This is a genomic window from Staphylococcus cornubiensis (genome assembly GCF_900183575.1).
Lineage (GTDB): Bacteria > Bacillota > Bacilli > Staphylococcales > Staphylococcaceae > Staphylococcus > Staphylococcus cornubiensis.
The window spans coordinates 173,015-230,685 of sequence record NZ_FXUZ01000004.1 but is presented as its reverse complement, the minus strand read 5'-3'; the positions used below and the strand labels follow the sequence as shown (position 1 = coordinate 230,685).

53 protein-coding genes and 1 pseudogene (2 of these 54 running past the window's edge) are annotated in these 57,671 nt (G+C 38.1%); 21 read left to right on the top strand and 33 right to left on the bottom strand.

Going from position 1 to position 57,671, the window contains the following annotated elements; genetic code table 11:
• Positions 1-825 carry the 3' portion of an amidohydrolase family protein gene (locus tag CCE82_RS07015; RefSeq protein WP_086428698.1) on the top strand. Its footprint begins 135 nt before the window's first position, so the window shows 825 of its 960 coding nt (coding positions 136-960); the start codon falls outside the window, past its left edge; the stop codon is at positions 823-825.
• A 389-nt stretch (positions 826-1,214) separates the two neighbouring features.
• On the top strand, positions 1,215-1,319 hold the full coding sequence (locus tag CCE82_RS12870) for a type I toxin-antitoxin system Fst family toxin (RefSeq protein ID WP_119184403.1): 105 nt from the start codon (positions 1,215-1,217) through the stop codon (positions 1,317-1,319).
• 908 nt (positions 1,320-2,227) lie between these two features.
• Here the strand turns inward: CCE82_RS12870 and merA are convergent.
• The 8 genes from merA to gabR all read right to left on the bottom strand — a co-directional run bounded on the left by merA (position 2,228) and on the right by gabR (position 11,698).
• Positions 2,228-3,553: a hypothiocyanous acid reductase MerA gene (merA, locus tag CCE82_RS07010; protein WP_086428697.1), complete on the bottom strand. Its 1,326-nt coding sequence runs from the start codon at positions 3,551-3,553 to the stop codon at positions 2,228-2,230.
• On the bottom strand, positions 3,554-3,976 hold the full coding sequence (gene hypR / locus CCE82_RS07005) for a redox-sensitive transcriptional regulator HypR (protein WP_086428696.1): 423 nt from the start codon (positions 3,974-3,976) through the stop codon (positions 3,554-3,556).
• 77 nt (positions 3,977-4,053) lie between these two features.
• Positions 4,054-4,722 (bottom strand): ABC transporter ATP-binding protein, encoded by a 669-nt coding sequence (locus CCE82_RS07000; protein WP_086428695.1) that lies wholly within the window; start codon positions 4,720-4,722, stop codon positions 4,054-4,056.
• Between the two features lie 13 nt (positions 4,723-4,735).
• Positions 4,736-5,785: an ABC transporter permease gene (locus tag CCE82_RS06995; protein WP_086428694.1), complete on the bottom strand. Its 1,050-nt coding sequence runs from the start codon at positions 5,783-5,785 to the stop codon at positions 4,736-4,738.
• Between the two features lie 143 nt (positions 5,786-5,928).
• Positions 5,929-7,263, bottom strand: coding sequence for a nucleoside recognition domain-containing protein (locus tag CCE82_RS06990; RefSeq protein WP_086428693.1), 1,335 nt, complete (start codon positions 7,261-7,263; stop codon positions 5,929-5,931).
• Entirely contained in the window at positions 7,257-8,369 is a 1,113-nt protein-coding gene (locus CCE82_RS06985; protein WP_086428692.1) for an NAD(P)/FAD-dependent oxidoreductase, read from the bottom strand. Before CCE82_RS06985 ends, CCE82_RS06990 begins: the two co-directional genes overlap by 7 nt.
• Before the next feature lie 221 nt (positions 8,370-8,590).
• Positions 8,591-10,186 carry a xylulokinase gene (locus CCE82_RS06980; RefSeq protein ID WP_086428691.1) on the bottom strand — a complete coding sequence of 532 codons (1,596 nt, stop codon included), beginning with the start codon at positions 10,184-10,186 and terminating at the stop codon, positions 8,591-8,593.
• A gap of 78 nt (positions 10,187-10,264) precedes the next feature.
• Positions 10,265-11,698, bottom strand: a complete 1,434-nt coding sequence (gene gabR / locus CCE82_RS06975) for a MocR-like transcriptional regulator GabR (protein ID WP_240507182.1) — start codon at positions 11,696-11,698, stop codon at positions 10,265-10,267.
• A 53-nt stretch (positions 11,699-11,751) separates the two neighbouring features.
• On the opposite strand from gabR, the gene gabT reads away from it, so the two are divergent.
• A complete protein-coding gene (gene gabT / locus CCE82_RS06970) occupies positions 11,752-13,050 on the top strand; it encodes a 4-aminobutyrate--2-oxoglutarate transaminase (protein ID WP_086428689.1) in 1,299 nt (432 codons plus the stop codon).
• Positions 13,051-13,126: 76 nt separating this feature from the next.
• Positions 13,127-14,482 carry an APC family permease gene (locus CCE82_RS06965; protein ID WP_086428688.1) on the top strand — a complete coding sequence of 452 codons (1,356 nt, stop codon included), beginning with the start codon at positions 13,127-13,129 and terminating at the stop codon, positions 14,480-14,482.
• 470 nt (positions 14,483-14,952) lie between these two features.
• Here CCE82_RS06965 and CCE82_RS06960 read toward each other — a convergent pair whose 3' ends face one another.
• The 8 genes from CCE82_RS06960 to CCE82_RS06930 all read right to left on the bottom strand — a co-directional run bounded on the left by CCE82_RS06960 (position 14,953) and on the right by CCE82_RS06930 (position 22,486).
• The gene (locus tag CCE82_RS06960) at positions 14,953-16,110 is read right to left on the bottom strand and encodes an aminotransferase class I/II-fold pyridoxal phosphate-dependent enzyme (RefSeq protein WP_086428687.1); all 1,158 of its coding nucleotides are present in this window, start codon (positions 16,108-16,110) and stop codon (positions 14,953-14,955) included.
• A gap of 36 nt (positions 16,111-16,146) precedes the next feature.
• On the bottom strand, positions 16,147-17,553 hold the full coding sequence (locus tag CCE82_RS06955; protein ID WP_086428686.1) for a sodium:solute symporter family protein: 1,407 nt from the start codon (positions 17,551-17,553) through the stop codon (positions 16,147-16,149).
• Positions 17,554-17,582: 29 nt separating this feature from the next.
• On the bottom strand, positions 17,583-18,533 hold the full coding sequence (gene speB, locus CCE82_RS06950; protein WP_086428685.1) for an agmatinase: 951 nt from the start codon (positions 18,531-18,533) through the stop codon (positions 17,583-17,585).
• Positions 18,534-18,676: 143 nt separating this feature from the next.
• Positions 18,677-18,790: a putative holin-like toxin gene (locus CCE82_RS13265; RefSeq protein ID WP_240507181.1), complete on the bottom strand. Its 114-nt coding sequence runs from the start codon at positions 18,788-18,790 to the stop codon at positions 18,677-18,679.
• A gap of 318 nt (positions 18,791-19,108) precedes the next feature.
• Positions 19,109-19,555 (bottom strand): Dps family protein, encoded by a 447-nt coding sequence (locus tag CCE82_RS06945; protein ID WP_086428684.1) that lies wholly within the window; start codon positions 19,553-19,555, stop codon positions 19,109-19,111.
• Between the two features lie 120 nt (positions 19,556-19,675).
• Positions 19,676-19,999: a hypothetical protein gene (locus CCE82_RS06940; protein WP_086428683.1), complete on the bottom strand. Its 324-nt coding sequence runs from the start codon at positions 19,997-19,999 to the stop codon at positions 19,676-19,678.
• A 219-nt stretch (positions 20,000-20,218) separates the two neighbouring features.
• The gene (locus CCE82_RS06935; RefSeq protein ID WP_086428682.1) at positions 20,219-21,709 is read right to left on the bottom strand and encodes a catalase; all 1,491 of its coding nucleotides are present in this window, start codon (positions 21,707-21,709) and stop codon (positions 20,219-20,221) included.
• 246 nt (positions 21,710-21,955) lie between these two features.
• Positions 21,956-22,486, bottom strand: a complete 531-nt coding sequence (locus CCE82_RS06930) for a YfiT family bacillithiol transferase (RefSeq protein WP_086428681.1) — start codon at positions 22,484-22,486, stop codon at positions 21,956-21,958.
• A 345-nt stretch (positions 22,487-22,831) separates the two neighbouring features.
• On the opposite strand from CCE82_RS06930, the gene CCE82_RS06925 reads away from it, so the two are divergent.
• The 3 genes from CCE82_RS06925 (at position 22,832) to CCE82_RS06915 (ending at position 26,265) form a co-directional block, all read left to right on the top strand.
• Complete coding sequence (locus CCE82_RS06925; protein ID WP_086428680.1) at positions 22,832-23,266, top strand: Hsp20/alpha crystallin family protein; 435 nt, start codon at positions 22,832-22,834, stop codon at positions 23,264-23,266.
• Between the two features lie 1,019 nt (positions 23,267-24,285).
• The gene (spn, locus tag CCE82_RS06920) at positions 24,286-24,582 is read left to right on the top strand and encodes an SPIN family peroxidase inhibitor (RefSeq protein WP_086428679.1); all 297 of its coding nucleotides are present in this window, start codon (positions 24,286-24,288) and stop codon (positions 24,580-24,582) included.
• A 273-nt stretch (positions 24,583-24,855) separates the two neighbouring features.
• Positions 24,856-26,265, top strand: coding sequence for a pyridoxal phosphate-dependent decarboxylase family protein (locus CCE82_RS06915; RefSeq protein ID WP_086428678.1), 1,410 nt, complete (start codon positions 24,856-24,858; stop codon positions 26,263-26,265).
• Between the two features lie 334 nt (positions 26,266-26,599).
• On the opposite strand, the gene CCE82_RS06910 is transcribed toward CCE82_RS06915, so the two are convergent.
• Positions 26,600-27,037, bottom strand: a complete 438-nt coding sequence (locus CCE82_RS06910) for an Lrp/AsnC family transcriptional regulator (RefSeq protein WP_240507185.1) — start codon at positions 27,035-27,037, stop codon at positions 26,600-26,602.
• 231 nt (positions 27,038-27,268) lie between these two features.
• Here CCE82_RS06910 and CCE82_RS06905 point away from each other — a divergent pair, with 231 nt between their 5' ends.
• The 3 genes and pseudogenes from CCE82_RS06905 (at position 27,269) to CCE82_RS06895 (ending at position 29,753) form a co-directional block, all read left to right on the top strand.
• Complete coding sequence (locus tag CCE82_RS06905; protein ID WP_206184382.1) at positions 27,269-27,832, top strand: TetR/AcrR family transcriptional regulator; 564 nt, start codon at positions 27,269-27,271, stop codon at positions 27,830-27,832.
• Between the two features lie 35 nt (positions 27,833-27,867).
• Positions 27,868-28,436 (top strand): annotated as a pseudogene (locus tag CCE82_RS06900) (isochorismatase family protein).
• A gap of 105 nt (positions 28,437-28,541) precedes the next feature.
• On the top strand, positions 28,542-29,753 hold the full coding sequence (locus tag CCE82_RS06895; protein WP_086428677.1) for a putative multidrug effflux MFS transporter TcaB: 1,212 nt from the start codon (positions 28,542-28,544) through the stop codon (positions 29,751-29,753).
• A gap of 76 nt (positions 29,754-29,829) precedes the next feature.
• Here the strand turns inward: CCE82_RS06895 and CCE82_RS06890 are convergent, their stop codons facing one another.
• Positions 29,830-30,468 (bottom strand): NAD(P)-dependent oxidoreductase, encoded by a 639-nt coding sequence (locus tag CCE82_RS06890; protein WP_086428676.1) that lies wholly within the window; start codon positions 30,466-30,468, stop codon positions 29,830-29,832.
• Positions 30,469-30,549: 81 nt separating this feature from the next.
• Positions 30,550-31,245, bottom strand: a complete 696-nt coding sequence (locus CCE82_RS06885) for a CPBP family intramembrane glutamic endopeptidase (RefSeq protein ID WP_086428675.1) — start codon at positions 31,243-31,245, stop codon at positions 30,550-30,552.
• Between the two features lie 277 nt (positions 31,246-31,522).
• On the opposite strand from CCE82_RS06885, the gene CCE82_RS06880 reads away from it, so the two are divergent.
• The 7 genes from CCE82_RS06880 to icaC all read left to right on the top strand — a co-directional run bounded on the left by CCE82_RS06880 (position 31,523) and on the right by icaC (position 38,010).
• Positions 31,523-32,149 carry an FMN-dependent NADH-azoreductase gene (locus CCE82_RS06880; protein ID WP_086428674.1) on the top strand — a complete coding sequence of 209 codons (627 nt, stop codon included), beginning with the start codon at positions 31,523-31,525 and terminating at the stop codon, positions 32,147-32,149.
• 360 nt (positions 32,150-32,509) lie between these two features.
• Positions 32,510-33,034: a DoxX family membrane protein gene (locus tag CCE82_RS06875; RefSeq protein ID WP_086428673.1), complete on the top strand. Its 525-nt coding sequence runs from the start codon at positions 32,510-32,512 to the stop codon at positions 33,032-33,034.
• Positions 33,035-33,616: 582 nt separating this feature from the next.
• Positions 33,617-34,498, top strand: a complete 882-nt coding sequence (locus CCE82_RS06870) for a helix-turn-helix transcriptional regulator (RefSeq protein ID WP_086428672.1) — start codon at positions 33,617-33,619, stop codon at positions 34,496-34,498.
• A gap of 97 nt (positions 34,499-34,595) precedes the next feature.
• On the top strand, positions 34,596-35,822 hold the full coding sequence (icaA, locus tag CCE82_RS06865; RefSeq protein WP_086428671.1) for a poly-beta-1,6 N-acetyl-D-glucosamine synthase IcaA: 1,227 nt from the start codon (positions 34,596-34,598) through the stop codon (positions 35,820-35,822).
• Positions 35,819-36,115 (top strand): intracellular adhesion protein D, encoded by a 297-nt coding sequence (locus tag CCE82_RS06860; RefSeq protein ID WP_240507180.1) that lies wholly within the window; start codon positions 35,819-35,821, stop codon positions 36,113-36,115. Before icaA ends, CCE82_RS06860 begins: the two co-directional genes overlap by 4 nt.
• Complete coding sequence (gene icaB / locus CCE82_RS06855; protein ID WP_086428669.1) at positions 36,099-36,965, top strand: intercellular adhesin biosynthesis polysaccharide N-deacetylase; 867 nt, start codon at positions 36,099-36,101, stop codon at positions 36,963-36,965. The genes CCE82_RS06860 and icaB overlap by 17 nt, the downstream gene beginning before the upstream one ends.
• Positions 36,952-38,010 (top strand): polysaccharide intercellular adhesin biosynthesis/export protein IcaC, encoded by a 1,059-nt coding sequence (gene icaC / locus CCE82_RS06850; protein ID WP_086428668.1) that lies wholly within the window; start codon positions 36,952-36,954, stop codon positions 38,008-38,010. The genes icaB and icaC overlap by 14 nt, the downstream gene beginning before the upstream one ends.
• On the opposite strand, the gene CCE82_RS06845 is transcribed toward icaC, so the two are convergent.
• The 5 genes from CCE82_RS06845 to bioD all read right to left on the bottom strand — a co-directional run bounded on the left by CCE82_RS06845 (position 38,007) and on the right by bioD (position 43,178).
• Positions 38,007-39,041: a family 20 glycosylhydrolase gene (locus tag CCE82_RS06845; RefSeq protein WP_086428667.1), complete on the bottom strand. Its 1,035-nt coding sequence runs from the start codon at positions 39,039-39,041 to the stop codon at positions 38,007-38,009. The genes icaC and CCE82_RS06845 overlap by 4 nt on opposite strands.
• Before the next feature lie 292 nt (positions 39,042-39,333).
• Positions 39,334-40,026, bottom strand: coding sequence for a 6-carboxyhexanoate--CoA ligase (locus tag CCE82_RS06840; protein WP_086428666.1), 693 nt, complete (start codon positions 40,024-40,026; stop codon positions 39,334-39,336).
• Positions 40,026-41,156 (bottom strand): aminotransferase class I/II-fold pyridoxal phosphate-dependent enzyme, encoded by a 1,131-nt coding sequence (locus CCE82_RS06835; protein WP_086428665.1) that lies wholly within the window; start codon positions 41,154-41,156, stop codon positions 40,026-40,028. The genes CCE82_RS06840 and CCE82_RS06835 overlap by 1 nt, the downstream gene beginning before the upstream one ends.
• 2 nt (positions 41,157-41,158) lie before the next feature.
• Entirely contained in the window at positions 41,159-42,511 is a 1,353-nt protein-coding gene (bioA, locus tag CCE82_RS06830) for an adenosylmethionine--8-amino-7-oxononanoate transaminase (RefSeq protein ID WP_086428664.1), read from the bottom strand.
• Complete coding sequence (bioD, locus tag CCE82_RS06825) at positions 42,501-43,178, bottom strand: dethiobiotin synthase (protein ID WP_086428663.1); 678 nt, start codon at positions 43,176-43,178, stop codon at positions 42,501-42,503. Before bioD ends, bioA begins: the two co-directional genes overlap by 11 nt.
• 470 nt (positions 43,179-43,648) lie before the next feature.
• Here bioD and CCE82_RS06820 point away from each other — a divergent pair, with 470 nt between their 5' ends.
• Positions 43,649-45,253 (top strand): L-lactate permease, encoded by a 1,605-nt coding sequence (locus tag CCE82_RS06820; protein ID WP_086428662.1) that lies wholly within the window; start codon positions 43,649-43,651, stop codon positions 45,251-45,253.
• Between the two features lie 82 nt (positions 45,254-45,335).
• On the opposite strand, the gene CCE82_RS06815 is transcribed toward CCE82_RS06820, so the two are convergent.
• On the bottom strand, positions 45,336-46,523 hold the full coding sequence (locus tag CCE82_RS06815; protein WP_086428661.1) for a spr1629 family repressor/antitoxin: 1,188 nt from the start codon (positions 46,521-46,523) through the stop codon (positions 45,336-45,338).
• Between the two features lie 468 nt (positions 46,524-46,991).
• Here CCE82_RS06815 and CCE82_RS06810 point away from each other — a divergent pair, with 468 nt between their 5' ends.
• Positions 46,992-48,032, top strand: a complete 1,041-nt coding sequence (locus CCE82_RS06810; protein ID WP_086428660.1) for a zinc-dependent alcohol dehydrogenase family protein — start codon at positions 46,992-46,994, stop codon at positions 48,030-48,032.
• A gap of 126 nt (positions 48,033-48,158) precedes the next feature.
• On the opposite strand, the gene CCE82_RS06805 is transcribed toward CCE82_RS06810, so the two are convergent.
• The 7 genes from CCE82_RS06805 to ptsG form a co-directional block, all read right to left on the bottom strand.
• On the bottom strand, positions 48,159-48,884 hold the full coding sequence (locus CCE82_RS06805; protein ID WP_086428659.1) for a DUF3169 family protein: 726 nt from the start codon (positions 48,882-48,884) through the stop codon (positions 48,159-48,161).
• Positions 48,881-49,084, bottom strand: coding sequence for a helix-turn-helix transcriptional regulator (locus CCE82_RS06800; protein ID WP_086428658.1), 204 nt, complete (start codon positions 49,082-49,084; stop codon positions 48,881-48,883). Before CCE82_RS06800 ends, CCE82_RS06805 begins: the two co-directional genes overlap by 4 nt.
• Positions 49,085-49,363: 279 nt before the next feature.
• The gene (locus CCE82_RS06795) at positions 49,364-50,128 is read right to left on the bottom strand and encodes an IclR family transcriptional regulator (RefSeq protein WP_086428657.1); all 765 of its coding nucleotides are present in this window, start codon (positions 50,126-50,128) and stop codon (positions 49,364-49,366) included.
• Positions 50,129-50,158: 30 nt separating this feature from the next.
• The gene (locus CCE82_RS06790) at positions 50,159-51,517 is read right to left on the bottom strand and encodes a YjiH family protein (RefSeq protein WP_086428656.1); all 1,359 of its coding nucleotides are present in this window, start codon (positions 51,515-51,517) and stop codon (positions 50,159-50,161) included.
• A gap of 33 nt (positions 51,518-51,550) precedes the next feature.
• Positions 51,551-52,483: a lactate/malate family dehydrogenase gene (locus CCE82_RS06785; RefSeq protein WP_086428655.1), complete on the bottom strand. Its 933-nt coding sequence runs from the start codon at positions 52,481-52,483 to the stop codon at positions 51,551-51,553.
• 323 nt (positions 52,484-52,806) lie between these two features.
• Entirely contained in the window at positions 52,807-52,992 is a 186-nt protein-coding gene (locus CCE82_RS06780; RefSeq protein ID WP_086428654.1) for a hypothetical protein, read from the bottom strand.
• Between the two features lie 951 nt (positions 52,993-53,943).
• Positions 53,944-56,004, bottom strand: coding sequence for a glucose-specific PTS transporter subunit IIBC (ptsG, locus tag CCE82_RS06775; protein WP_086428653.1), 2,061 nt, complete (start codon positions 56,002-56,004; stop codon positions 53,944-53,946).
• A 463-nt stretch (positions 56,005-56,467) separates the two neighbouring features.
• On the opposite strand from ptsG, the gene CCE82_RS06770 reads away from it, so the two are divergent.
• Together CCE82_RS06770 and CCE82_RS06765 are read left to right on the top strand one after the other, a co-directional pair.
• Positions 56,468-56,983: a YceI family protein gene (locus tag CCE82_RS06770; RefSeq protein WP_086428652.1), complete on the top strand. Its 516-nt coding sequence runs from the start codon at positions 56,468-56,470 to the stop codon at positions 56,981-56,983.
• A 147-nt stretch (positions 56,984-57,130) separates the two neighbouring features.
• Positions 57,131-57,565 (top strand): hypothetical protein, encoded by a 435-nt coding sequence (locus tag CCE82_RS06765; RefSeq protein WP_086428651.1) that lies wholly within the window; start codon positions 57,131-57,133, stop codon positions 57,563-57,565.
• 37 nt (positions 57,566-57,602) lie between these two features.
• On the opposite strand, the gene CCE82_RS06760 is transcribed toward CCE82_RS06765, so the two are convergent.
• A protein-coding gene (locus CCE82_RS06760) for a TetR/AcrR family transcriptional regulator (protein WP_086428650.1) crosses the window boundary here: on the bottom strand, positions 57,603-57,671 show its final stretch. 579 nt of this gene lie beyond the right edge of the window; 69 of the gene's 648 nt are visible here — the last part of the coding sequence; the start codon falls outside the window, past its right edge — the gene reads right to left on this strand; it ends in the stop codon at positions 57,603-57,605.

Sequence of the window (57,671 nt, the reverse complement as noted above, 5' to 3'; positions counted from 1 at the left end):
CGTTTCAAAATGATGGACGATGCAGGTGTCGGCAAACAAATTATCTCAGCAACACCGCAATCTCCACAATGGGGTTCAAAAGAAGAAGCTAAAGAATCCGCACGTATCATTAATGATTTATACGAATCGCTCGTTAAAAAATATCCAGATCGCTTTTTGGCATATGGTGCCGTATCATTACCATACCTCGATCAAGCGATTGAAGAAGCACGTGAAATTTTAGCTAAAGACGAATTTATCGGCATTGCTATTCCAACACTTGTAAAAGATAAAGTTTCTATTGCCGATTTACAATTTGAAGAATTTTTCAAAGCAATGAATGAACTCCATGCAACACTTTACGTCCATCCAACAGGTTGTGGGGCACAGTCACCAATGGTCAACGATTATCAATTACATTGGGTTATCGGTGCACCGTTAGAGTCAACATTTGTTGCATTGCACTTATTGAAAAATAGAATTCCACAAAAATATCCAAACATTAAATTCCACATCTCGCATTTAGGTGGCGCATTACCATTCTTCATTCAACGTATTGAAGACAACTATGAAGACTGGAATGCTTTTGATGACAGCCCTTGGGAAATTTTAAACCGTCAATTCTATTACGACACAGCGAACTTCCACGGCCCATCACTTAAAAATACGATTGATTCATTTGGTATTGACCACGTCATGATGGGCAGTGACTTCCCGTATTTCCAAGATGAGAAGTACACACGTGCTGTCACTTATATTAAAGATTCAGGCATTGATCCAGAGAAAATTGATGGCATTTTATATGGCAATGCGGTTGAATTCTTTGAGATTGAACATGACCATTAATAGCCACCTCTATTTCGCTTTTTAACCATAAGCAAATCACTCAACATTTTAATGATAAAAAAGTTCACCCCTACATACTCACATGTGGGGGTGATTTTGATTTAAGTACATTTAATATACTGTTTTGGCGCACTGAATTTATACATTTCAATTATTTTTTCCACTTCTCTTACACTCTATTTTTAACTCTAGCAATCCATGATGCATTTAAATAACACCTTATTTAATGATGTATAACTATTTATATATTATTCCAAAAACATATATATTTACCACATTTGTATTCATATACCATTAATGATAGAAAAATATTTCACCGTACATGGTATAATATTTCCGTCACTTATCCCTCAGTAGTCTGAATTTGACGTAGAGAGGAGGTGTTCTATATGCTAGACTTGATTGTCAGTATAGCGGCCCCTAGCATTAGCGGCTGCATCGTTTTGTATTTTACATATTGGTTAAGTAAACGCAATGATAAAATGAAAAAGTGACAAATAACCACACCATTAGAAATCCCCTCACTATTAACGGTAGTGAGGGGATTGGTGTTTATATGCTAGACTTCTGCTTTCATTATAGCATCCGTATCCACAAAATGCAATGTCAAAATTATTGTATATAAAATCAATACTGTATTGTCATTTTAAATTTATTTTGTTATTCATATTCCCAAAACCATCCGTTCATTCCCATGTCGACTTGAAACCGTCTCTGTGATAGAACAACTCACTTTTTTCATTCATTATACTTATCAACGTTTAGAGGCACTTTTCATTGATTGCCCTAATCGAATCCTCGTGTTGCTTACACTATGATTGCCCCTGGTCGAGACTCCTGAGGCATAATACAAGGGCTTAATGCGAGTTCTAATGTTTAATTATGGTTGCTGTTTATCGCAGTAGCTGTCTGACTTCTCAATGCTTGTACTTTTGAGAAGTCTAGTCAGCCTTGCGGGGGCAGTACTACGAAAACTTTGTTGCACATGAGATTTCTGTACTGCTCCCGAAAATCCAATCCGGCTACCTTGACTTAATCAAGCCGGATTTAGTTGAGACAGTCCTAGGAAAATGCTACACTCTATTTTCCTTACACTCCCATTCCCATAGTGATTGAGACCATTTCTGTGTATAGAATCACTCACTTTTTTCATTCATTATACTTATCACCGTTTAGAGGCACTTTTCATTGATTGCCAAAACCGCGCAAGACTCCTGAGGGATCAGACGCAGCCGCAAATCCAATTTGGCTTCCATCCAGTGTACACTTCAATCAAGCCAAATTTAGTTAAGGCAAGTCCCCTAGGAAAGCGCAGCGCGGTTGGGCAATCAATAATGCTGAAAAATGTTAAATAACGAAAAAAGACACGCATCCATCACAGACACATGTCTCAATAACATCACTATACATTAAACAAATCATTAAACGACTCAGCCATTGTTGGGTGTGTATAAATATTATCTCTCAACACCGCATACGACAACTGCTGATCCATCGCTAATTTCACAATATTGATAAGCTCCTCAGATTGCTGACCATACAATGTCGCACCTAACACTTGGCCTGATTTTGCATCTACAACCGCTTTGAACAAGCCTCTCGTATCATTGTTGATTTTATGACGTGGCATCGTGTTCACTGGCACTTGATTTTCAAGCACGTCATAACCTTTTTCACGTGCCTCTGCTGCAGTCATACCTACGCGTGACATCGGTGGATCAATGAACATTGTGTAAGGTACTGCGCCACGTTGTTCAAGTGTACGTTGACCATCGCCGAATAACTGAGATTTCACAATTCTAAAGTCATCCAATGAAATATATGTGAATTGTAAGCCACCATTGACATCGCCGACTGCATAAATGTGCTCAACAGATGTTTGAAGTTTGTCATTCACAACGACTTCGCCACGTTCACCTAATTTTACGCCTGCCGCCTCTAAGTTCAACCCTTCTGTATTCGGTTTGCGACCTGTTGCCACAAGTACGGCATCTGCTTCAAATTCGCCTTGGCTTGTCACGACTTTTGTCACGTCTGCTTCATCTTGAATTGCCTCAGTTTTCGCATTGTAAACGAATTTAACGCCTTTTTGTGTTAAATCTTCTGTCACTTGTTTCGCAATGGCTTCGTCTTCTTTTTTCAAGATTTGATGAGAACGTTCTAAAACTGTCACGTCTGTACCGAAATTCGCAAAAATTGATGCAAATTCAAGCGCAATATAGCCTGCACCAACGATGACTAAGCGTTTCGGTTGTGTTGTTAGATCCATAATGCCTTTTGAGTCATACACACGTTGAGATGTCTCTACACCTTTAATGTTTGGAATGACTGATTTCGCACCTGTATTGATGACAATATGTGTGCCTTCAATCGTTTGAACTGACTTCCCTTCTGTATTGAACAACTCAATTTCATGTGCTGATTTGAAAGCAGCTGTCATATTGATCACGTCTACTGTTTCTTCATCAGCAAGGTTGTGATAGTTTTTGTTGTTTAATGCACTGACTACATCGCGTTTACGTTGCATGGCGTCGTTAAATGATGCCGCTTCAATACCATCATGAACTAATACTTTTGATGGAATACAGCCGATGTTAATACATGTGCCACCATACATTTCAGCAGATTTTTCAACAACTGCTACTTTCTTTCCTTGTTGGGCTGCAAATTTTGCTAATGTTTTCCCCGCTTTACCAAATCCGACAACAATTAAATCGTATTTTTCCATTTATACTTCCACCTCTTTGATTTGATTCAAAATATCACCTATCGTTTGACCTTGGTAATAATTCGCAATGATTTCTTGTTCCGTTAAATAGTGACCATACATGACTTGTTCGATTTTTTGCGAGATTTCACAATGGATTGAAGGATGTCCCGTAAATAAACGGCCATGGTTCTCTGGACGATTGAATAAACGAAAGAGTGCTTCCAACTTAATCGCTGGTCCATCTTCCGTAGCGAGATAGCCCCCTTTTTGACCACGCACCACTTTGACGTCACCTTCTTGTTGTAGTTTTGACATCACACGGCGTAATTGCACAGGATTCACACAAACATTTTCTGCAAGTGCTTGACTATTAAACACTTCCCCATGATGCTGATTTAAAAACGCGAGTACGTGCACGGCAATATTAAATTCAAGATTCATCATTGCACCTCTTTAATTGTAATTCTTATAGTTACATTAAATCACAGCTCCATCAAAATAGAAACCTTTTTGACTCTTTATTGCGCTTTTTCTGTCAACACGCCATCTTTCATTTCAAACACTTTATCACAGTATGCCGTTAATCGTTCATCATGCGTGACAATCATACACATTTTATTCCGGCTTTTAGATTGATTTTTCAAAATTTCCATGACGGCCATCGCATTATCCGTATCGAGAGCGGCTGTCGGTTCATCTGCTAAAATGATGTCCGGATTGGTATAAATCGCTTTAGCAATGGCGACACGCTGCTTTTGACCTCCTGAGATTTCACTTGGCAATTGATGCATCACGTTTTCTAACCCTAACTGCTTGATTAAAGTTTCAAAATCTTGTTTGTCCAAAACACCTTTTTTTCGCTTTTCTAATAACTGAAATTGCTGTTTCACCGTTAAAAATGGGACTAAATTTGATGTTTGTAAAATAAAACCAATTTGTTGCATCCGAACACGCGCTAATGCTTTTTGACTTAAATGCGTGATCTTTTGCTTTCCAATGGTAATGTCTCCTGATGTCGGCGTTTGCAATGCACCTGCCATCGTTAAAAATGTACTTTTCCCTGAGCCAGACGGACCTACAATCGCAATAAGTTCACCTTTCTCAAACTGTAATGTTGTAGGTTTTACTGCTTCAATGACTTGTTGACCATCTTGAAATGATTTCGTGACATTATGAAATTTCAACATTGTACGTCCCCTCCTAACCGATTGCCTTCAGTGGATCAATTTTACGTATTGTGACGATTGAAAACAGACTCCCCAATAATGACACTAAAATAAGTACGACGCCAAAAATAATAAGTGTCCATAAATCAAACTGAATCGGTACGGCAGAAGGTAAAAAATTGCCAGTAATTAATGTCAAAATTAAACCGATGACAGTGCCAATAAGTGCTAAAACAAATGTTTGAGATAATACGACTTTCACTAAATCAGCATTTGTAAATCCTTGTGCCTTCAACACACCAAACAGATGCGTCTTTTGTAGCGTGATGACATACAAAAATACGCCGATGACCGTTGCCGAAATGATAAATAAAAAGCCAATCATAAAGTTCAACGTTAAGTTTTGTGCTTGATAACCCGGAAGATTTTCAATAAACGTATCGATATCAACCGCTTCAAGTGAATCATCGAGTGATTGCTTTTGCCAATGAGAATCCTTTACAACCACTGCATTCGTTTTGTCCTTAGTTAAAATAGGATTCACCTTTTCAATGGTTTGATCATTACCAAAGAGCACAGGAGAAGCATTGTACTTAGCCGATTCACTAAACCCTACAATTTTAAGTGATTCATCTGATTGAGATAATGATAACGTGTCCCCTAGCTTAAATCCTTTTTCTTTCAATGTACCATCCGCAATGACTTCATTATTTGCTTTAAATGCCCGTCCCTCTGTCAATTTAGGAACAATAAAGGCATCTTTTTGTGTCCCATACAGTAATGCATTTTCTTCAATTTTGCCATTCGAAACGATAACACCTGTTTGTTTCAACGTCGCTTGCTTATCAAATTTCCCCTTTACAAGCGAGGTATCGAAGCTCGATTGTTGGACGGTTTGATTGGCATCTTTATTTAACACAATCGCATCCGCATGCCAACGATTAATGCCTTCCGTATTCATATTGATGAGCCCTTTTGCTAATCCAGACAGTAAAAATAACAAGTAACTGATGAGGATCAGAACTCCGATAATCAGACTAAATTTGAGTTTGTTGCGCTTGATTTCATTCCATGCTAAAAACATAGGCACCTCCATGGGCTTTATTGGTTATATTTTCCCTAAATCATAATAGATTAAGCCTCATTTCGACATTAAAAAATTGAAAGAGGCTGAGAGACAATTCAGTTCTCCCAGCCCTCTGTGCTATATCTTTTATCAAATTAATACTAAAGTAATGCTAACCATGTGATACTACCTAATACAATGACGCATGCAAGTGATGTCAGCATTTGACGTCCAATCATTTTGCCACCTTCACGCCAGCCTAATTGTCGCATCACCATCGTCATAGTGACAGAACAAGCGGTAAAGGTTGAACTGAAAAAGACGAGAATGAGGACTTGCCATGCGGACAAACTTTGAATTAAACTTCCGCCTCCCATGTTAAACAATAGCATCCCATCTTTACGAATCATTGAAAATAATAACCCGGGTGATAATTCGTGTGGAATATGTAATAAACTGAGAACCGGAATAAACATTTTTGAGATAAATTCAAGTATAGGTGTTAATGCTAAAGCACTCGCAACCAAACAAATCCCAATAAATATCGGCAATGCTTGAAATAAAAACATTTTGACACTATCCCACATTTGCAATAATACACGTCCCCATGATGGCCACACTAAAGGTTCGTGCAATGTCATTTGTGTTGGCATGAACTGTTGCTCTGCGCGGTACCATAACCGGTTGTGCAATAGTCCACCTATTAAGACAAGTAATAAGTATGGAATAAAAAGCCATGTTTGATGCGCAACGTTAAATATTGAAAGTGTTGCGCCAATTTGATAACTACATGACGTGCCAAAACTGATAAGACTCATGCAACGTGTCCGTGTACATAAGCGACATTGATGACCTGCTTGCACGATAGCAGCGGCGTTACAACCGAAGCCCTCCAGCAGTGGGATAATATCCGTTCCATCGAGTCCTACTTTCCCCATCATGGGTGCAATCGACCAAATGATATATTGTTTCAAGTGTGATTGGTCAATGAATGCACTTGATAAACTGAGCATCACAACAACCGGTAAAGCCCAAACGAGTGAATACGTGCCGAGTGATAAAACGCCATAATCTCCAAATAAAAATGCTTGTACGAGAGACGGACGAAATAGCGAATGTTGTGCGAGTGTATCAATCCAAGGTGCGACGTATTGATTTTGGAGCCAATCTGACAAATGATACGCACCATAGACTGGCAAAGCGAACATTAAAAAGATGCATAACCATCCTATGAGTGTATGCCAAGGACGTGGTCGCTGATGTTGATGTGCGCGCCAAAACGATTGCAATGCTTCTACATGACGTCGCGTCTCTTCAGTTGTGCAATGAACTGCATGTTGGAGTGATACTTCTAAACGTTGTTGGATAATGAAACGCTTTAACGCTTGTTGTTCATATGGTGTTAGTTGTTTCAATCCTTGTAATCGAAATTGATGGGGTTCATTCGGAATGTCGGATACACGTCCACGTACTAAGTCATACGCTACTGTTAGCATGAGCAGTCCACTTCACAGCAACTATAGTCATCCAAATACATTTGATTATCACGATAACTATCAATGACTTTTTGATCCACGGCCAATCCTTCTCGTTGCATCATCGTACGGGTCAGTACCGCAAATCGCGCTCTAAATTTATAAATATAGCACAGAATTGCTTCAGCGTGACGCACTGTCGCTCCGATTAAAAAGACATTCGGATAGCGTGTTGACTCATCCAAATCCGTTAATCGCACTTCTCCATTTCTCACCGTAAAGAGTTGTTGAATGAGTGGATTTTTCGTAACATCAAAACCTGTCGCAATAATCGGTTCTGTCGGACTGTAGACGATAGCACCATTATCGAAATGGATTTCATATTGTCCGTTACGAAAAAGAATAGATTCCGCACGATAATGAACATTCATTTCAATTTCCGCCCCTTCTCGCACGACTTCTCTTAAACGTTGATGCGTATATGGTGACAAACGAATGCTTGGGTCTGCTTCGTCCGCATCAAAACCTGTTGAACTTGTATATATCGACACTTGTGCCCCTTGATGCGCGAGGTGAATTGCGGCGTCAAATGCACTTTCATTACCGCCAATAATCGTAAACGTATGGCCTGGTAACTCATTGAAACCCTCTACCTCACTATAATGAATGCCATGTTCAAATGGCTGATTTGGAAAGGCAAAGTCACCCGTCGCAACGTATATATAATCTGCTGTATATGTGCCTTTAGATGTATTTAATTCGTATACGCCATCGACAAATTGAACGTCTTCAACTGTTGTTTCTGTATGGACATCAATATCATAATGTTCAGCAACGATGGTTAAATATTCTGCATATGTATCACCGGATAAATGTTCTTCATTAAATGTAAAAGCGGGTGATGTATCTTTGGCAATTGCGTTCATATCTGGCATACCAAAACCATTTGAAGTAAAGGATGGGGTAATCGTACGTGTGGATTTCGGCCAATTTTTAAAAGATTGTCCGATTGTGCCACCCTCTATTACACAAACATCTTCAAAGTGCAGTGTTTTCATTGTAATAGCCATACCTATACCTGCAGCGCCCGCACCTATAATAATGGCTCGGCGATGTTGTTGTTTCATTACAATCCCTCTTTCTAAATCGAAATAATTACGATTTAATAATTGTAGACTATCTCTTTCTCGATTGCAATACGAACAACTTGACACCGACATCATTTTAGAAATCAAATGAATACAAAAAACACTCGCCAATACTTGAATCAAGCATCGACGAGTCGAGAGGAATCACTCGAAAACTGCTAGGCACGCTATGTAATCACAATACATCCAATAGTAAGCCATTAATCCTTCATTTTATTCAACCTACGCTCAATCGCCAAACCCGCTTCAAAACGCTGCACATACGCGTTAAAACTGTCAACATCACGTGATTGTGGTGCCATTGTGTCGGTCTCAACTTCACGAAAAGCAACATCTTCTAAAAACGTCGCTAACGTCATATCACTTTCTAACATATATCTTGCTAACACTGCAATCCCCCATGCGCCACCTTCATTCGCAGTTTCCATTACTGTGACAGAACTTTCTAATGCAGCAGCTAAGTAACGTTGCACGACTTGCTTCGTCGTAAATACACCACCGTGCCCCGTCATGCGTTCAATTTGAAGTTGTTCGCGTGCTTTCAAGCGATCCACACCGATTTTGAGTGTGCTGAGCATCGTAAAAATGTGTGTCTTCATGAAGTTTTGAATCGTAAAATGACTCTCTTGTTGGCGTAAAAATAATGGAAACCCTTCAGAAATATCGGTAATGTATTCTCCTGAAATATATCCGTATGACAACAATTTCCCTAAATCATCATCGCCTTCTAACGCACTTTCAAATAATCGTGTCCATAATGTCGCTTTATCGTACGATATATCCATTATTTGAAACACTTCTTCAAATAAACGGACCCACTGATTTAAATCTGATGAGCCGTTATTCGCATGAATCATCGCCACTTCATCTCCAGCTGGCGTTGTGACAATATCTACTTCAGGATAAACAGCTTGAAGTGGATGGTCGAGTACAATCATAGCGAAAATGCTCGTACCTGCAGAGACATTCCCCGTTTTCCGCGCAATGCTATTCGTCGCCACCATCCCTGTTCCTGCATCGCCTTCTGGTGCACAGAGCGGACATCCTGAGGCTAACGTACCGGTCGGATCTAACAATTGTGCTCCTGCGTCGGTCAACGTGCCTGCGTGGTCACCCGCTACGTGCACAGTTGGTAAAATGCGCAATATTTCTTGATGATATCCGTGCGTTGCCATTAACGTATCGAACTGTTCACACAAATCTTTCCGATATGTAGCGGTATCTGGATCAATCGGAAACATTCCCGATGCATCACCAATACCGAGTACTTTTTCTCCCGTTAATTGCCAATGGACATAACCTGATAATGTCGTCATATACGCAACGTCTTTCACATGTGCGTCTTGATTGAGCGCACTTTGAAAATAATGTGCGATACTCCAACGCTCAGGAATATTGAACTGAAATGCTTCTCTTAACTGTTCACCTGCTTCATGTGCCGTATTATTACGCCACGTTCGAAAAGGCACGAGCAACTGATCTTCTTCATCAAACACCAAATAGCCATGCATCATGCCACTAATTCCTAAACTTGCAATGTGCATAAGTTCTACCTCATACACAGTTTTTATTTCCCGGGTCATCAAGCGGAAACTTTCTTGTACACCGTGCCAAACTTCTTCTAAATCATAGGACCAATAACCATCCGTAAGTTGTTGCTCCCATTCATAATGTCCCGTCGCAATGGTACGTGTCATCGGATCAATAGCCACTGTTTTAATGCGCGTCGAGCCGAACTCAATACCCACTGAGATTTCTCCCGCTTCAATATATTGACGTGTCGTTTTTACAACCATCCCATCACCTCGTTCATCATTTTGTATTTTATTGTATAAGGATTGCCAGTTGAAACCAACACATGTTGCTTACAAAACTTATTCTTCAAATAGCACGTCGTATAAACACTGTATCGTCGCTGGCAGAATACCTGTATCAATATTTGCAAAACCGATAATGAATGTCTTCCCTTGTTCGTGTGCAATGGAATGCATCATAAAGCGATTTAACGTATACAGTTCTAGTCCTCTATCACGCGCCCGCCTTTCAATTTCCTCATATGTATAAGGACTCTCCACATCCACTACAAAATGAAGTCCTGCTTTCACATCATAAATTTTTATTTTTCTACCGAATACGACTTTCAACTGATGAACGACTTGAATGCGTTGTTGACTGTAAATGTGCCGCATTTTTCGAATATATTTTTCGTAATCGCCCGAATCAATCATTGCAGCCAACGTTAGTGCCGTCATCGTCGAAACATCTGAAATCGTCTCTTGGTACATTTGTTGGAAAGGTTCAACTAAATGTTTAGGCAAAATCATATAACTCATGCGCATACTTGGCGATAACGTTTTAGAAAATGTCCCTAAATATATGACGCGTTCGTTTTGGTCTAAGCTAAACAATGACGGAATGTTGTCGGTACCATATTTAAATTCACTATCATAATCATCCTCTATCACATAGCTTGCAGTTTGCGTTGCCCAATTCAACAATTCAATACGTCGTGAAATGGGCATAATCATCCCTAATGGAAATTGATGTGAAGGTGTGGTGAGCATGATATTTGGTTGCATTTGATGAATTTCTGACATACGCACCCCTTTGTCATCAAGAGGTATCGGTATGACTCGACAATGTTGCTGTATCACTTGGCGCATACGTGCATACCCAGGATTTTCTACGCCGACTTTCATCCCATCATTCAATAATGCAAGCAACTTTTGCACTAATACGTTGGCTCCCGATGCTAAAATAATTTGTTCCGGATGGCAATCGATACCTCTTTTAAATGATACTAATTTTGCAATTGCACGACGTAATGCGAGGGGTCCTTTAATGTGCGGAATCTCTGAAAGTACATCCCGCGACGACTTCAACACTTGGCGCTGTAATTTCAACCACGTTTCTACTGGAAAAACTGACAAATTGGTCGACATATGCGACAAACTGTAGCGAAATGCCGACGTTACCTCTGTAGTCGCCTCCTCCTCGATTACCGCTTCTTCATGACGTGGATTGACGACCAATTCATTCAACGATTCAATAAAATAACCTTGACGCTCTTTCGTATATACATACCCTTCTGCAACGAGTTGTTCATAAGCATGTTTCACACTATTCACACTCACCCCTAATTCACGCGATAACAATCGTTTAGAAGGCAAACGTTCATGGCTATGGTATTTGTGTGCTAATATATCTTTTTTCAATTGCTCATATATTTTACGATAAATATATTTTGATGTTGTCATACTTCCCACCCCGTCTGGTACCGTATTTTTATCCTTTCTGGTTCTTTTCATTATACCAATTCATCCCGTATGATACTTCTAATAAACTAATGGAGGGGATGTATATGTCAATCAATCGAAATGCACACTATGCACAATTAAGAGATGAATATGTTGCAAGAGGTGTCGGCAATGGTAATCTCAATACCGCTGCGTACGCTCAAAGTGCCACCGTCACAGATATCGAGGGGCACACTTACATCGATTTTGCAGCAGCGATTGGTACGTTAAATGTCGGTCATAGTCACCCTAAAATCGTTAAACATATTCAAGATAAAGTCCAAAACTTCATTCATCCTGGTTTTAACGTCATTATGTATGAAAGCTATATTCAATTAGCACAAAAGTTGACGCAATTAACACCTGGTGACTTTCCGAAAAAGGCTTTATTTTTAAATTCTGGTGCTGAAGCAGTCGAAAATGCAGTCAAAATTGCGCGTAAATATACAAAACGTGCAGGCGTCGTGTCGTTTGTGCGCGGTTTCCATGGACGTACAAATTTGACGATGAGTATGACAAGCAAGGTGCGTCCTTACAAGCTAGGTTTTGGGCCTTTTGCACCAGAAGTCTATCAAGCGCCTTATCCTCATTTGTCTGAAAAGCCAGCACACTTAACGACCGAAGCCTATATCGATGAAACCATCCAAAAACTTCACGACTTCTTTATCGCAACGGTAGATCCTACAGAAGTTGCATGTATTGTGATGGAGCCTGTTCAAGGTGAAGGCGGATTCGTTATTCCGGATCGTCGTTTCGTCCAAGCGGTCAAAGACATTTGCGAGCAACATGGCATCGTCTTTATTGCTGATGAGATTCAAACGGGCTTTGCACGTACTGGTCGTACTTTTGCGATTGAGCATTTTGATGTAGTTCCCGATTTAATCACGGTCTCTAAATCTTTAGCAGCCGGATTTCCGTTAAGCGGGGTCGTAGGACGTGCTGAAATAATGGATAGCGCCAATCCAGGTGAGCTCGGTGGAACGTATGCAGGTAATCCTCTTGCTTGTGAAGCCGCGTTAAAAGTATTAGAAATTATCGAGGAAGAACATTTAAATGAGCGCGCGGATAGCATTGGTCAAAAATTAGAAGACGCCCTTCATCAATTGCGTCATGAAGTCAATTATATCAGTCATATCCGTCGATTGGGTGCCATGGTCGCAATGGATATTGTAGACCCTGAGACACAACAACCAGATAAAGCTAAAACAGCACATATTATTAAACGTGCAAATGAAAATGGTTTATTGTTGTTATCTGCTGGGTTAAAAGGCAATGTCATACGCTTTTTAACACCACTTGTCATTACAGAAGAAGAACTTGAAGAGGGATTGAAACGCTTAAGAAAAGCATGTTTAGAAGCATAAGTTATACACTCAGCCTCACGTCTTTTCATTTTCATATGTAGCATTGCGTGAGGCTTTAAACAAAGGGGTCGATATCATGCAAAACCAGTTCAATCGTTCCATGAATATCTTTGACGTTTTATTTCTTGCGATAGGTGCCATGCTCGGCTGGGGATGGGTCGTACTTTCAGGTCATTGGGTCGCTACAGCAGGGTTTTTAGGGAGTACGCTTGCCTTTATCATTGGCGGCCTGTTTGTAATATTCATCGGGTTGACCTATGCCGAGTTAGCAGCTGCCATTCCTGAGACGGGGGGTGGATTTATCTTTGTTCAAAAGGCCTTTTCGCCACCACTTGCCTTTCTTTCAGGTTGGTCCGTCCTATTTGGTTACGTTTCAGTCATTACATTTGAAGCTGTTGCACTTCCAACCGTGATTGATTACATCATCCCTTTCAACCATCAAGTCCACTTATGGCAAATTCAAGGTAGCGATGTTTATCTCACTTGGGTCGCGATTGGTTCATTAGGCAGCGTCATTTTGACATCACTCAATTACTTTGGCATCAAGCCTGCCGCTATCATGCAAACTGTATTCACGCTATTCATTGTTGGTGTTGGTTTATTACTTGTTGGTGGGGCTGGCGTCAACGGGCACTTTGAGCAACTCAAACCGCTTTTTGTTGATGGCTTTGGTGGTACAGTGTCGGTGCTCATTATGATTCCGTTTTTATTCGTCGGTTTTGACGTCATTCCACAGATTGCAGAAGAAGTAAAAGCGCCTTCTCAAAAAATCGGTAAAATATTAATTATTTCAATTATCTGTTCTGTCATCTTTTACCTATTAATCGTATTCGGTGTCGCAACAGGGCTTTCCCCATCAGAACTCGCACATACGAACCTTGCAACGGCAGATGCGATGGTGAACTTATTCGGTCACGAAGGCTTTGGTGTCTTACTTGTTTTAGGAGGCGTTGCAGGGATTATTACAAGTTGGAACGCATTTATTATTGGTGGGAGTCGTATTTTGTACGCAATGGCTAAACATGGCATGATACCGAAATGGTTTGCTTATATTCATCCAAAATATCAGACCCCGACGCACGGTATTTTATTTTTAGGGGTACTCGCATTCGTATCGCCACTTTTAGGAGAACCTGCATTAACTTGGATTGTCAATGCGGGTGGTATCGGTGTCGTTATCGGTTATTTACTCGTTGCACTGTCATTTCTTAAATTACGAAAAACAGCCCCACATATGAATCGTCCTTACACGATTCGACATGGAGGTACTGTAGGAATTATCGCAGTGCTGCTCAGTCTATTATTTATTGTCATTTATTTACCAGGTATGCCTTCTTCACTTCAATGGCCTGCCGAGTGGTTAATCGTCTTTATATGGTACTTAATTGCAGTCATCCTTTATACAATTCAAAAAAGCAAGCGGGTTTCATGATTGTATACACTAAAGGAGCTGGGAACAAATTGCGTTTCCCAGCTCCTTTCCTGTGATGAACGAAAATCGAAATATAGAAATGTAAAGTCAATTAAGGTGAGTGAGGATCAAAATTATTGATGCTATTGATGCAATATTTATGTTAAACTTGCCGTCCTTATGGTTTGTGATTTTTGATTGCCATCATTTCCCGACTGCTTTAAAGTCATTAATGAACCATAAATCTCTGAATGGATTGAGGCTTAATAAATTCAATGTCCCAACCCCTAGTCAGCCTTGCGGAGGCAGTACAACGAAATCTTTGTTGCACATGAGATTTCTGTACTGCTCACGAATTGAATTGAGCCCCCTCTTTGAACACGAGTCCATGACGGCAATTGTAAAAATTTAAAAAAGTTATCAATGAGAGCAATTTGATGAAAATATATCAACGTAAGACAATCAAAAATTTTATCCCATCCCTATAATTGCTATGCTTGATAATATGACAAGAAACGTTCTAATCGATTGCATGCTTCTTCAATCGTCGGCATGTCACAAGCAAAGGATAATCGCACGTAGCCTTCCGCAAAATCAGAAAATGACTTACCTGGTACGATAGCCAATTGTTCATGCTCTAATAATTGATTACAAAAGCGGAATGAATCTTGATCATACGCCGACACATCAGGAAAAATATAAAACGTCCCTTGTGGCAACATGACAGGTAATCCCATATCAGTTAAACGTTTGTAAATATAATCACGGCGCTCACGGTATGCTGCATTCATCTTTTCAATATCTGCGGCACCTTCTTTTAATGCCCGAATTGCACCATATTGACTTGGTGTTGCAACACAAATCGAATTATATAAATGCACCGTTGTCACTTCTTCTATCAATTCGGGTGTCGAGAGCACATAGCCGACACGCGCACCTGTCATCGCATGTGATTTTGATAGGCCATTCACGACAAACAGTTGCTTACGAATTTCTGGAAACTCCATAAAAGAACGATGGCGTCCCTCAAATACATTTTCACTATAAATTTCATCCGTAATGATGAAAATGCCTGTCTCTTTCAACACTTCTACAATTTCTGCAATATTTTCATATGACAGTGTCGTCCCTGTTGGATTCGTCGGATAATTGAACATAATGGCTTTCGTTTGAGGTGTAATCGCCGCTTTAATCGATTCAGCTGTCGGAACAAAACCGGTTTGCGACGTATCAATCCATTTCACTTCGGCACCTTGTAATTTTACGATTGGCTCATATCCCAAATAAGTAGGCCCAGGTAAAATCACTTCTTCACCAGGATTTAAGATCGTTCTTAAAATGTCATCGATACCTTCTGAAGCCCCATTGGTCACGACAATTTCTGTTTCAGGATCATAGGTTACACCGAAACGCTCGGCTGTATATTCTGAAATCGCTGTACGTAATTCCAACAATCCTTTGTTATGTGTATATTTCAATTGCCCCTCTTGAATCGCTTGTATCATGGCGTCTTGTACATAAGATGCGACAGGGAAGTCAGACTGCCCGAGCGTTAAATCTAAACAATTGGGGTATTGGTCGACCTTATTCGCAAACTGACGTGTCCCAGGTACTTCTATGTCTTTAATATGCTTGTTTAATAAATCCATTTGATAGATGCCCCCTTTGTAATGATAAGTCTTGTATTATGCATGATGTGATGTTGGTGTCGTATGCGCTTCTTCTTTTTTACGATTAAATTGAGACATGATGATTAATATTATAGCATTAACAATGATTGCGTAAAATATAGTTGCCGTAGATTGTGGTCCTGCAATCGCAATACCGATAAAGATGACAATCACACTTGCAATAATCGCGTAAAAAGCGGCCTGTGGGGTAATCCGTTTCATGAATAATCCTAAAACGACTGGCATAAAAATACCACCTGTTAAAATCGCATAAGCAATATCTATCGCAACAAGGACCTCTTTCACCCAAATCGAAATAACAATCGCCACGACTGCAAGTACAAGTGTTGTCAGGCGTGTCAGTCCTAAAAATTGATGATCTTCCATATTTTTAAAAACATATGGCTTCAATAAGTCGTTAGAAATGATCGTAGCTGAAGCGAGTAATGTCCCTGAAGCTGTGGACATAATTGCTGCAATGAGCGCCGCAAAAACAATTCCTAACAAACCATTCGGTAATGTTTCAAAAGCCATATGTGTAAAAACATTTTGTGTATTTTGGATATTAGGAAACAATACGTATGCACACATACCGACAATAACCATAATAATAGAATAAAGCGCACTATAAAGCCCTACAAGGACACCTGACGTTTTTGAAATGCGCTTCGTCTTGCCTGTAAAGAAACGTTGCCAAATATCTTGTCCGACCATAACACCTAATGTATACGTCACGAAGTAATTCACAATTTCCCCAAAACCGATATTGAAAAAGCTCAAATGTGAAGCCGGCATTTGTTCAAATAATGTCGTCAATCCACCTACACTATGTAAACTCATAGGTAACATAATACAAAACATCCCAATGGTCATTACTAAAAATTGAATCACATCAGTAATTGAGAGCGTCCACATGCCTCCTAAAATTGTATACACAAAGACGATGCCACCCCCGACGAGAATAGCCGTCATCATATTCCAATGAAAAATTTGTGATACGACCGCGCCCATCGCGATCACTTGTGTCACACAAATCATGAGTGTATACATCGCTGTTACTATCGCGCCAATCACTCTGACACGATGACCAAACAAGCGATATAACAATTCGCTGATCGTAATGACCTGTAAATCCATAATCCGATCGAGCAAAAACAAACCGAATACCGTAATACCGACACCAAGCGCGAATACAAACCAAAAACCAGACAGCCCAATTTCATAACCTAACTGTGATGTCCCAATTGTAGATGAGCCGCCTAAGAATACAGCTGTTAAACATCCAAACAACATAAATAGCCCTAAATTGCGGTCTGCTACCATATATTTCTCAGATGATTTCGCCTTTAACACACCAACAATACCTATCGAAATCAGTGCTGCGAAGTAAATGATAAATACTAAAAAGTCTATTGTTTTCATTTTAATCAACTCGCTTTGTGTTTTGTTGTTTATACTTCTTCTGCACGTCGTTTCATCATTGCAATGAGCGTAATCATTTCATATATTACAGATGAAGCGACCACCGCAGTGATTTCACCCGAATCGTATGTAGGTAATACTTCTACCAAATCAAACCCTTTAATATTCAGACCGTCTAAACGTCGGACATATTCTAACGCTTCAAAACTTGTGGGACCTCCAACTTCTGGCGTCCCCGTGCCCGGTGCATAAGCTGGATCTATAAAATCAATATCAAACGATACAAATACTGGCCTATCTCCTACAGTTTCACGAATTCGCTCAACGACTGCTTCCATACCAAGCTGACGTACTTGTCGCATTGGAATCACGTTGTAGCCTAAATCACGTGCATCTTGAATATCTTCTGGTCCGTATAGTGGGCCACGCATCCCAATTTGAATCGAATGTTTAGCATCCACCAATCCTTCTTCTACTGCACGACGAAAAGGTGTACCGTGCATGTACTTTTCCCCATAATAGGCATCCCATGTGTCACTATGCGAATCAAAATGTACAAGCGAAATCGGTCCATACGCTTCATAAAAAGCACGTAAATGTCCCAATGAAATAGAATGATCGCCACCTATCATAATCGGAACAATTCCTCGTGCAAGTACTGGCTTAAGCTTGTCTGTCATTTGATCATAAGTTTTGAGTACATTACCTGGTATCACATCGACATCACCATAATCAATCCCCGAACAGTAATCAAAAATATTGATGTCTTGATCTGGGTTATAGGGTCTGAGCAATACCGAAAAGTCTCGAATATGTTGCGGTCCATAACGTTGCCCCGTCCGATTAGATGCTGCTGTATCGAAAGGCACCCCCATGATTAAAAAATCTACCCCTTCTAACACATCCACGTAAGGCAAGCGCATAAATGTACGCGGCCCTACAAACCGTGGTGACATCGATGAATCTTTTGGTTGAAACATAAAAATCTACCCCTTTGTCAAATTTCTATATTTTCTAAAAATTATAAACTTCATGGATTCAAAGTAAAGAACCAGTTACTTTCAACTCAAGGTACCAGTATATAATAAGCTAGACAAAAAATAACCATCTCACTCCGTCAAAGTTAGAGATGGTTATTTTTTTGAACAATGATAGCAATAAACACGACTAAACTGATTAAAGCTACGATAAGGTTACCGAAAGCACACATCAGCATGAGTACGTCTATCACACTCATTATTCAAGGCCTCTCCTTTCTAAAGATTTTGATAATACGTTCATACGCATCACCTCTCTTTATACAAAGATAGCCACCATCCATCTCGCTTTCTCACAATATCATTTTATAGTTCGTTTTAAATTTCGTCCTCAATTATATTTATTTATACTTTTATTGCATTTATTATAAAATGTGTGTTCAAACTAGAAAACATGATAAAATGCGCCTTTCTTATACTTAAATCTGCATTTCTTAGAGTAAAATAAAAAAAAGACCCGAATCATCGAGGGTATAGCAATACTATCCCAAGACGACCCGAGCCTCACATGTTGTCAATTAGCCAATATAAGCTTTCAACATCCAAATGTTATGTTCTAATTCTGTCGCGATTTCGATAAACATATCTGCTGAACGATCATCGCCCGCTTCTTCTGCGTTACCTTGCGCTTGTTTTAATTCTTTAACCACTGTTTCGAAGTCTGCAGCTAATTGTGCGACCATTTGTTCAGCTGTAATATTTTTCTCAGCTTCTTCAATGCTAGAAACTTCTAAAACTTCTTTCATTGTACCAACTGGCTTACCTTCTAAAGCAAGCGCACGTTCAGCAATTTCATCTACATATACTGCCACTTTGTTATAAAGTTCTTCAAATTTTTCATGTAATGCGAAGAAGTTGTGGCCTTTCACGTACCAATGATAGTTATGGATTTTAGTCCATAATACTGTAAAGTTTGATAATTGTAAGTTTAAATCTTCAACGACTTGTTCTCTGCCTTGAGCCATTTATAATCTCACCTTTCTTGCTTCTATTATTTTCATTTTTTATTTAATCATACATTCATATTTTAACCGATATATGATGTACTAAACACAAATAGTTAAATGTTCACGTGTTCTCCACATTTAGATTTTAGAGTGTAGGTACTCTGACATCGCTTTAACTTTGTCAGCGTCACTCTCTTCTAATGTAAACACGCCATAGTCAAATGTAATTTCTAACGCATTGTCTGTTGTTTTAATTTCTTTAATTTCGTTAAATTGGATGTTACGGTAATAAAATTGACCGTCCATATCCACGTTTAAAATCAGACGTTCATTTGTCGCAACATAAGCTGCATCAAAACGTTTTGTCACGTCTTTCATTTGATAAGGCATAACACCTAATACAGACGTTTCAATGTGTTCTGTTGGAAATAAATCGTCTGGATTGATTCTATCTAATATCATTTCAAAACCCCTCGATTCCAAATTTAAGGTCATGTATACGATCAATATGGTATTTGACACTATGATATTGACCCTATACGGCGCATCAAAGGCGATTGTCTTCAAGATGCAATAAGCGCGCTATCAAATCAATCGCCTTTAATGATACCGTGTGTTAAACGGGAAGCTGTAAGGGTAATAACAGCTTTTATTATTTAATTATAAATTTATTTGAAGTCATTAGATTTCAGCAATAATGCTTTCTAATTGATCTTCCATACCTAATGCTTTCGCAACACCTGTACCGTAGTTCACGTCTGCTTGGTAACAGTTTTTGATATGACGGCGTTTCACTTCATCAGTTGTACCTTGCATTTCATTTGCTGTAGTTACAAACATACGCTCTTGTTGTTCAGGTGATTGTAGACGGAACAATTTACCTGGTTGTTCGAAGTAGTTGTCATCGTCTTCTCTGAAATCATACTCATACGCGCCACCTTCTAATTCTAATGGTGGACGTTTATATTCTGGTTGACTTTGGTGTGCACCGTAACTATTTGGATAGTAGTGTGTTTGACCACCTTGGTTACCATCTAAGAAACGCATTGCACCGTCACGGCTGAATGGGCAAATATTTTCAACGCCAACACCTTTTGGTTGGTTAACTGGAATTTGCCAGTGGTTAACACCTAAACGGTAGCGTTGTGCATCACCGTAAGCGAACAAACGACCTTGTAACATTTTGTCTGGTGAGAAATCTAAACCAGGAATAATGTTTGTAGGCGCGAATGCTGCTTGCTCAACATCCATGAAGTAGTTTTCAGGGTTACGGTTTAATTCGAATTCCCCTACTTCAATTAAAGGATAGTCCCCTTTGTACCATACTTTAGTTAAGTCAAATGGGTTATCTTTATGGTTTTTCGCTTGTTCTTCAGTCATCACTTGAATGTACATTTTCCATTTCGGGAAGTCGCCTTCTTCAATGGCATTGTACAAGTCGCGTTGTGAAGATTCACGGTCATTTGCGATAATTGCTGCCGCTTCATCAGGTTGTAAGTTTTCGATACCTTGTTGTGTTCTGAAGTGGAATTTCACCCAAACACGTTCATTGTTAGCATTAATCATGCCATAAGTATGTGAACCGAAGCCGTGCATATGTCTATAACCTTTTGGAATACCACGGTCTGTCATTAAGATAGTGACTTGGTGTAACGCTTCTGGTAATGACGTCCAGAAATCCCAGTTGTTTTGTGCACTTCTCATATTTGTGCGTGGATCACGTTTAACGGCGTGGTTTAAACTTGCGAATAATTTTGGATCACGGAAGAAGAATACCGGTGTGTTGTTACCTACAAGATCCCAGTTCCCATCTTCAGTGTAGAATTTTAACGCGAAACCACGGATGTCACGTTCTGCATCTGCTGCACCACGTTCACCAGCTACTGTAGAGAAACGTGCGAACATTTCAGTTTTTTTACCTACTTCTGAAAAGATTTTCGCGTTTGTATATTTTGTAATGTCATTCGTTACTGTGAAAGTACCAAACGCACCTGAACCTTTTGCGTGCATACGACGTTCAGGAATAACTTCGCGATCAAAGTGTGCCATTTGTTCTAAAAAGTACCAGTCTTGCATCAATAATGGACCACGTGGACCCGCAGTTATCGAATTTTCGCGGTCACTGACAGGATGGCCAAATAAGCCCGTTAATTTTGATTCATCTCTGTTCATATTTTCACACCTCTAGATTAGAATTATTTTAATTTAGTATACCATTACTTTATATTAATTACAAAGTGATTATCGTAAAAAACGAAAAATTTTTATGACTCATCAACTTAATACACCTCTTAAACCTTGTTATATCAACATCGAAAGAAATATAGAAAATTGATGTCCAAGTGATTGGTTTAAAAATGTGCTTTTTATACACCTTATTCCATTTTCAACTAAATACGTCTATCATCAGTTAAAAAGTCAAATAGAGTCATTCACTTCGAGTTGTCCTAAAGCAATTTGGATATGTGCAAGGTGATGCCGTTCATGCCATGATAACTTTGCAACTGTTTCCCCTACCGTCGTTGCACCACTGTCTTCTAACACAAAGTCTCTTGTCAATTCTGCTTCCGTTAAATGTTGACCTATTGCAATGACGCGTTGATTAATTGCATCAAGCATTTGAATTGATACTTCTATCGGTAAAGCTGAATCTGCCAATTTCACCCATTCATCTTGAACAAAATTTGGCACTTTAGGATGCGTATCAGTTAAAGCCAATTTGAGACGTTGAAACATATTCATCTGTGAATCCGCAATATGGTGGACAAGTTGTTGTACTGTAAAACTACCCTCACGGTAAGTCGCCTGCAAATCTTCTTGGTTCAAATTCGCTACAGTTTTCCTCAAATCTTGTACATATTGCGCAATTTCTTCTAGCCAAGAGTCAATGTGCGCACGCGTCACGGTTTCTGGTACTTCTAATCCTCCAATAGGATATCTTACATCCATAATGACCCCTCCATTCATAGTATAAGACACCTTAATCATATCATTTCACACTACACATGTAATTCAATACGATTAATATAAAAGTATATTTCTCTATTCTTTTTTCGAAATCCTATTGATACATTTACCCATTATGATTGTATACTATGTTTTCATTTTACTTTTTATATGACTCAATTGTGACAAAAGTTAACAACATACTTTGACCTTGACTATCTTTGACCATTGATGTATACTTTAACCATAAAGCAAATCACTTTAATGTAATAAGGTCAAAGTGATTGTAAAAATCATTGTTGCGTTAGCCGTATTCAAACACTAACGTGAGTGAAGGAGAGATGCATTATGGCTTTTGATATGAGACCTTTTAATCATTCATTTTTCAATATGGAACCTAGTGATTTCTTCAAAGATTTCGGACGTCATATGTTAGACGAAGCATTTACAACATCTCATATTAGAACAGATATCAAAGAACTGGACGATGCTTACGTGGTAGAAGCTGAATTGCCAGGTATGAATAAAGAAAACATTCAATTAAAATTTGAAAATAACGTATTGACTATTGCTGCACAAAACACTGTAGAAGATCGTAAAGAAGATGAAGCAGGACGTGTCATTCGACAAGAGCGTCACTTCAGTAACATGCAACGTCAATTTAATTTTAATAACGTAGATGAAAGCAATATTAAAGCTTCTTATCAAAACGGCATGTTAAACGTGACACTAGGTAAACGTACACCAGGTCGTTCTACAAATTCTGACATCCCTATCGATTAAAACATCGCATTCTGCTATATGAATTTTATAACCTTTCCATTTTTAAGGATGGGACATAAAAATTTTTGATGCTATGGATGCAATATTTTTGCTAAACTTGCCCTCCTTTATAGTTTGTGGTTTTTGATTGCCCTCATGGCTTCCCTTCCGAGGGGCTGGCCCTTCAACTAAATTCGGCTTGATTTAAACATACATGAGATGGAAGCCGAATTGGATTTTCCGGCCCAGCTGATCCCTCAGGAGTCTCAGCCTTCTGGGCAATCTTAGACCCAATAAAGCGAAACTGAGGGCAAGCTTCTAAATTGAAGACAATCCATAGCATCCAATTTTTACGTCCAATTCATCCTCGTTTTTGGCTGTTTTATCATCAATAATCGATATAAGTTCATAAAATGTAGAGACTGGGGAAACAAATGTCGCACTCCTTACATATCATCACTTTTTTCACTTACGATTTAACATACAGCCCCTTCATCAACCCCAATAAAAAGTTACATTAAAGACATTCTATTGATTTTTATTATGATGATGTTAACGTTTTTATTTTATGTCTCACTCTAGATTGCCAACCGGGGACGAGACTCCTGAAGGAAAATATCACAAATAAAATCCTGTCATTTAACTTTGATAGTGGCCGCCGTTCAACGCAGTAGCTGTCTGACTCCTCAATGCTTGTGCTTTTGAGAAGTCTAGTCAGCCTTGCGGGGGCAGTACGACGAAATCTTTGTTGCACATGAGATTTCTGTACTGCTCCCGAAAATCCACCAACGCTTCAACAAATGTCTTATGATAAAAGCGTTGGTTAGTTGAAGCGAGCGCCTAGGAACGCGAGTCCCCGGTAGCAATCCAGTAAACAATAGAATTAAAAAGCTAGTGCCATATATCTATTTATAAAATAATTCAACTGATATGCTCAAACATTAAACAAATATTAACTATTATTAAATACACTTAATAATGCAATATTCATCAAATTTTCATGTTATATTAGTCTCATCAAAACAAAGGAGTTGTATAGTATGAAAAAAACATTAGTTGCAGGTTTAGCAGTAGCAGCATTATCGACAGGTGTTTTCGCAACAAGTCACGAGGCGAATGCACAAGTAACATCACAAAACGGTATCATTTTACACGATGATTCAAGGTTCCTTGAACATGAATTAGATTATGTAAAAGTACTTATCAATCCAAATACAGACCAACAAACAAAAGCACAACTTCAAGATTATTTCGCTAAACAAGGTTTAAACTCAGTGAGCGAAATCGTTCAAAAAGCAAAACAAGACGGTCTTAACGTATCAGAATTCAATCAATAATTTGACACTTAACATTTAAACGCTCTCTAACGCTTAATAATATAATGCCATCACCTTAATCGCTACTTAAAGGTGATGGCTTTTTCATTTCTGACCGTTCACTTTATTTTCTAATGTGGATTGTCAACCTCACTTCATAAAATAAGGTCATTACTTTTGTCGTTGTTACTCTCTAACTTTTTAAGATTTAGTCCATCTTTTCTTGAGAATGATGTCTTTTTGTTTCGCTACAATAATAATATTGAAAAACAAGCATATTAAGGAGGCAGTCATATGTATAGAGATATTAAAAATACGCACTCTGAATGGCGTCATTTTATTTATAATGAAGTGGAATATTTATTAAATAGAGAGATGAAAGATTTACCTGTCGTACGCAAACCGACAGAGAGTATGATTGCAAAATATCAACATATGATAATCCCAAAAGAAGGAAAAGGGATTGAGGAAGTGATGGATTTACTACATAACGAGGTGCTAAATTACAACTATCGCTCGAACCATCCACGTGCATTTTCATTTATTCCCGGCCCAGCATCTCAATTATCTTGGCTCACTGATCTTTTAACGAGTGCGCACAATATTCACGCATCCAATTTTGCAAACGCGCCACTTCCTATTACAATTGAACATCGCTTAATTCATTATTTAAGTGAAAAAATAGGATTCGATCCCACATTATCTGGCGGCGTCTTCGTATCAGGTGGTTCGATGGCAACATTGACTGCGATTACTGCTGGTAGAGATGCGATGATTCCGCTCTCTCGAATGGCTGAGGCGACGGTCTATTTAACAGCTCAAGCACACTTTTCTGTCGCAAAAGCATTCCACATTGCTGGTTTTGCACAAACACAACTTCGCTATATTCCAACTGACGACTTATACACCATGGACGTGAATGCTTTAGAACATCAAATTGAATTAGACATCGCGAATGGCTACCGTCCTATTATGATTGTCGCAACGACGGGAACGACCAACACAGGTGCCATTGATGATTTAAGCAATATTACACGTATTGCACGTCAACATCGGATGTGGGTCCATGCGGATGGCGCTTTTGGCTTATCACACATTTTCACTGAAGAAGGTAAACAATTGTTAAAAGATATCGACAAGGTGGACAGTGTCACATGGGATGCGCACAAGTTGTTATTCCAAACATATAGCTGTGCCATGGTTATCGTCAAAAATAAAAACCATCTGCTGTCTACTTATGGAGTCGAAGCTGAGTATTTGGATGATATTACTTCAACAAATGAAAATATTGATCCAGAGAAATTAGGTATGGAATTAACACGCCCACCTCGAGGATTGAAATTATGGGTGACATTACAAGTACTTGGTGAAGATGAAATTAAACGGCGTATCGAATACGGACAAAAAATGGCGTGTTATGTCGAACAACAAGTCCAACAGATGGCTAATTGGAAAATTGTCACAGTCCCACAACTTTCTATTATCAACATCCGCTACGAGCATCCAGATAAGACCCCGGAAGAAAATGATAAAGTGATGCAATATGCTGCTTCACGTATCGCACAATCAGGCTATGCAGCAGCGTATACTACAGAGTTAAATCATCGCCGTGTCATTCGCTTTTGTACCATTCACCCAGAAACGACGACTGCAGATATCGATGGAACATTACAACGTCTGAATACCTATGTCCAAGAAGCGTAAACATGATAAGCAAAATTTAAAGAGAACATTATTAATTTTTCAGCCCTTCTTACGATAAATGAAAACGATTCAATCGAATGCTAAAATCAATTTAAATTGTATATGGCTAAAAATTTTTGATACTTTTCGCTTTCTTCATTTCATCAGTTTGTTCTCATTGGTTCATGGTCTTTTCAATTGCTAAAATGGGCGAGACTTCTGAGCAAATCATCCCATAAGAACGCACGCCCATGATGGCAATTATAAAAATTTAAAGGGCCGTCAATGAACGCAATTTGATGAAAATATATCTATTAAGACAGTTGAAGTTTTGATCTTTCCGCCTTTTCTATCTTCAATCTGTCTTCACTTTATGTAATATGATAGAGGTGTTGAATTCTGCAATACGCTCCATTTTCAAGATTATCTCATTCAAACTCGCAATATCTTTCGTATGCCCCTGTATAATATATTTTTCAGTCCCTGTGACCGCATAATATTCTTGAAAATCTGGAACTTGTTGAAGTCGCTTTTCAAATTCTGAAATTGCAACTTTGATTTCTGTAACCTTCATAAAAAAGCCAATCATGTAACCTAACTTTTCATAATTCACATCTACATTAAACCCATGAATAACGCCCGATTCTATCATTTTTGAAATCCGGTTTTTAACACTGGGCTCAGATAACATGACTAAAGAAGATATGGTCTTCACTTTCATACGTGCGTTTGTTTTCAGCAATTTTAATATTTGTACATCGATTTCGTCCATGCAATCGCCTTCTTTCTCCATCAATATTAGCTACCACCTCGAAAAATTCCATTCAAAGTCAGTATCATCATTCCTTCTCGTATCGTTTTTATTATATAGGTAGAAACACGTCATCTTCAATTTTAAAACGATACAAATGGCCGCTCTCTCCCCTATCTTATACTGATATATTTTTGTGAGTTTATTTCTTGAAACGGACACCCATCCCACTTATAATAGCATTATCATCTTAAAAGAAGGGAGTTGGGAGTTGTGTCAAAGCGTAGTGATGCTCTTAGAAACGAACAACACATTCTTACTACAGCACAAAGATTGTTTAATGACGCCACAGTTGATAAAGTAAGCATGAAAAAAATAGCGGAAACAGCTCAAATTGGAACTGGAACGCTTTATCGCCATTTCTCCAATAAGTCTGATATTTGTTCGACATTGTTAGCTCATGAAGTGACACAAATGTTTGAACGTATTGATCGTCATAAGCAAAAGGTAGGCGACCCGCACGAACAACTCCGCTTCATCTTTTTATCACTGATCAAACTGATGGAAGAAAATGTTAACTTGTTAAAAGAAATTGAACGTACTGACAAACAAAAGCGTGTCATGATGCAAACACCCTTTTATGTTAAGTTAAAAGAAGAAGTGATGGCGTGTGTCACAACATTAGACGTTGTGAGAGATCCTGATTTTCTGAGCGATATGTTGATCAATTCATTTTCAGCTGATGTTTTTGAGTATCAACATTATGTCAAAGGGATTCCATCAGAACAGTTTGTCGATCGTATTTTAAAAATTTTCATCCGTGGCGTTCAGTCATAAATCAATTAAGTTAATCAATGGAAGGAAGATGTGACATGAATTTTGAAAATACAGCACTTGTATTAGTCGATTTACAAAAGGGCATTGCCAATATGGGAGAGACGGCACCTCATAGTGTTTCAACCGTATTAGATAATGCGAGCCAAATGGTGAAGTTATTCAAAGAAAATAATGGTTTTATCGCTTTTGTACGCGTTAATTTTCATGACGGAAAGGATGCATTAAAACCTAATGCAATGCGTCCATTACCAGGTGGCGCGCCTGCACCGGACTTTGCAGAACTTGCAGATGAACTTGGCGCAGAACCTCATGATTACATTGTGAATAAACGCGGCTTTAGCGGCTTTTTCGGGACAGATCTCGACTTGCAACTCCGTCGTCGTGGCATTAAAAATATCGTTATTGGTGGGATTTCAACGCATGTCGGTGTAGATACAACTGCGCGTGATGCGTATCAACATGCTTACGACCAATATTTCGTCTCTGATATGATGTCAGCACCTGAAGCATCATTACACAACTTTTCAATTGAGAATACTTTCCCACTCATGGACAAGTCTTAACAACTGCAGAAATGAAAGCACAACTTCAATCTGAAAAATAAGAGCGCACATGATTTAGGGGGTTGCACGGAAGTCAATGGGGTGATTTCCGTGCTCTTTTTTACCATTTTTTATTGAGTCTAGTATAAAAAGAAAGGGATTAAGTTATGGAAAATAAACGTACGTCTCCATTATTTGTTATTATCATGGCGGGACTTGCTGCATTTGGACCGCTTTCTATAGATATGTATTTACCCGCTTTACCTGAAGTTAAAAATACTTTTGGGACAACTACAGCTATCACACAACTCACATTAACACTCTTCATGGTCGGTCTTGCAGTAGGAAATATCGTAGCTGGGACAGTATCAGATTCGACAGGTCGTAAAAAGCCGTTAATCATCAGTCTCATTTCTTATGTCATTGCTTCTATTGTGATTGCACTCGCACCAAATGTCATTGTAATGATTGTCTTTCGCTTTATTCAAGGGGTTTCTGGTGGAGCAGGGATTGTATTATCAAGAGCAATTGCAACAGACTTATATAAAGGAAGAGCATTAACACAATTTTTAGCGTTGTTGATGCTCGTTAATGGGGCTGCACCGGTATTAGCACCGATGTTTGGTGGATTCATTTTAAGTTTAGCGAACTACCGCGTACTTTTCTGGATTTTAACAATCTTATCTCTATTAATGTTAGTCGGTGCACTCTTTAAAATTGATGAAACATTACCACAAGCTTCACGCCGTCCAGCACATGTCAAAGCGATTGCTGAAGATTTTAAAATATTACTCACACGCCGTTCATTTATACTTCCAATTTTAATTCAAGGGTTCACTTATGCAATGTTCTTCAGCTATATGGCAGCGTCTCCATTCATTATGCAAAATTTATACGGATTAACAGCACAGCAATATAGCTACATTTTTGCGCTAACAGGTTTAGGACTCATTGTCACTGCTCAATTAACAGGACGCATCGTCAAATATGTCAATCAACATGCCCTTTTCCGTACATTTTCATTTATACAATTGGCCGGTGCGATTTTAGCTATTTTCTCGTTAATGAATCATTGGTCTTTATGGATTTTATTACCTGCCTTTTTACTTATCATGGCCCCAGTCGCAGGTATCGCTACATTAGCTTTTGCGATTGCTGTTGAAGGTCAGAAAAAAGGGATTGGTAGTGCTTCAAGCTTAGTCGGCTTATTACAATATTTCATCGGTGGGATTTCAACACCCCTCGTTGGCTTACAAGGTGAATACAGTTATGTCCCTTACATTTTCGTCGTGATTGTCACAATGACTGTGATTATGCTCCTTCAGTTTTATCATTACTGGGCAAATACACGACACGAATCACAAGCAAATGTAGAGTAGAGACATTTTCACAAAAAAGTGTGTATCTATAAGGCGTATAGTCAGCCTCGTAGATACACACTTTTTAATTAGATAATTAATTCTTTTCACTCACGACTGTCATTTGTTGTTTAAGATGATCCCCACGTTCAACTTCATCTACTATTGCTAACGCCATATCTGGATAGCTCACATAGCTTTCTCCATCAGAATTGAACAACATCACATCTCCACCAATACGATAGTTCCCTGTACGTGGGCCATCTGCATCAAAAAATGCGGAAGGGCTCACAAATGTCCAATTTAAATCGGTTGTTGCTTGTAAATCCTCTAAATTTTTTGCTTGCCCTACAGCAATTTCATATGCAAAATCAGGAACACGACCTACATCAAAACTGTTTTTCGTTCTTTCCTCATCCATATAAAGACTGCCTGCACCACCAAGGACGATTAAACGCGTGTCGACACCAGATAACGCACGAATGAGTACACGCCCAGCATCGATATGTGGTTGCGTCTGACCAATTGGTGTCCCAAATGCATTGACAACAACATCAAATACGCTTAAATCTTCAGTCGTTAAATCAAAAATATCTTTCTCTATCACTTTAAGGCTTTTATCTGACACTTTAGATGCATCACGCACTATAGCCGTCACGTCCAATCCTCTGTTCACCGCTTCTTCTGTAATTAAACGCCCGGCTTTACCTGTCGCACCAATAATACCAACTTTCATGTTAGCGACCTCCCTCTTCTTTATCTTGTCTACTTTATATTATAGGTCAGCTTCAAGATAAATGAAAAACTTGCGCTCGCATTAGATCCCCAACATGCCTAATATTTGAGATACCGAGTTAATGATAATATGGAGTACCATTGCAACTAAAATATTGCGTTTTGACGCCATATAGACATATGTCATCGCAACACCTCCTGCAATAAATGGTAGAAATGTCCATATCGACGTGAAATGAAGAAAATGCGAGACACCGAAAACAAGAATAGAAACGACTGCCATGAATCGAAAGCCGAATTTCTTGCCGAGTTCACCAATAATCAGGTGACGAAATAGCAATTCTTCAACAATCGGCGTTAAAATACCAATCGTAATCAAACTTAACGGCAATGTGATGATACGTTCATCCAATATCGCCATCAATGGGACAAAACGCTGATAAATAAGAATAAAGCCTGTCAGTATGAAATAAACAACGATGATTCGCCACCAGTGTTGACGCACGCCTTTTAATCTTGCTTGAGCAGCAGTAACAATATGATGACGATGCAATGCAATAAAAATGATGATGACAATCACTTGCGCTAAAAACATCATCACATTGAAAAGAATCGTACGCCCAGGTTGTTGTAATGAATAGTTAAAGTAACTTTCCAATAATTTAGGAAAAACGTCTTCCGCTAGCAATGGAAAAAGATACTGTAATAAAATAAATACAGGGACGATTATAAAATCACGATAATGCACCGGCCTCCCTGACGATGATAAAGTTGTCATGTTTGTACTCCTTTTTATGTTTCTCTTTAGTCACGTGAACTTATCATAACAATAGCCATATCGCCTTTCAATAGCATTTCATTGATTTTGATTTAAGTATCAATATGACACTATCATGATAAAAAGCCTGTTATTACAAGCTTTTTCGAGTGTAATTGTACAAATTTGAAATGTGTTTCAAAAAAAATCACGAATTCGAGATTTTATTGTTGATATATTTTTTATACCTGTTATAATAAGACTATCGATTCTTGAAAAAAGGAAGGAAATATTAATTATGGCTAAATTACTTTATATTACAGCACACCCTCTAGATGAATTACTTTCAGCTTCAATGGCTGCAGGTAAAACTTTTAAAGAAACTTACGAAAAAGCTCACCCAGAAGATGAAGTGGTACACATCGACTTATTCAAAGAAGATATTCCACAAATCGACGCAGACGTATTCTCTGGTTGGGGTAAATTACAAAACGGCGAAACTTTAACAGAAGCTGAAGAGAAAAAAGTTAACCGTTTAGGCGAAATCGTTGAAGAATTCATTAATGCAGATAAATATGTATTCGTTTCACCAATGTGGAACTTATCATTCCCACCTGTACTTAAAGCATATATCGATGCTGTTGCAGTAGCAGGTAAAACATTCAAATATACTTCAGAAGGTCCTGTTGGTTTATTAACTGACAAAAAAGCTTTACACATCCAAGCTCGTGGTGGATTCTACTCTGAAGGTCCTGGCGCTGACTTAGAACACGGTGATCGTTACATCAAAACGATGATGGCATTCTTCGGAGTACCTTCATACGAAACAATCATTGTTGAAGGTCACCATGCTGCACCAGAACGTAGCGAAGAAATCAAAGCACATTCACTTCGTCAAGCTGAAGAACTTGGACGTAGCTTCTAATATTAGATTTAATGGTAAAGATCCTTTCCGTGAATTTCATGGAAAGGGTCTTTTTTTGTTGTATTTTGATTTTGAACTGTCCAATAAATAAGGTTTAAATTACCTCTATCTATTGCGACCTCATTTTCGCAAAATCCTTATCCCGTCTATATGTAAACGCTTCAAAATTTTCGAGATTTTCAACACTTCCATAATTGCGCTAAAGCCCGCCACGACGCTATTTTTGTCTAATTTGTGAATATTATCACATTTGTATTGTGTCATTTGCCATGATTTTATATAATATCTTTGTAGATATATAAAATATACTAATAAACGATTCAGTTTATTGCGCAGTTTAATTAGGAGGCGTATGTTTTTATGGTTAGATGGTTCCAAAAAAGTACCATTGCAAGTGTTATTTTATTGGTGTTACGTGTTTATCTTGGATATGGTTGGCTAATGTCAGGTATAGCTAAAGTCACTAGCCCAAAAGGATTTAATGCAGGAGGATTTTTACAACATGCCGTTCAACAACCTGTTATGGGAACGGATGGTAGTGTGCAATATCCTTTATTCACATCATTTTTAGAGCACGTTGTTATTCCAATGACACCTATAATCAATGTCATTATCCCTGCTTTCGAAATCATTGCAGGTCTATTATTGATTCTAGGCTTATTCACACCAGTCGGCGCATTGATTGGCTTAGTGCTTAACTTCTTATTCTTATTCGCTGGCACAGTTTCAGTGAACCCACTTTACATTTTAATCGGGTTCTTCATCTTTGTTGGTGGATACAACAGTGGTTTCTTCGGTGTAGACCGTTTCTTAAAATCACTATTAAGCAAAAAGTTTTTCAGCATCTTTAACTATCATCCAGAATCTAAAGATAAAAGCGTTTAAACTTTTATTTTGACTATAAATCAATCAGGAGTCATTTGTGGCAGTTTAACTGCATGATGTCACAAGTGTATCCTGATTTTTTGATTTCTTAACTTGTTGCATTGTCACACATCACTCTCAAATTTCAAAAATGATTCAAATCCTTATGAAACCCTCTATTTATTACTCAATTCGTGCCTATTATATTGTAAGTTTCCGTCAAATACGTTAACTTTAATACAATAGATTTATCTTATTTAAAAGGAGTACCATTTTTGAAACATCACTCACTAAAAATTCAACGTTTTTTCTACACCTCGCACTGTTTCTTCTATTTAATATATCCATCAAAATTTAGTAATAGTATGTTACTTATATCGGATTAAACGACGATCAACGCTGTATTTATGTCACTCTATTTTATAAACAAGTCTCAATCTTTACGAACTACGTCAATTATGATGACATAATTTGTCCTCTAAGATATTTGCGTAAAGAATTTGTTACCTATTCTTTAAAAAGTGACATTGAATTGAAACTAAGTTGTACACATAAATGTCCCATGCATTATTTATAATACATTAAAAGAGAGAAGGTGAGGCATTGAAACGAGCTCATAGGTTATTAAGTATTTATACACGGTTAATTCATCATCAAAAAATTGATAAAACACTTTTAGCAGATGAATTTAACGTGAATGAAAGGACAATCAAAAGAGATATTCAAGCCATTAGAAATTATCTTTATGATAATGAAGAATGGTTGATGAAAAAAGATATTCTTTTTAACTACAAAGACAACAATTATCTTATTCAATCTAATCATCAAATGAAAGATTTAGAAGGATTTGAGATTTTGCTCATTTATTTGGCATCTAATAAAGTAGTGATACCAGATAACGTGAAGAAAGCATTGAAATATATTATTAATGAGTTGTTTCCAAATGATAAGCGACACTTTGAATCTTATCTTAAAAAGATTAAAAGTACGAATCAATTTATGTCACATAAGATTTTACTCGTGTTATATCATGCGATTGAAGAGCGACAATTGCTTAATATCACAACAGAAGAAGGTTTCATGACACGATTACTTCCTATTAAGGTCGTTCATTTTAAAGAAGATTGGCATCTCGTATACAGAGGAATGGATTTACAGGAACAATTTTTACCGCTCAATCGAATCTGTCAAGTAGAAATCGATGAGCAAGCACCACAAACGTTACACATTAAGATGGATGTAACGCTTGAAATGGATGTAACGGTATGGTCACGTATTAAAGATTTATATGAAGTGAATAAAATCATTTCTAAAAACGATAAACTTTTTACAGTCAACTTTAACATCTCATTTATCGAAGCATTCGAATTATGTCTCCTGCATAGTCCTCATATTAGAATTATTGGTCCACCTCGTTTATATAAACAGTTTGTTACTTATATAAATCAACTTTGCCAAGTTTATTTATTTCAAGAAATACCATAGTTTAGTTTGATTTCAGATGTTTGTTTCATATCATCTACTTAAACAATATACAACAACGCTCCTCCCTTCACTCTTATGATTTAGGAGGTTAATTGTTATGGATATTTTACTGATACTGCTGTTATATCCTTTATTTATGTCTATTTATTGGATAGTCGGCACACTGTTTTATGCCCTTTTTTATGAAATAAGACTAAAAAAGGCGTCAAATAAAAATATTGGAGAGGAAGGTATTTCTTTTTTAATTCCTTGTTTTAACGAAGCTGAGACGATAGAAGACACGATTAAAAGTATTGAAGCGTTAGAATTTCCAAATAAAGAAATTATCGTAATTAATGATGGAAGTTCTGACAATTCTGCTGAAGTCCTCTATCGTCTTCAAAATACATTAGACTTTATTTTTGTTGATTTAACAGAAAATAACGGAAAAGCAAATGCGTTGAATCAAGGGCTAGAATATGCAACGTATGACTATGTGATGGGGATTGATGCAGATACGATGATTGATAATGAGGGACCGTATTTTATGCTTGAACATTTCAAAAAGAATCCAAAACTCGCTGCAGTTACAGGTAATCCGCGTATTCGCAATAAACGTGCACTGTTAGGAAAAATACAGACAATTGAATATGCCAGTATGGTCGGGAGTATTAAAAGGGCCCAGTCTATTATGGGAAAAATTAATACCATTTCTGGCGTATTTACATTGTTTCGTAAATCCGCAATTGAGGCTGTAGGGCGTTGGGATATTGATATGATTACTGAAGATATCGCAATTTCGTGGAAGTTCCATTTACACGGCTACCACATTAAATACGAGCCACGTGCACTTTGTTGGATGCTCGTCCCAGAAACAGTTTCTGGTTTATGGAAACAACGTATACGCTGGGCGCAAGGTGGCCAAGAAGTGCTCATTCGCGATGGCTTAAAAGGACTTAAAACGATGAACCCCGCTTTGTATATGCTTATATTCGAACAACTATTCTCACTCATTTGGGTGTATTGGATTGTCATTTCTTTATTGATTGCACTCTTAAACTCTAATTTTCTAGACATTTATTTTCTTCAATATGACTTTTCAATCATTATTTTATCCGCACTTATTTTGACATTTATTAATATTGTGCAATTTTCAGTGTCTTTGATTATCGATTCCCGGTATGAAAAGCAAAATATTTTTACATTGTTTTATTTAAGCTGGTACCCCACTGTCTATTGGATTCTCAATGCACTTGTGGCGATGCTAGCATTTCCAAAAGCACTGCTTAGAAAGAAAGGTGAATTTGCAACATGGTCAAGTCCAGACAGAGGAAGAAAAGATTGAGACATGCCATATTAGATTTTATTCGAGAAGTCGTTATCTTTTGCTTCTCTATTTCATTGTGGATTTATTGCTTCATCGCATTTATTTTAATTGTCGGCTCATTATTTCATATTAGCGCCCATTCGGTGTTGTTAATGCGAACGGTGCTCAATATTGAAATCGACTCAATGAACCAGATGTTTGTAAAAATGGCAATTTTTATAGTGATTGTTACGGTGATTTTTATTACAAGTATATTCGTTCATCAATATCGAAATAAGAAAGAAGGCATTAACGATGGCAAATTTCTTTAAACTTTTCATGGTCATAGGGTGTGTCATCTCTACAATAGCTGTTGCACTTTTCCCAACGTATCAGGCAGAAGCAGAAACGCACAAACTTAAAGATGACGGCGATCAAACCGCTCTAGCCTTAAATTACCATAGAGTCAGAAATGATGATTTTTTAGATCTATTTTTGTTTCTTTTTTCTAACAGTAAAGAAGTTTCAACTTATAGTGTGAGTAAATCAGAGTTCGAACGACAAATTAAATGGCTTATAGAGCACGATGCACACTTTTTAACACACGAAGAGATGGTTCGCTATAAACGAGAAGGTCACTTCCCGAAACGGAGCGTCTGGATTAACTTTGACGACATGGATGAGTCTATTTACCGAAATGCTTTTCCAATTTTAAAGAAATATCACGTCCCTGCGACAGGATTTGTTATTACTGGAGAAGTTGGGGCTCAAAATTTTCATAATTTGAATTTATCTACTATAGACGAACTTGAAGAAATGGAACGCTCAGGCTTATGGACGTTTCAATCACATACACATGATTTGCATTCATTAGAAAAAACGAAATCTAAAATGTTAACAGTGAGTTCTAAAGTACTGAAATATGACTTGCAAACAAGCAATGACTATCTCGATCAACATTTCAATCGTAAAGAAACAGCCATTGCCTACCCTTATGGACAAGTGAATGATGAAGCCGTGGAAACAATTAAAGACAGTGGCATCTCATATGGGTACACGTTGGAAGAAAAAGCGATGTCTGTCGATGATAATAACTACTATATTCCACGTATTTTGGTGAGCCAAGATGCGTTTAATGAATTAGTGAAAAAATGGGGTGCTTTCAATCATGACGCATCGTAAAACAAAGTTAGAACTCGTCTATTTTCGAGCATTCACCTGCATGCTTATCATTTTGACGCATATTTTCACTGAATTTATGCGCCATCTTGATACGAGTGATCTTGCTGAACTGAAACTGATCTATTATTTACAACACATTGTCATTTTCGGTACACCCAGTTTCATTATCTTGTCTCAATTATTGACAACATTAAATTATGAAACTGTCAATGTAAAATATATATGGGCACGTGTGAAATACATTTTGCTACCTTACTTTATCGTAGGCGCATTTTATTGTTTTAGTGAGAGCAGAATTACCGCAACATCATTTACACATCAACTGTACGAAAATTTAATACTCGGGCGTTGGCATGGCTACTTTATTATTGTGATTATGCAGTTCGTCTTACTGAGCTATATCATTTTTAAAGTGTCCCCCAAATTATTTGATAGTAAAATTTTGCTCGTTGTTTCCTTTATCATACAGTTTAGTTTTTTACACCAATTTGACACGAATCCTGCATTTGCCGAAAAATTTGTGTCGATTTATCCATTGAGCGAAAACACATGTATGCTCGGCTGGATTTTCTTCTTCTTTTTCGGGGCTTATATTGGTAGGAACTATACTGCAGTCATCAATTATTTACATCAGTACGTTTTTATTATTATCATTTTAGCCATTTTGTCATTCATCATATTTGTCATTTTTCAACACCATGATTATGGATGGGTCACAAGCTTTAATGAAAACTTGATGTTATATCATACACTGATGTTCTTATTGTTGCTCAGCTTGTGTCTTCATTTTAAACAAATGATGTTAGGTACAATCAACTTGATTAGTGCATTTTCATTTTTCATTTACTTGTTCCACCCCATCATTTTGAGCACGCTTTACGAATACTTTTTAAATTTTGCAGATTTAACGTTTGTTTTTATTGCGATTTCACTTCTCTATACACTTGGTATTTGTATAGGTGTCGGTTTATTTTTACGGGAATTTCGCATTTTCCGATTCGCAATTGGCAAACAACCGTACAAATTGGATATTCGCCTTTCTTAATTTTGAGTTAAATACGTTTCGATCAGTGGTTGAATTTGTTGGAGCATTTCTTGTTGTGACATCTCTCCCGCATGTTCCCCCCAAAATGATAAGGCAGAACCTTGGATATTCGGTTGTGCAACGACATGATGTGCATCATTAAAATAATTAAAACGATTAACGGCATAATTATTTTCAATAAACTGTTGTTGTTGCTGAATCGTTTCCTCAGAATATTGTGACGAGGGTAAAAAATATAAAGTATGTGCGTTATAGTTGAACACTTGAATGTTTGCATCAGCCAAGTCTTTGACATGTGCTTGCTGCTGATGCGTCGCTTCGTGCTGCTTCCAAAACAATACAGAAACACGCGAATCCAACTGTTGAACACCTTGTTTTGTAAGGCTATCATTCCAAATTTGAGGTTGATAGCCTTTACTTTGTGCTGTTTGGGCTAATTTGTTGATGAAATGTACGAATGCTTTTTGATGATCCATCGCTCCAGGCACTTCATCTCCCCCAATAACAATACGTTGCTTTCCTTCGTATTGAGGCTGTTCAAACAACGACATCACTTCTTTTAAATACTCACGACTCCATTTGACCGCTTCTTGATTATCGAAATAGTCAACCGTGTTCTCGCTGAACTTGGATACAACCGCTTTATAACGAGATTTATCTTGTTTTTTCAACTCTTGAAGTAACGCCCCTGCATGCGACGGAAAATCAACATCCGGTACTACCATGACGTTACGCTCATTACTATATTGGACTAATGCTTGAACCTCTTTTTGTGACCAAGTGTCGCGTTTTTCGGTCGGCATATCCCGAAAAGCAATCGCATGATGTTGATCATCAGCAAAGTGCAGCTGTAAATAGTCCCCATCATGTTTCGCTATCGTATCAACAATTTTTTTAACTGTCTCCAGTGAATAGTCTTTACGGGCAATATCAATATTCACTCCTTTTTGAATATCTGGCGCTAATATTTCACGTTGACCCGCTGTGAGAAAAAGTAAAAACACACAACCTATTGAATACAAATATTTCATCGTTTCAACTCCTCTTTATCTATCGTTTTCCCGGGAAATATGAAGTATCGGACATATAGTGTCCCTAACGATATTTTTTCATCTCTATTCCGCTTATGTATATCCATTAATGACAATATATGTCCCATCATAATAAAGAACACGTATCTCAAAAACATGATACATTCCGGTTATCTCCCCCACTATATCATAATCAAACAGTGCTATTCACATTCCTGAACATCTCACTTTAGCTTCAAATAAAAAAACAGCGGTCCACTTCCCTTCTTTAAAAGAAAGCGACCACTGATAACTATTCATTATGGCGAATGACTTGTTTCGGCTGCTGTTGTAAAAATGAAATATAGTCGTCCATTGGCAATGTGTCATCCACAAAAATGACACGCCCACCGTAACGCGTGGCGGCGGGTTTTATGTGGTGTAAACGATGATAGCCACGTTTTGCTGAAGCAAAATATCCCGTCGTGTAATGTAAGTCATCCGACACACACAGTTCCCCTTTCACTTGTGCAAATGTGGTGATACATGTCGCTATCGTCAAAGCATCTTGAATACGTGAACTGACGAGCGGTACACTCGTGTGATCCTCAAAGCAAAAGTGTGTCACGCGAACCCCTCTTGTACCTGTTTGATCTAATCGTTCTCCCGTTTGTGCAGAGACGATGACCGCGCCTCTATACTGTGTGTCATCAAAAATATATGTCATCCCTTTGTTAAGCGCCTCTTTTGTAATACCATGTATCTGACATAATGTCTCTAACGTGTGCGGCGTATTTTCGATGATAGGCAAAGCATTCAGTGGGTACAACGGGGCTGCTACCTTTTCAATTTTCAAATTCATAAAATCGATTGCACCATTTTCATGTTGAAAGCCTTTGTCGAAAAACGTTTGGAGGACTGCTGGAATTTTTTGTGCTTCACATATTGTTTCAGCACCACTGATATGTATGCCGTCTTGATTTGCTCTCATTTTAATACTGTACATCATTTCACCTCCTTGCCACGTCCACGCGCACGCGACAATTGTGTGAAAAGGTACTCTAAATCACGCTCATCATGAAACCAAGAAAGTGACATGCGTAATGTCGGCTGTGCGACAGTCGGGTACCTGAAATAGCTGACCCATATACCTTGTGCCAACAACGCTTGATAGACATGTTCAGCCTCGCGATAATCCTTAAACCGAATCCATTTAATCGGCGTCGTTGAAGTCTCTGCATATGAAACGCCGAAATAACGGAAATACAACTGATTGAATGTTTCACTTAATTGACGCAATGCCTGTCCTCTTTCTGGTTGCGCAAACATCAATTCCAAATTTTGATATAACTGTGCTAATTGAAATTGAGGCAACGCATTGGAATAAATGACCGGTCGCGCTACATTAATTAACACTTCTTTAAAAAGTGAAGTACATAAAATCGCGCCACCATGTGCACCGACACCCTTTGATAAACTGGTCGTTAAAACATCAATATTCGCATCATATGTATGCAAGTTTAATCCAAAGGCATGTGCATCATCCACCATTAGCCACATCTGCGGTATCGTTGCTTTCAAAGCGATAAGATCTTCCAGTTTCGCAAAATCTCCATGCGTAGAAAAGACACTGTCTGTCACGACGACTTTAGTCATGTCCTCGGGATATTGGCGCAATAACCTTTCTAATGTTGCGATATCATTGTGAGGATAAATGACTTTCTGAAGCCGACTTAACCGTATGCCATCAATAATACTTGCGTGATTACCTTCATCCGAAAACACGACCACCTCCTCATCTTGAAAAGCTTGCATCACTGCTAAATTTGCATCGTAGCCACTCGTCGTGACTAATGCATCTTCAAAGTGAAAGTGGACACTTAACAACCGTTCAACTTTTGTATACAATGCAGTATTCCCACTCACTAATCGTGAACTTGCGAGATGTTTTAGCGCGGACTCAGGCATTACCTCTGTATGTGTCACTTGCCCTAGCCCTAAATAATCATTCGACGTAAAATTTAAAAACTTACGCCCTTCCATCGTAATCCACTTACCATCCACCGCTTCGACTTCTCGTAATTGACGCAACTGTCCTTTAGCTTGCAGTGCATCTAACTTGCGCTGAAGGTCCATCATCAACGCCCCTTTAAAACATGATGCAATGCTTTTTTAAATATGCGGACCATTCGTTTCATTTCACGATTGGACATACTTAAGACAGGCACAAAAGTGATAATATTTTCTAAATTTCTAATCATCAGCCCCTCTGCCTTACATTTCGCAATAATTGCTTCCACCTGTGCAATCTCAAGAGGCGTCTTGTTCGAACGATTTTCTACAAGCTCAACAGCGTACATCAATCCTCTCCCGCGTATATCACCTACATGCGGATGTTCAGATAATGCCTCTAAAGATGTCCGTAATGTCATCGATGTCTTTTCAATTTGACTGATCAAGTTTCGCGTTTTAAATAGGCGAATGTTTTCAAGCGCAACCGCACAAACGACTTGATTTCCTGTATATGTATGCCCATGGAAAAAGGTCTGTTTCGCATGTGCATTACTTAAAAACGCATCGTATACGGCTTGAGAGGTTAATGTTGCGGCGAGAGGGACATACCCTCCTGTAATTGCTTTTCCTAAACACATGAAATCAGGTTGAACCGCTTCATGCTCACAAGCAAACATTTTTCCGGTACGTCCAAAACCAACTGCCACTTCATCCACAATCAGTAAAATATTGTATTTTCTACAGAGCTGTTCAATAGCTTTCAAAAACCCTTTTGGATGTACAAAAAGTCCTGTTGCGCCTTGAATTAACGGCTCAATCACAAATCCTACAATTTCATCTGCACGCGCTTGTAAAATGGATTCAATTTGATGTAAAATGTCGTCCATCATTGCCGCTTCAGACGCATAATGGCTATGATAAAACGACGGACATGGAACTTGAATATTCTCGAAAATCAAATCCTTGAAAATGCGGTGAAATGTGTCAATCCCGCCTACACTCACTGAACCGATTGTGTCACCATGGTACGCTTGATGTAACGTCAAAAACTTATTTTTCTTGGTATATTTCTCTGCATCTAAATTTTTCCAATATTGATATGCCATTTTAATTGCGATTTCCACTGCAGCACTGCCCGTATCTGAATAAAACACCTTTTGTAGACGTTCAGGCGTCATCTTTACTAATTGTTCAGCAAGTAAAATGGACGGGACATTGGAAGAACCAAGTAATGTTGAATGTGCAATCGCATTGAGTTGTCGCTGTATCGCACGATTGAGCTGTCGATTCTGATGGCCATGGACATTCACCCATAATGACGCATAGCCATCTAAATATTTACGACCTTTCGTATCGTACAAATAGCTTCCTTTCCCTTTTTCAATGATGATAGGATCTTGTTGATTGTACATGCCCATTTGTGTAAAAGGATGCCAAACATAATCACGATCCTTCTGTACTAAAGTTTCATGCTTCATGCGTTACCACTCCTTTAATTTGATCGAATAACGTCGCTGAAAAGTCTCTATCTGTCCCTGCTTCTGGAAATATTTCGACATAGCGCCCCGTTATTTTTTCAATCGTATGATGATTATCTTGCTCAATAGCTGTATCGGTGTATCGATTCATCACAAATAGTCCTTGAGGGAGATGCATCGTCGTCAAATAATGATGGTGAACAAGTGCATCACTGATTGCTCCCAATTGAGAAGGTATAACGCTAATTACAGCATCCGCTACGTCACGAATTAAATCTGCTGTCATGTAAAAGGTATCCTCATCTTCATAAATTGGTACTGCTATGCCTCCCGCGCCCTCTATGAGCAACACATCGCATTGCGCATGCCAATCCTCAACCCACGTCTTAATTGCCATACGATCTAATTGTTGATGTGGTTCTAGTTTAAAAGCCAAATGTGGTGAAACTGGTGCTGCAAACGTATAAAAAGACGTATCCGCGTACGGCAGACCACACATTTTTTGATAACTTTCCAAATCTGGATACTTGCCATCAGGTAACACTTCAGTTTGAAATGGTTTGATAATATGTACCTTCGACCCTTGGCGTGTCAAATAATGATACAAATGAGTCGTCACGTATGTTTTACCTACATCTGTATTCGTACTCGTAATAAACAGCTTCATTTATGTCACCTCTACTCTTTTAATGGAGTACTGTTCATATGTTACTGTTTCCACGCCTTATTGTAAACATATTTTATATTTAGTTTACATTTAAAATTCGATTGGACCATGAAGATACAAACAGTTGCAATTGTTTATCTTTTTTTTAAAAAAACTTTCATTTTATAATTATTAGTCTGTAAAAATAAATAATGAAAATATGTGTGCTACTTTTATAGCTTCTGACATATGTATTTATGACACAGTGCATGTTTATCACACTGATTTCTCTATTTAATTTTGCTCTTTTTTGTGAAAAATTGAATTAAAAATTTATGTGTAATAGTAAAATATGGCAGAAATGTGACGAATAAAAAAGATGCGCTAAAAATTAGATTGCAATTTATAGTAAAAACGCTTACAATTCAATCGATACAGTCATCTAGTCATTAGATGTCTTTAAAGGGAAAGATTTTTTAGGGGGTCAAAAAATGAATACTTTATTGATGCTTGTCGCATTAAGTGCAGTCATCACACCTTTTATTTGTTTAGTCTTGTTGCGTATGTCAGCACTTGTTGGGATGACCATTAGTGCAATCGTTGTGACATTGCTTGGCTTTTCAGTATGGGGGATTGAAGCAGGCGTTATCGGTGCGTCTTTATTACAAGGTGCCCATAAAACATTAACAATCATTTTAATCTTATTTGGTGCATTAACTTTATTAAATACATTACGTGAAACGAATGCTGTTGCACGTATCAATGCAAGTTTCCAAAGTGTCTCTAGCGATATGCGTATCCAAGTGATTATCGTCGCATTTTTATTTGGTTCTTTAATTGAAGGTGCTTCTGGTTTTGGAACACCTGCCATGGTCACTGCACCATTAATGGTTGCATTAGGCTTTAGACCACTTGTGAGTGTCACTACCGCGTTAATCGCAGACAGTATTTCCGTATCATTCGGTGCAGTAGGTACACCTGTCATTGTCGGTTTAAGTACATTAAAAAGAGCAAATGAACAATTGTTTTCTGAAACAGCCATTCACATTACATTAATCGATTTATTCAGTGGTGTATTCATTCCGCTCATCATCGTAACAACAATGATTATCTTCTTTGGAAAATCAAACAAACTGAAAGCGATATTAGAAATCTTGCCATGGACTTTACTCATCGGTGTCGTGTACGCAGTTGCTGCATGGATTTATGCTGTACTGACAGGGCCAGAGTTTGTGTCTATTTTAAGCTCACTGACAACATTAATCGTTGCCGTTGTGACTGCGAGAAAAGGTTGGCTTGTTCCTAAAAACGAATGGACAGAAGCGTTAACAGATGATTACCAAGCATCAGACTTGTCTCAACCCCATGAAATGAGCTTACTATCCGCTTGGTCACCTTATTTAATCGTCGTTGTACTTTTATTGTTAACGCGTATCGTTGCACCGGTTAAAACATTTACAACGACTGTACTCGACTTATCTTGGAATCAGATTTTAGGCTATCAAACCATTTCATCAAGTTGGCAATTACTTTATTCACCAGGAACGATATTATTTATTGCAGCTATTTTTGCGATCATTATCCAACGTAAATCATTCCGACATTTTTCAAAAGCCTGCAAAGATTCTGCCAAAACAATCAGCGTCACAGGTTTTACATTGATCGCTACTTTGGCAATGGTGCATGTATTTAGTAACTCAGGTGTTAACAGTAAAGATTTACTCAGCATGCCTGAATTTATTGCGAACGGGATGGCTCACACATTTGGTGATATGTGGTTGTTCGTCGCACCATTCTTAGGCGCACTCGGATCATTTATTACAGGAAGTGCAACTGTTTCAACTTTAACATTTGCACCTGTACAAGCGAACATTGCTGATGCGATTGGTACTGATCTACATACTGTATTGGCCGCTCAAGTGATTGGGGGCGCTGCAGGTAACATGATCTGTGTGCATAACGTCGTAGCAGTGTGTGCTGTCGTTAACATGGCAGGTAAAGAAGGTAGTGTGATTCGTAAAACACTCGGGCCTGCATTGTTATATTGTGCACTTGTCGGTATCAGTGCATTTGTCTTCGCAACATTTTTCTTCTAACATTCAAAAATCATCATAAAAGGAGTGCAGTGACCATTGATGTCGCTGCACTCTTTTTTGATGCATGATTAACATGAAGTGTTTAGGTGAAGGGGATAACGAAACCTTTTAACACATCTGCTTCAGCTGTCCGCTTTTCTTGTTGCATGAATTTTTCAAATAACTTTTCGCTTATACTCGCTTTTTTATACAAAAATTCTGGTTCAATTTGCAAATCATCAAGTAGAATTTCGGGTGTCAGTACTTTTTTAGAGAACAACATATTTAATAAGCTATTGATTTTTACAGGCTTAGGTAATTTGATGTCTACGTCTAGCGGCTCTCTCTTTTTATAACCCTTTTTGTTAATTAATGACCAAAAATAACGATATTGCGCATCTGATAATAAACCTAAATAATATGCCCGCATCGCCATCGCTTGTATAGAAACATACCATTGTTCCTTTAACATCACAAAATAATCAGGGTTTGATTTCTTCTTAACTTGATTAAAAGATTCAATAAATTGTTTCTCGGGTAATAAAAACTCCGCCGCAAAAATATCTGCTTCTTTTTCAATTGCTTGAAACGCTTCGTGTGACAACATATCAAATTCAACTTGACGATGGAGTAACAAATGGCCTAACTCATGCGCTAAATCAAAGTGTCTTCGAACAGCAACACCTTTATTATTAGATAAAATGATGAATGGAACTTGGTGTTTTGACCAAAAACTGTAAGCATCTGCATCATCAGTTAAGTCTTTTTCATAAATGTAAATACCAAATTTTTCTAATGCCAATAGGAGCTGGTCATTTGATTGATGTTTTAATACCACCTCACGTGCCTCGTTTGCAATCAGTTGAATACGTGCTCTTGCATCCATATTTTGTGAAAAGTAACGATCAATCTTGTGAATCAATGTCAGTATTGGTGGATGAGGTTGTTTGACATATCCTGATAAATAGTCTGTCAATTGCGCATAAAAGTTTGCTTGCGCATGGTTTTGACTTAAAATTTTCGTGCTTGTCCTATGCCTGTTGAGTTGAAAAGCAATTGTATGTCTCTCAACAATCTCTTCTTTCAATAAAGGCTGTTGGTATGAAAAGAAAAAACGAGTCTTTACACTAAACCTCTCTGCTAAAGTGCGTATTTCGTTTATTTCAGGTACCATATTTTGTACTTCATATTGCCAAATCACGTGTTCAGAAGTTTGTAGTACGTCTGTTAATGATTTACGACTACATCCTTCAATCATTCTTAATGCTTTAAGATTTTCACCTCTAAACATAACACTTCACACTTTCTTTATGAATTCATCCCGATAACGCTTTTACAATCAATCACTTTGGTTTGTTGTTAAACTGTGACACACGATTAACGTCTTGTTCATAACTATTACAATTTTACTCCAATATTTTTATATTTTCTATCCAGTATTTAAGTCAATGCCTCTTTATCATTAAAGTTGTAAAGTAGCATCATCATTCATATCAATATCTATAAAACTTCTTCATCCGCAAACTACAAACAAGACACTTTTTCTCTAAAAGCGAAGTGTTTCAAACTGGTGAACGTTCTGTGGCATTACTGTGAATCTGATGCATATCACCCTCAAAATGCGTTGAATAATCATTTTCTAGGAATATAATATAGTTATAAATCGTGTAAGTTTAATATAATATTTTTACACTATTATTGACCTTGTTTATAGAATAGTGCGAAAATAAAGACAAATGTCCTGGGGAGGAATGTTAAAATGAAAGCACTTGTTTATCGTGGTCCTGGAAAAAAAGAATGGATCGAAGTTGAAAAACCACAATTGCAAAAGCCAACAGACGTTATTGTTAAAGTAGTAAAAACAACGATTTGCGGAACTGACTTACACATTTTAAAAGGAGACGTCCCTGCTGTCACTGATGGTCGTATTTTAGGCCATGAAGGTGTAGGAATTGTTGAAGAAGTGGGCGATTCAGTAACACAATTTAAAAAAGGCGATAAAGTCATTATTTCAGCCGTAACAGCTTGTGGCTCATGTTATTACTGTAAAAAACAACTGTATGCGCACTGTGAAGATGGTGGTTGGATTTTAGGACACTTGATTGATGGTACGCAAGCAGAGTATGTCCGTATTCCACATGCAGACAACAGTTTACACCGTGTGCCAGATGGTGCGAATGACGAAGCACTGGTAATGTTAAGTGATATTTTACCGACAAGTTTTGAAATTGGAACATTAAGTGCCAATGTAAATCCAGGTGATACAGTTGCCATCGTTGGTGCCGGTCCAATCGGTTTAGCTGCGGTGCTCACTGCACAATTCTATTCACCTGCTGAGATTATTATGATTGACCTTGATGATAATCGTTTACAAGCTGCGAAAGATTTAGGTGCAACTGCTTCGATTAACAGCGGTAGCGAAAATGTCCTCGAACGTATTCATGAATTAACAGGCGGACGTGGTGTCGATGTCGCAATGGAGGCAGTCGGCATTCCGGCAACGTTCGAATTATGTCAAAAAATCATTAGCCCTGGTGCACGTATTGCTAACATTGGTGTGCACGGTACAAAGGTTGATTTACACCTTGAAGAATTGTGGATTAAAAACATCTCTATTACAACTGGTCTTGTGAGTGGCTACTCTACACCATTATTATTAAAAACAGTAGAGTCTGGTAAAGTTCAACCTGAAAAGCTCATTACTCACCACTTCAAGATGGATGAGATGTTAGAAGCTTATGAAGTGTTTGGCAATGCCGCTCAAGAAGGTACATTAAAAGTCATCATCTCTAACGACTAACATTCGTATCCATTTTAATTCCCATTCCAAATGAAAAAGAGTAAGGACACGCACCATCATGCGACGTCTTTACTCTTTTTTATAAGTATGCCGGTAGTGTTCGGGGAGACATCCCGCACACTTCTCTTATCCCTCTCGATAAAAGCGTCTCACTTTCCATAAATAACCGAATGCATTGTAAATGAACAATATAATCATAAACAATACGCCTAAAAACTGATTCATTCCTGTGACTAAAGAAAAGAACGATAATAGTATCACACTCACAATAATTAACGATAAATTCATATGATACACTTTAAATAGTGACACTACTGTAATATGGCGTTCCCCTTCATCCATGATTTCGAGCACTTTTTCCGTAAATTGTGCTTCCCCCAATTTGGGAGTACGTCGATCAAATTTTCTCTGGAAGAAGCCAATCATCACTGCTGGAATGGAAGTAAAAAGGAATGGAATCATGCCTGTTATCAACGCTAAATTCCCTTCATTTCCTAGCACAAGGACAAAAAAGAAAGCAAAACTGATTAAGTATTGGACATAAAGGATGACACTTACCAATATAAACTTCAAATTCGCTTGATTATCCAATGCATCGGTTTCTTCAATGTCTGTTTGATTTTCAACACGAGACTTCAATTTTAATGCTGCTTTCTGTATTTGATATTGCCATAACGTCAACCCAACGATACAGAGTGTGACGACGATACATGAAATCACCATAAATTGTTGATCCATAAATTCAATATGTTGGATGAGATATCGAAAATCTACACCATTAATCAATAATGAAACTAAACCGCCAACGATACCACCTAGAATTACGAACATTAAATAACGTCTTACTTTCACAGATCTTCCTCCTCTATGATAAAGACATTTTCTACCGGTTCCTCAAATATACGTGCAATTTTTATCGCTGTGAGTATCGAAGGTGTAAAACCATTGCGTTCGATTAATGAGACCGTTTGACGTGAAATGCCTGCCTTTTTTGCGAGTTGTGTTTGGTTGTAGCCGTCACGCGCCCGCAGCTCCTTCAACCTATTTTTCATACATTCAACTCCTTACTCCATCAAATATATAATGCATTAGTCATTTTGACAAGCATATTTGTCAAAATAGTGAGCATCAATCACAACACCTTTGTACAAAAATTTTCTTTCCATTGTCACGTCGCGTTTTAGTGTCATCTTTTGGCATAAAGCGAAAAAAAGAAGCTCGGGCACTGTGAACATCCCAGCTTCTCATATGTTTAAAAGTATTTCTAACAACATCCTTTGAATCGAAGTTTGACCTCATCTGCTTCCATTAAAACTAGACGTAACTTCACATCACGATGTCCAATAGCCGACATCTTGTAAATAATCACTTGCACCTTTTGCTTCTTCAAGTAACGCACCTTGCATCTTATCGAGTCCCTTATGTTCTAATCGACTGACCGGACCTGAAATACTTATCGAAGCCTGAATGGTACCTGTCTCATCTCTAATTGGTGTCGCTATACACATCAAGCCATATTCATATTCTTCACGATCTTCCACAATATTTTGATGTGGACGTGTCGCCATATAGTGTTTAAAGGCAACTACATCTGTTATCGTATGAATGGTACGCGATACTGCAGTCTTAAAATAAGCTTCCAACGCTTCATCTGTAAATGTATTTAAAAACCATTTCCCCATACCTGAAGAATGTAACATCGATGTGGGACCGAGCTGAGCCTGTAATGTATATTGCTCTCCATATTCCGTATGCAAAATACACACTTGCTGATTGACCAATATACCCAAATTAACAGCTTCTCCCGTTTTTTCCACAAGTTTACGCATAAAGGGTTTCAAATGATGAATTAACGAGTCTGTTTGTTTCATTTGATTTTGATATTTCATAATTTTATAACCCAGGTAATAATTTTCATCTTCATCCTGCGCAACAATATTCAAATCCAGTAGTGTTCTTAAATTGCGATAAACCGTACTTTTCGGTAAAGTTGTTGCTCTCGCCAGTTCACTGATCCCGATTTTTTTATGTTGAGACAGTATATCTAAAATTTCGAACGCTTGAATGACAGTTTTAATCGGAGTATATTCAGCCAAAGGACTTGCCCACCTTTCTTGTTATTTCACTTAAAAGAAGAGTTTCACAAATAATATGACAAAGGGTAATGCAATAAAGGTTCTTTGTAAGAAAATGATAACAATATGCGAAAACTTTTGAACCGCATTCGCTGATGTCAGTAAAGTCGCAATTTCAGATAAGAAAATCAGTTGTAAAATACTCATCATCGCAATGACCACTTTACTTGATGCTTCTGTTAAATTCGCGCCTAAAATAACTGGTAAATAGTTGTCCGCAAAACCTGACATAATTGCACTCGCTGTGACAGCCGCTTCCGGTATGCCTGCCAATTGTAAAATCCATTGTACTGGGTAAGAAACCCATGCAAGTAATGGCGTATAAACTGAAATGGCCAGTGCTAACGTTCCCCAACAGACAATAATCGGCATTAACCAAACGACATAGAACATCATATTGTCCTTTTTACTGATGAAATTGTGAGATGTTACTTTCGCTGCACGCTCAGTTGCTTTCGTAGTTGCTGTTTTAAGTTTTGATTGTTGCGCTGATGTTTGGACTTCTTTTAATGGCGTCCCGTCAACATATACATCTAGATAACGAGAAATAGGCGGAATACGTACACTAATAAATGCGACAATCATACCAATCACTGTAATCCCTAAGAAAATCATGCCGAAATCATCGACAACACCGAGCACACTACACACGAGAACGACCCAACCAATACTTGATGTCGAGAACTGACTTCCAAGAATCGCCGTCTCTTTCACTGTATAATACCCTTTTTCAAACAGTTCTTTAGAAGCCAGTATCGCTGCATTCCCTGGTCCAACCCATGCACTAATCGCACTGACTGCACAGATTTCAGAGATTTTAAAGACCGGCTTAATTAAAAATCCAATGAGTTCACCGATAAATTCCATCGCACCAAATTCTAAAATTAACGTTTGGAACAGCAACATAATCGGTACAATGATAGATAATTGCACTGCTAAATTCACCATTGTCACGCCAGTCTCTTCAGAAGTTAAGAAGAATGGCCCGACTTGGAAAAGACACATCAAAGTAATCAACGTGCCGAGTATACGGTTAATTGTATAAAAAGGGGTCGTAGAAAAAAGGGGGTTCAATGTCGCACTGTTACGAATCCAATCTGGTTTCCAAATTTGATCGATGACAGCCATCACTGCACTCACACAAAAAACAAACGCAATCAGCCAAGTCATCGGTCCTTGAAATGTCGAAACAAAACTTTTTATCACGTGGAATAAAATCGTATCGACCCCATTCGCAAAAGAAAATGGAATAAGCACAATGATAATCCCTAAAAGTGTCGCAACAATAAATTTAATCAAGTTTTTCATATCTACTTTGTCAGTTGTGGTTTGTTGTAAATTATTTTTCATCGTCAAAACTTCCTTGTCATTGTTCTCTATTCGTTACAAAGTCAATTGTGTGATATAGTCATGCATCACTGCACACGAAGTATTTAATTGCGCTTCCTCTTCTGCATTCAGCAATTCAGGAAGCATTTGTTCAACCCCTTGCGCACTTACAATACTTGGCAGACTAATATAAACCGTCAAACCAGTCGACGTCGTATACAAATTTGACACCGGTAAAACGCGGCGTTCTGGGCTCAATAGCGCTTCTACCAAACATTGAATCGCATTCGCAACACAATAACAATTCGGTCCTTTCATTTTCCATACATCAAAAGCCGTATCTTTCACACGTTGTGCCATCGTTTCTTTAAAGTTTTCTGGTAACGTCATATTTTGAGCGGCCGCAAATGCTTCTAAAGTTAGTCCACCGATACGGACATGGCGCCAAAGTACGACTTGTGAGTCACCATGTTCACCTACCACTGTCGCCTCTATACTTTTCGGACTGATATTAAAGTACTCACTCAACAAATATTTCAGACGAGATGTATCAAGCAATGTCCCTAAACCAATCACCTCTGAAGCTGCTTTACCACTGATTTGATAAGTCGTATATGCTAAAATATCGACCGGATTGCTCACTGTTACAATTTTGGCATTTGGACTATGCGCAGTCATTTGTGGCACAATCTCTTTTAAAATATCCGCATTCTTCTGTAATGGAATGAGACGAGACTCCCCTACTTTTTCCGGCACACCAATCGTAATAATAATGATATCCGAACCTTGCGTCGCTTCATAATCACCTGCTATCACACGTTTAGTTTGCGATACACCGATACCGTGCATCATGTCTAACGCTTGCCCTTGAGCGCGGTCTTTATCCACATCAACCAATACAACCTCTTTTACCCATGGCGTTTCAGACAATAAATACGCTGCCGTTGAACCTACCGCACCCGCACCAATAATACTCACTTTACTCATATCATTTCACCCTTTCAAAATGGAACACGTTTCATTTTTCGAATCAAGCATACATCAAATACGGTGGCGAAACAATGATTTTGTGAAATAAATCACAAATATGTCACAACTTAAAAAATAACCTGGCCAACCGCACCAGGTACATTTTTAAAAGGCCATTAACAGATTGAAAAACGGTGAATTTCGTTGTAGTAGGAAGGAAAATGATGTCATGATTCTATCAATTGAAAAAGCGCATATCGGTATGAATTAAGATACGGGAAAGTAACCACTTAATCCAGCCGACATCAAGCTAAAAGGTAACATATTGAAAGACCTCATCCTTATTTTTTCTTATCGTGTACTTTTCTCAAGATATACGCAACGATAACCATCAAAATAATCAATAAAAGAATAATCATATTAATTATCCATTGGCTCGTATCGTCGTTGTTAAAAAATGCATTGATGATAACAATCCCTGTTAAAGTAATCAATATGTTTTGTATCACTTTATACAATTGATTCATAATGGAACTCCTTTCTATATAATGATTACGTTATTAAATGATAATCATATTTTAGCAATAATAGTACTATTCGCAATACAAACCCATTATTAACTATGGGGGATGGGACATAAAAATTTTTGATGCTATTGATGCAATATTTTTGTTAAACTTGCCCTTCCTATAGTTTGTGGTATTTGATTGCCTTCATGGCCTTGCTTCCGAGGGGCTGCCCTTCAACTCAATTCGGCTTAATTGAAACATACATGAGATGGAAGCCGAATGTACACTTCTATCTAGCCGGATTGAGTTGAGACTTCATCTTGGAAAGTATTCATTTATCTACTACCTCATCACCGTTTAACGAATGATAGATTGAAACTGCATCCTCCACATTAAAAGATATATGGCACGCTTTTATGCATATCACTTACAAATGTTACGTTAACAGTTACAGATTGCGGAAACCTTTCGACACTCCCGAGGGATCAGACGCAGCCGAAAATCCAATTTGGCTTCCACCAAGTGTATACTTTAATCAAGCCAAATTGAGTTGAGGCAAGACCCCTGGGAAAGGGAGAAAGCGTTAAATATTCTCATTCTCCATACAATCATCACTGTTTTATAAGGTATTGTTTGATTGTGTTCACTTCACATTGTTTTAAACGTTACAAGGCACCTTTTTATGCATTCACCTTTCAAACGTGTCACGCGAAAAACTCAGATTGCTAGAACCGGACAAGACTCCTAAGGCATCAGCTGAAGTCGAAAATCCAATCCGGCTTCCACCAAATGTACAATTCTATCTAGCCGGATTTAGTTGAGATTTCAGCGCCTTGGAAAGCGCAGTCCGGTTTCTGCAATCCCATAACCACTATAAAATCAAACTTTGCTTCGGAATGCATAAAAAAGGTGCCATATCAGTATTTGAACAAATACCGATACAGCACCTTCAATGATTCACACTATCCGTTATAAAACAGTAAACACCCTTTGACCTTTCTCAACTTCCTTCATATCTTCTACTTCAATTTTACGCTCTCCTAAGTTTGTCACAATGAGCGGTGTCACAATACTTGGCGCATGTTGTTGTAGATAATCTAAATCCACTTTCATCAACAATTGACCTTCCGCTACTTCATCACCGACAGCAACGAAAGTTTCGAAGCCTTCCCCATTTAACTTAACCGTATCAATACCGACATGAATCAATAATTCTACGCCATCCGTCGACTCTAAACCAATCGCATGTTTTGTCGGGAATAAGGCTTTCACTTTACCATGGAATGGCGCGACAATTTCTGACTGACGTGGAATAAAACCAACACCATCACCCATCATGCCACCTGAAAAGACTTGATCTGGCACTTCTGATAATGGAATTACTTCGCCGTCACATGGTGCAACAATCGTCACACTTCTTGAACCATCAATATGTACAGCTTCATCTTCTTCAGAGACTGTCGTTTGACTCGGACTCGTAATTTCACCCTTCATAATCAAAGCCATGTCATGTTTAATTTGATCAGACTTCGGACCAAAAATCGCTTGCATGTTGTTGCCGACTTCAAGCACACCTGCTGCACCAAGTTCTTTTAGCGCATTCACATCGACTTTCGCTTTATCATGCACTTCCACACGTAAACGCGTAATACATGCATCTAAATGTTTTACGTTATCTTTACCACCCATAGCATCTAATACATCAAATGGTAGACGTTCAACTGACGTATCTCTCACTTCTGCAACCTCATCTTCACGACCAGGCGTTTTTAAGTTCATACGTTTAATCACAAAAGTGAATAAGAAATAGTAAACAATCGCATAAACGATACCGACTGGAATGACGTATAATGCGTTTGTACGATCCCAATTCAGTAAACCGTATAAAATATAATCAATAAAACCACCCGAGAATGTCATTCCGATTTTAACATCTAATAAATGCATGACTAAGAATGACGTACCTGCAAGCAATACGTGAATCACATATAAAATCGGCGCTACAAATAAGAATGAAAACTCTAATGGTTCTGTAATACCCGTTAAAAATGACGTTAATGCCGCTGATAACATCAAACCGCCGACAATCTTTTTACGTTCTGGGCGTGCTTGACGATAAATCGCATAAGCAGCAGCTGGTAAACCGAACATCATAAATGGATATTTACCTGTCGTGAAAGCACCAGCAGTAAATGCCACACCGTCTTTCATTTGTTCCATCCAAATACGTTGGTCACCTCGAACCACTTCACCCGCTTTATTCACGTATGAACCAAATTCAAACCAGAACGGCGCATAGAAAATGTGATGTAAACCAAATGGAATCAATGAACGCTCAATAATTCCAAAAATAAATGTTGTTAATACAAGGTTTTTATTTAATAAGAAGTTCGACAATGCGTTAAGACCTTCTTGAATCGGTGGCCAAACGAATGCCAAAACAACCCCTGCAGCAATTGCAACTAATGAAGTCACAATCGGCACAAAACGTTTCCCTGCAAAGAAACCTAAAAACTGTGGCAACGTAATGTTATAAAATTTGTTGTAACACCATGCGGCTAATGCCCCCATAATGATACCGCCGAACACACCTGTTTGTAATGTTGGAATCCCTAAAATTAAAGCATGTTGCGGCAATTTACTCGCTTGACTTAATGTGTGCGCGCCATCCGCATAAGAAAAAATTTGATCGATCGTGATATGCATGACTTTTCCCATTGTCGCATTCATAATTAAGTACCCGACAAGTGCTGCCAATGCGGCTACACCATCGCCACCCGCTAGACCTAGCGCTGTCCCCACTGCGAAAAGTAATGGTAAGTTATCAAATACAACTTGACCTGCTGATTCCATAATTGTGGACAGGATGACAAATACATCATGTTTCAACCATGGCGCTAACGATACTAACTGATCATTGTGCATAGCATTCCCTAGTGCAAGTAAAATCCCAGCAGCCGGCAAAATGGCTACAGGTAGCATTAACGCTTTCCCTATCCTTTGTAATTGTCCAAAAAAGAGCTTAAACACTATTAAAACACCCCTCTAATTAATCGATAATATATAAAAAGGCATGAACAAACAAAACTATTTTTCAATAGCCTTTAAATTTGCTCATGCCTGTTTTACCAGTAACACGCTATTTAATTAACCGCTTTCATTATACATTGTGGTTGCACACATCACAATAACTTTTTTAACATTTATTTTAAAAATCAAAACAGAAAGTCCCTATATTATGATGCTCACTCAATTTCATACGCCCCTTCAACATTTTTCATCATGGTCCAAGTTCTTTTCTTTGACGCAGCACTTTCACTTCTCCATAATGTAAATACAATTATTTTGATTCATGTATTTAGTTGTTAATTTTAATAATTGCAATAGTGTTATAAGCAGTCAAAAACTCTTTAACTTTACAAATATTTATATTTTTGGTATATTTTTTATATCACGTTTAAAATCAAACTATTTTGATACGGAGGGTCTTTCTATGACTAACCTTAAATTCGATCCAGTACACAGTTCATTAGAATTTTCAATCAGACACTTAATGGTTTCAAAAATTAAAGGGACTTTCAACGACTACACAGTTGATGTGAAAGGTGACCTTGATGACTTAAGTTCAATGGAATCAGTAACAACAATCAATGTAGATTCAATCGATACAAAAAATCCAGATCGTGACAATCATTTAAAAACAGCTGATTTCTTTAATGCAGAATCTCACCAACAAATCACTTTCAGAAGTAAAACAATTACAGAAAACAAAATTACCGGTGATTTAACAATTGCTGGTCAAACAAATGAAGAAACATTCGACTTTGAACAACACGGTGTCAGTGACAACCCACTTAGCGGTGGCCAAGTGACTGGTTTCACAGTGACAGGTACAATTGACCGTGAAAAATATGGCATGAACTTCAACCAAGCGTTAGAAACAGGTGGCGTTATGCTTGGTAAAGAGGTTAAATTCGAATTCCATGGTGAGTTTACTATCGAAGGTTAATAGCTAGGTTTAGAAAAAAAGCGCGTTGGATGGGATCTCTCATTCAATGCGCTTTATTTTATGCTATATAACAATGTTTTGAGCTTGATCATGTTCGACGCTTTCCGAGGCGCCGAACTCTCAACTCAATTTAAGGAGGTTATCATCATGTTTTATGTGATTGCGATTTTACTTGTGCTTATTTTAGCTGTGTTGCTCTTTATGAATAGCAAAATCAATCAAACGCGCCGAGAAATGACCGGTTTACCGATTTCTGCAAAGTTTCCAATTCAACAGAAATTAAAACATGACATAAATTATATGCTAGTCGTGAGTACAGAATGTGTCGTTTGTCAGCGTATCTTCAATTCACTCAAAAACAAGCCTGAATTGGATACACTTTACCTTGTATTCAAGGATGAACCCAAGGCCGTGCAAGCTTTTGTGGCAGAACATCCTCATTTAAAAAAAGCGCATATCGTCAGTGACATTCATCCGCAACAACTTTATATTCAAACGACACCCCTCGCTTATACTGTAAATCAATCAGGAACTATCCTTAAAAAACAAGCGGTCGTGAGTCTCAAAGAGTTGAACTTGTAAAAGGTTCTGACGCTTTGAACACGACCGTCTTCACTATTTATTTTAAGGCAAACATGCGATATAAATTTTGTTTTAAGAATGTTTTGAGTGTGTCGTATTGTTTTTG

Excerpts from the sequence above, each read along its gene's own strand:
- CCE82_RS06875 (WP_086428673.1), top strand. The coding sequence starts at position 32,510 with ATGGTTAGATGGTTCCAAAAAAGTACCATTGCAAGTGTTATTTTATTG.
- CCE82_RS06995 (WP_086428694.1), bottom strand. The coding sequence starts at position 5,785 with ATGTTTTTAGCATGGAATGAAATCAAGCGCAACAAACTCAAATTTAGT.
- CCE82_RS06790 (WP_086428656.1), bottom strand. The coding sequence starts at position 51,517 with ATGAAAAATAATTTACAACAAACCACAACTGACAAAGTAGATATGAAA.
- CCE82_RS06890 (WP_086428676.1), bottom strand. The coding sequence starts at position 30,468 with ATGAAAGTTGGTATTATTGGTGCGACAGGTAAAGCCGGGCGTTTAATT.
- CCE82_RS06965 (WP_086428688.1), top strand. The coding sequence starts at position 13,127 with ATGCAAAACCAGTTCAATCGTTCCATGAATATCTTTGACGTTTTATTT.
- gabT (WP_086428689.1), top strand. The coding sequence starts at position 11,752 with ATGTCAATCAATCGAAATGCACACTATGCACAATTAAGAGATGAATAT.
- CCE82_RS06785 (WP_086428655.1), bottom strand. The coding sequence starts at position 52,483 with ATGAGTAAAGTGAGTATTATTGGTGCGGGTGCGGTAGGTTCAACGGCA.
- hypR (WP_086428696.1), bottom strand. The coding sequence starts at position 3,976 with ATGAATCTTGAATTTAATATTGCCGTGCACGTACTCGCGTTTTTAAAT.
- CCE82_RS06990 (WP_086428693.1), bottom strand. The coding sequence starts at position 7,263 with ATGCTAACAGTAGCGTATGACTTAGTACGTGGACGTGTATCCGACATT.
- CCE82_RS12870 (WP_119184403.1), top strand. The coding sequence starts at position 1,215 with ATGCTAGACTTGATTGTCAGTATAGCGGCCCCTAGCATTAGCGGCTGC.
- CCE82_RS06935 (WP_086428682.1), bottom strand. The coding sequence starts at position 21,709 with ATGAACAGAGATGAATCAAAATTAACGGGCTTATTTGGCCATCCTGTC.
- CCE82_RS06845 (WP_086428667.1), bottom strand. The coding sequence starts at position 39,041 with ATGAAATATTTGTATTCAATAGGTTGTGTGTTTTTACTTTTTCTCACA.
- CCE82_RS06910 (WP_240507185.1), bottom strand. The coding sequence starts at position 27,037 with ATGGAGAAAGAAGGCGATTGCATGGACGAAATCGATGTACAAATATTA.
- CCE82_RS06810 (WP_086428660.1), top strand. The coding sequence starts at position 46,992 with ATGAAAGCACTTGTTTATCGTGGTCCTGGAAAAAAAGAATGGATCGAA.
- CCE82_RS06945 (WP_086428684.1), bottom strand. The coding sequence starts at position 19,555 with ATGGCTCAAGGCAGAGAACAAGTCGTTGAAGATTTAAACTTACAATTA.
- icaA (WP_086428671.1), top strand. The coding sequence starts at position 34,596 with ATGGATATTTTACTGATACTGCTGTTATATCCTTTATTTATGTCTATT.
- bioD (WP_086428663.1), bottom strand. The coding sequence starts at position 43,178 with ATGAAGCTGTTTATTACGAGTACGAATACAGATGTAGGTAAAACATAC.
- icaB (WP_086428669.1), top strand. The coding sequence starts at position 36,099 with ATGGCAAATTTCTTTAAACTTTTCATGGTCATAGGGTGTGTCATCTCT.
- CCE82_RS06820 (WP_086428662.1), top strand. The coding sequence starts at position 43,649 with ATGAATACTTTATTGATGCTTGTCGCATTAAGTGCAGTCATCACACCT.
- CCE82_RS06800 (WP_086428658.1), bottom strand. The coding sequence starts at position 49,084 with ATGAAAAATAGGTTGAAGGAGCTGCGGGCGCGTGACGGCTACAACCAA.
- CCE82_RS06765 (WP_086428651.1), top strand. The coding sequence starts at position 57,131 with ATGTTTTATGTGATTGCGATTTTACTTGTGCTTATTTTAGCTGTGTTG.
- CCE82_RS06835 (WP_086428665.1), bottom strand. The coding sequence starts at position 41,156 with ATGGACCTTCAGCGCAAGTTAGATGCACTGCAAGCTAAAGGACAGTTG.
- CCE82_RS06880 (WP_086428674.1), top strand. The coding sequence starts at position 31,523 with ATGGCTAAATTACTTTATATTACAGCACACCCTCTAGATGAATTACTT.
- spn (WP_086428679.1), top strand. The coding sequence starts at position 24,286 with ATGAAAAAAACATTAGTTGCAGGTTTAGCAGTAGCAGCATTATCGACA.
- CCE82_RS06960 (WP_086428687.1), bottom strand. The coding sequence starts at position 16,110 with ATGGATTTATTAAACAAGCATATTAAAGACATAGAAGTACCTGGGACA.
- CCE82_RS06770 (WP_086428652.1), top strand. The coding sequence starts at position 56,468 with ATGACTAACCTTAAATTCGATCCAGTACACAGTTCATTAGAATTTTCA.
- CCE82_RS06915 (WP_086428678.1), top strand. The coding sequence starts at position 24,856 with ATGTATAGAGATATTAAAAATACGCACTCTGAATGGCGTCATTTTATT.
- CCE82_RS06955 (WP_086428686.1), bottom strand. The coding sequence starts at position 17,553 with ATGAAAACAATAGACTTTTTAGTATTTATCATTTACTTCGCAGCACTG.
- CCE82_RS06895 (WP_086428677.1), top strand. The coding sequence starts at position 28,542 with ATGGAAAATAAACGTACGTCTCCATTATTTGTTATTATCATGGCGGGA.
- CCE82_RS06780 (WP_086428654.1), bottom strand. The coding sequence starts at position 52,992 with ATGAATCAATTGTATAAAGTGATACAAAACATATTGATTACTTTAACA.
- CCE82_RS07000 (WP_086428695.1), bottom strand. The coding sequence starts at position 4,722 with ATGTTGAAATTTCATAATGTCACGAAATCATTTCAAGATGGTCAACAA.
- bioA (WP_086428664.1), bottom strand. The coding sequence starts at position 42,511 with ATGAAGCATGAAACTTTAGTACAGAAGGATCGTGATTATGTTTGGCAT.
- CCE82_RS06925 (WP_086428680.1), top strand. The coding sequence starts at position 22,832 with ATGGCTTTTGATATGAGACCTTTTAATCATTCATTTTTCAATATGGAA.
- CCE82_RS06985 (WP_086428692.1), bottom strand. The coding sequence starts at position 8,369 with ATGAAACAACAACATCGCCGAGCCATTATTATAGGTGCGGGCGCTGCA.
- CCE82_RS06815 (WP_086428661.1), bottom strand. The coding sequence starts at position 46,523 with ATGTTTAGAGGTGAAAATCTTAAAGCATTAAGAATGATTGAAGGATGT.
- CCE82_RS06840 (WP_086428666.1), bottom strand. The coding sequence starts at position 40,026 with ATGTACAGTATTAAAATGAGAGCAAATCAAGACGGCATACATATCAGT.
- merA (WP_086428697.1), bottom strand. The coding sequence starts at position 3,553 with ATGGAAAAATACGATTTAATTGTTGTCGGATTTGGTAAAGCGGGGAAA.
- CCE82_RS13265 (WP_240507181.1), bottom strand. The coding sequence starts at position 18,790 with ATGAGTGTGATAGACGTACTCATGCTGATGTGTGCTTTCGGTAACCTT.
- CCE82_RS06980 (WP_086428691.1), bottom strand. The coding sequence starts at position 10,186 with ATGGTTGTAAAAACGACACGTCAATATATTGAAGCGGGAGAAATCTCA.
- CCE82_RS06940 (WP_086428683.1), bottom strand. The coding sequence starts at position 19,999 with ATGATATTAGATAGAATCAATCCAGACGATTTATTTCCAACAGAACAC.
- CCE82_RS06930 (WP_086428681.1), bottom strand. The coding sequence starts at position 22,486 with ATGGATGTAAGATATCCTATTGGAGGATTAGAAGTACCAGAAACCGTG.
- icaC (WP_086428668.1), top strand. The coding sequence starts at position 36,952 with ATGACGCATCGTAAAACAAAGTTAGAACTCGTCTATTTTCGAGCATTC.
- gabR (WP_240507182.1), bottom strand. The coding sequence starts at position 11,698 with ATGAAAAGAACCAGAAAGGATAAAAATACGGTACCAGACGGGGTGGGA.
- CCE82_RS06885 (WP_086428675.1), bottom strand. The coding sequence starts at position 31,245 with ATGACAACTTTATCATCGTCAGGGAGGCCGGTGCATTATCGTGATTTT.
- speB (WP_086428685.1), bottom strand. The coding sequence starts at position 18,533 with ATGTTTCAACCAAAAGATTCATCGATGTCACCACGGTTTGTAGGGCCG.